Here is a 57,671-nt window from a genome sequence, read left to right on the forward strand (position 1 = left end):
ACACTGCTTACATTGATACTTTTGTTTAGCCTGCTTATTCATACCAAACTTGTATAGTTTATCAGAATTACAGCGTGGGCATTTTATATTAGTTTTGCTCATTGTTCTTCTCTCCTTTTCGAAGGGGGTATTATTTAGTCTTGCAAACCTATTGTATTTCCTTGGGTTGAGAAGAGCAATGTTCATATAACTTAACAGATCGTTTATAAGCTTCAGGAGGAATTATGAAAATAGTAGTAGTAGATGATGATAAAATTATTAGATTAGGATTAACTAAGATAATAAGAAGATTATTTGAACAGCATGAAGTAATTTCAGATTTTCAAAATGGATTAGTTGCTCTAGAATATCTAAGAGAAAATAAAGTGGATTTAGTAATTACAGATATAAAGATGCCTATAATGACGGGAAGTGAATTAATAGAGAAGTCAGCAAAAGAATTGGACAACCCTCCTATGTTTGTGGTTTTAAGTGGATATGATGAATTTACATATGTAAGAGATACAATGAAATCAGGAGCATTTAATTATTTACTTAAACCTATAAAGCAAGAAGAGCTTAAAAAGGCGATTCAAGAAGTAGAAGTTAAAATTAAAGAAAATAAGAAACAAGATAAGTTATTAAGTAAATCAATAGAGGTATTAAAAAGGGACTTTTTTAAACATATATTATTTTCAAATGTTGAAACAAATTATAAAACAGACCGATCACTTTTAGAGAATATACAGTTAAATGAAAATTATAAGTATAAGATGACAATTGTTCAGAGAGATGGAAATAATGATAAAACAATAATAAGTAATTTTATAAGAGATATATTAGAGTTAAATAAAGATGTAGAATATTTATCTTTTTATTTTGAAGATAACGTATATATAGTGTTCTATCTAGAATGTAGCGAAGTAAATTTAATTAATAAATTAACAGAAGATATTATAAGTAAAGCTGACAGCTTAGTTGAAAACGATAAGAATGTATTTATTATTGAATATACTGATAAAGTTTGGCAGTTACGTGAACAGTCAAGGCTTTTTAGAAAGTTAAAAAATAATATTAGTAGTGAAAGTAAGGCCAAAAAGTATATTTTAAGTTTATCAGAAGAAATGAATAATAATATATATGATGAGAATGAAAAAACAAATGTTACAGCTATAAAATTGGCGAAGCAGTATATTATTAAAAACTTCAATAAAAATATAACACTTAAAGAAGTGGCGGATGAAGTGTTTTTAAGTCAGAATTATTTATCAGAGCTATTTAAAAAGGAGATGGGGGAAGGGTTCTATGATTTCCTTTCTAGATATAGGATACAGGTTGCAAAAGATTTATTATTAACAACAAATCTGAGGGTTTATGAAATAGCAGAAAATGTGGGATATAACGATTCTATAACTTTTGGAAGAGCATTTAAGAAGATAACAGGAGCAACACCAAATAGTTTTAGAAATAATAGGGTGAGTGAATAAGAGTAATATTTATTAAGTATTATGAAAGAGGTTAGAATTTATGAATAAACATAAAATGAAGAGAATCTTACTAGGTGTATATCTTATGATTATTAGTAGTATTTTTATTAGTTGTACAGCTATATATAAAAATAATATTAATGATATAACTGCTAAAGGTGATGAGGAATTAGAAGGAACAATACGGTTTGTTAGTAATAGAACTGATAAAAAAGCAGAATTAGAAGCTTTAATTAGTGATTTTGAAGAAATGCATCCAGGGGTAAAAGTTGAACTGGAGCTTATCGGAGATGCAGAAGAGATACTTCAAAGAAAGGCTACAGTAGGTGAATTATCAGATATAACGTTAGTTCCTGCAGCTATAAAGATAAGTGAATATAGTAAGTATTTTATGCCTTTAGATGGATTGGGGTTTGATGAAGATAGTATATATAATTATTCTAGTGGGATTGGTAGTGATGGGAAATTATACAATATAGATAGCTCTATATCATGGAATGGAGTTTTATATAATAAAAAAGTTTTTGAAGAAGCAGGTATTGAAGGTATACCAAGGACAAATGAAGAATTTTTTGAAGTTTGTAAAAAAATAAAAGCAATAAATAAGGTTCCTATGGCTATAAATTATAAAAATAGTTGGACAATGAGTACGTGGATAGATACATTACCATATGCATTTAATAATAAGTTTGAAGATGAAGTTATATTAAATTCAGTAAATATACTAGAAGAAGGGAATGGATTATATAAATCTTTAAACTTCATAAGGACAATAGTTCAAGAGGGATATTGTGAAGAGGATTTATTAAATTATGAATGGGAACAATGCAAACAAGATATAAAAAATGGAGAAGTAGCTATGATATTTTGGAGCTCTAACTATAAATATCAGTTAGAGGATATAGGAATGAATGTCGAAGATATAGGAATGTTTCCATTACCTGAAATTAATGAAATAATAGTTTATGGTGATTATAGGTTTGGAATTTCAAAGAATACAAAGTACCCTGAAGCAGCAAAAACATTTTTTAAATTTATTTTTGAAGATGATAGATATGCAGATGCAGTGAATATATTACCAATATCAAAGAATAGTGATAAAAGTAAAAATTTTCTTAAGGAAATTCAAAGTTTTGATATACCTGTTATAATTCACGATAATATTATTGATTATGGAGAAGATTATATAAATATTAATCATGAAAAATATGATAGCTTAAGAAAGCTAACTGGATTAAATTATACCTTTGTACAAGAGTATATTGTAAGTGATAATGTAGAAGAATTAAGTAATGATTTAAATAATAGATGGAATGAGCTAAAGTCTAAAGAAATGTTAAATTAGATAAATATATACTGTGCTTAAGAAAATATATACAAAAATAAAGAGTTGTCTAGCACAATATTGTATTTTTGAATATTAGATAATAAATTTTAAGTAAAGGTTTAAAAATATAAATAGAATGGAGTTATAGTATGAGTAATTATATTGCATTTGATATAGGAGGATCATCTGTAAAATGGTCTATAATAAATTTAAATGGAGAATTTTTAGAGAATGGAAAGATATCTATTCCTAAAACTATAGAGGAATTTTTTAAAGCTATTGCAGATAAGGTTAATGAGTTAAAGGACAAGTATCAGTTAGAGGGAGTAGCTATAAGTGCACCAGGAGCTGTAGATTCAGTAAGCGGAATAATAGGAGGAATGAGTGCATTACCATATATTCATGGGCCAAATTTTAAAGTCATTTTAAATGAAATGACTAGCTTACCAATTGAAATCGAAAATGATGCAAATTGTGCAGCTTTAGGTGAATGCTGGAGAGGGGCTGCAATGGATGCAAATGATTCTGCTTTTGTAGTTTGTGGAACTGGTATTGGAGGAGCCTTAATTAAGGATAAAAAAATTCATACAGGAATCCATAAACATGGTGGAGAGTTTGGATATTGCTTTGTAGATATAGACGTTGTAAATAAAAAATATTTATCTTGGAGTAGAGCGGGATCAACATTTGCAGTAGCAAAAGCTATCGCAGATAGAAAAGGGATAAATATAGATGAATTTAATGGAGTTAAAGCATTTGAATTGTATGATAATGGTGATGAGATAGCTATTGAAGAGGTAAATAAATTCTTTAGATATATGGCAATAGGTATATATAATATTCAATATACTTATGACCCAGAAGTTATAATCTTAGGTGGAGCAATATGCGAAAGAAAAGGGTTTTTAGAAGAAGTAACTAGAAGTATTGATATAATAATGGCAAGTAATGACGATGCAAGTATTAGACCAGTAGTTAAGATATGTAAATATGGAAATGATGCTAATAAATTAGGTGCATTATATAATTTTCTTCAAAAACAAAATTTAATTTAAGATTAGAATAGGATAGCTTTATTAACTGACTTTTGTGTATTTTGCAGAGGTCAGTTATTTTATTTTAGTAAGTCTAAACTTTTAATAAGAATTATATACAAATAATATGGCATTCAAGTTAATTTATCCAATAGAAAACGTTGTATTGGTATACTGATGATAGATTATTATTTTATTCAAAAAAGAAATTTTGTATAGAAGGAGAGATAAAATGAGTAATAAGTATACTTTCCCAGAAGGGTTTTGGTGGGGGTCAGCTACATCAGGGCCACAAAGCGAAGGGGATTTTAATAAGCCACATAAAAATGTATTTGATTATTGGTATGAAATAGAACCAGAAGCTTTCTTTGATAAAGTAGGGCCATCAGTAACATCTAATTTTTATAATAGCTATAAAGATGATTTAGCTATGTTAAGAGAGATTGGATTAAATAGTTTTAGAACGTCAATTCAATGGACAAGACTTATAAAAGATTTAGAAACTGGTGAACCTGATGAAGATGGTATAAGATTTTATAATGATGTTATAGATGAAACTATAAAAAATGGAATGATTCCAGTTATGAATTTACATCATTTTGATTTACCTGTTGAATTATATGATAAATATGGTGGATGGGAATCAAAGCATGTTGTTGAGTTGTTTGTAAAATTTGCTGAAACAGCATTTAAGTTATTTGGTGATAGGGTAAAATATTGGACAACTTTCAATGAGCCTATGGTAGTTGTTGAAGGAGAATATTTATATGAATTCCATTACCCTAAAATAGTAGATGGCAGAAAAGCTATGCAAGTTTTATATAATATTAATTTAGCATCTGCTAAAGCTATAAAGAAGTATAGAGAGTTAGGATGTAATAAAGATGGAGGAAAAATAGGTATAGTACTTAATTTAACACCTGCATATCCAAGAAGTAATAGTGATGAAGATTTAAAGGCAGCTAAGATAGCTGATACAATATTTAATTATTCATTCTTAGACCCTGCTGTAAAGGGGGAATTTCCTAGCCTATTAATAGAGCTTTTAGATAAAGATAATGTTTTATGGGAAAGCACTGAAGAAGAGTTAGAAATAATTAAACAAAATACTATAGATTTCTTAGGGGTAAATTATTATCAGCCAAGAAGAGTTATGGCTAAGGAGGTTGAAGTAGATAAATCAGAACCTTGGATGCCAAATAAATATTTTGATTACTATGATATGCCTAACAAGAGAATGAATCCATATAGAGGATGGGAGATATATCCACAAGCTATGTATGATATAGCTATAAATATAAGAGATAACTATAATAATATACCTTGGTATATATCTGAAAATGGTATGGGCGTTGAAGGTGAAGAAAAATATAAAGATGAAAATGGAGAAATTCAAGATGATTATAGAATTGAATTCTTTGAGGAACATCTACAATATTTACACAAAGGAATCCAAGAAGGTTCAAATTGTTTTGGATTCCATTCATGGACACCTATAGACTGCTGGTCATGGTCTAATGCATATAAAAATAGATACGGATATATTGGATTAGATTTAGATACACAAACTAAGAAAATAAAGAAATCTGGTAAATGGATTAAAGAAGTAGCACAAAATAACGGATTCTAATTTATTATAAAGATATAGAGAGTAACTATATAGTTCTCTCTATATTTTTTTATGTTTATATAATATATAGGGACTGACTAATTAAATTACCTAAATATAAAGAAGATAAGCTATTAAGAGATTATAGTATTAAATTTAAGAAATCTGAAAGTTTAGTTACTAAGTATTATAAAAAATAATAAGCAATAAAAATATTAATTTTAAATATATATTCGTAATAATAGATAAATAAGAGGAATTGAATATTATAGTAATCTTAATAATATAATATAGTACAAATACTAAATAAGGTAGGGTGTAATGGCTAGAACATATGCATATTCGGCTGATTTTGATAGAGAGGTTGAAAACCTCTTTAGAGAAGCAGAGTTTTTAGGTGAAGGTCATAATGGAATTGTTTATGAAGTTCCAGGAGATAAAGCATTGAAGATATTTTTAGATAAAAAGGTATGTAAGGAAGAAGCTGATATTTTAGAAAAAGTAAGGAGATCAAAATATTTTCCCAAAATATATAGCCGAGGAGATTATTATATCTTAAGAGAAAAAGTTGATGGTATGAGATTAGACCATTATATTGAGCAATATGGATTGACTGAAAAATTATCATATAACCTATATAAATTGATTAAAGAGTTTGAGAAATTAAGATTTACCAAATTAGATATAAGATGTAGAGATGTTTATGTAGGTGATGATGAAAGGGTAATGGTTATAGATCCTAAGCAATGTTATAGAAGGAAAGTATCTTATCCAAGACATTTGATGAAGGGGCTAAATGGAATAAATGTACTTGATCAGTTTCTAAACTATGTGGAGAGATTTGATAAAAAAACCAGTCTTGAGTGGGGAAAGAAGATGGAACAATATTACTATAAGCAAGATAATGAGGAAATAGTTTAACTGATTAATAGAAAATGTAGAATTTATAATTACTTAGTGAGTTTGAATTACAACTTCTAAAAATAAAGCTAGCATTTGTGTTAGCTTTATTTTTTATACCTTAAAAAATTTTATAAAATAAGATAACTGTTTTTTAACATTATCAGGGTATTTTTAATGAATATTATCCTAGGCTGTGGATAAAATAAACAAGAGAGATTTATTGGAAGTTACATCTTCGACCATAAAGGAGAAGATGTTTCATAAGTGAAGTTCCAAATTTTAATTTGGTAAGCTGAACTTACACATTCGACATTAAGGAGAAGGTGTTTCATAACTGAAAATCAAAATTTTATATTTTACAATTGAAAGTTACATCTTCGACAATAAAGGAGAAGATGTTTCACTTATAAATTAAGGAGGAGACATGTAATGAAAAATTTCGTGGAAATAGTTGATGTAGTAGCAAGACAAATACTTGATTCAAGATGTTTTCCAACTGTAGAAGTTGAGGTATATCTAGAAGATGGAACTGTAGGAAGAGCTGCTGTACCATCAGGAGCATCAACAGGAATATATGAAGCTGTTGAATTAAGAGATGGTGATAAATCTAAATTCATGGGTAAAAGTGTACTTAAAGCTGTTGAAAATGTTAATGATACAATAGCTGAAGAATTAATAGGATGTAACGTATTTGACCAAACTTATATAGACAAAATGTTAATAGAGTTAGATGGAACTAACAATAAAGGTAAGTTAGGGGCTAATGCAATACTAGGAGTATCTCTTGCTGTTGCTCAAGCTGCTGCAAACTATTTAGGATTACCTTTATATCAATACGTTGGTGGAGTAAATGCGAAGGTTTTACCAGTTCCAATGATGAATATTATAAATGGTGGATCTCATGCAGATAACTCTGTTGATTTACAAGAATTTATGGTTATGCCTGTAGGGTTTGATTCTTTTGATACAGCAGTTCAAGCATGTGCAGAAGTTTATCATGCATTAAAGAAAACTTTAAACGATAAAGGATATGCTACTGGTGTTGGAGATGAAGGTGGATTTGCACCTAACTTAAAGTCAAATGCAGAAGCTATCGAAGTTATTTTGGAAGCTATTAAGAAAGCTGGTTATGAACCAGGAAAAGAAATGTTTATAGCTATAGATGCAGCATCTTCTGAATACTATAAAGATGGTAAATATGTTTTAGAACATGAAGGAAAGACTTTAACAGCTGCTGAAATGGTAGATTTCTTAGAAGATTGGGTTAACAAGTATCCAATCATATCTATTGAAGACGGTATGGCAGAAGAAGATTGGGAAGGTTGGAAGCTATTAACAGAAAGACTTGGAAAGAAAGTTCAATTAGTTGGTGATGACTTATTTGTTACTAACACTGAAAGATTAGAAGAAGGAATTAAAAAGGGAGTTGCAAACTCTATTCTTATAAAATTAAACCAAATTGGTACTTTAACAGAAACTTTAAATGCTATAGAAATGGCTAATAGAGCAGGATACACAGCAGTTATTTCTCATAGAAGTGGTGAAACAGAAGATACAACTATCGCAGATTTAGTTGTTGCTGTTAATGCTGGTCAAATTAAGACTGGAGCACCTGCAAGATCTGAAAGAGTTGCTAAGTACAATCAATTAATAAGAATAGCTGAAGAACTTGACGATGTTGCTGAATATCGTGGAAGAAAAGCATTCTTTAATATTAAAGAATAATATATTTAGGAGCTACAAAAGTAGCTCCTTTTTCATTCAATTAATATAAACAGTAATTACTATTTATAGTATAAAAATATGATTTTAATAGATGTAATTGTTTAATATGTATAATAAAAATATAAAAATAACTATTTTAGATTTCAAATTATAATGAAATATTTCTATAAGAATATTAATTAGTAGAAAGCGTAGGTGGATATTATGGGGAGAATAGCAAGTGAAGAAATGTTAAAAGAATCTTTAGTATATAGAGGAGATACGTATAAAGTTAAAAAGGTATTTGAAAAAGCTGATAGAGGAGAAGATATTACAGTAGCTTTTATAGGTGGATCAATAACGCAAGGATGTAATGCTACAATTCATGAAAACTGTTATGCAAACAGAACTTATTTATGGTTTAAAAATAGATTCCCTAAAATTAACGTAACGTATTTGAACGCAGGAATAGGGGCTACAGGTTCTATAATAGGAGTTCATAGAGTAGAAAATCAAGTTTTAAGTAAAAATCCTGATATAGTATTTGTAGATTTTGCTGTTAATGATAAAGATAATAAATACAATAAAATAGCTTATGATAGTTTAATAAGAAGAATATTAACTCATAATAGTAAGCCAGCTGTAGTTGAGGTATTTATGAGTACTGATATTTTAGGAAATGTTCAAGAGCAACAGATAGAGATAGGAAAAAGATATAATGTTCCAATGGTTAGCTTTAGAGATGCTATTAGAACTGAGATAAGTAATGGAAATTTGAAGTGGAATGAAGTGGCTTCTGATGAGGTACATCCAAATGATAAAGGACATAAGATAATTTCTGAGTTATTGATTAATTTATTAGAAAGCATAGATAGAGACGATGATATAAAGGGAAATGAAGACAAAATAATTGGACAACCTGTTTTTGGCGAAGATTATATTAAAGGACAGATTTTAAATTCTGATAGTGTTGAAGTTATATGTACTAAAGGAATGGTAGTAGATACTGAAGGATTCCAAGGTTTTAAAAATGGTTGGACTATTGATTCAGATTTCTCTAGTGAAGGTAACTTAAAGTTAGAGGTAGAAGGAAAAAATGTATTTGTACTATATAAGAAATTAATAAAAGACACTGCAGGAAGTTTTGATGTTAAGGTTAATGGAAATTATATTAAGAATATAAATAGCTATTTTGAAGGTGGATGGGGTGATTATTCAGAAACTGAAGTTTTAATAGAAGGAGATAAGAAAGAAAGATATACAATTGAGTTTTTAGTAGATAGTAATAATATATATAAAGAAATATATATTATGGGGTTATTAGTATCATAGAAGGAGAGAATTTATGCGTTTAGAAAACCTTGATAAAGATAAATATGCGTTAATAGAAGCAGATAATCCTAATTATCAATATATGGGGAGAGTAGATTTTGAAAATCCTAAAGCTCCGACTATCATTTATGCTGGAAGTACAATTAGAACAAAATTTACAGGAACGTCATTAAAGATAGCTATTAACAATAATGGTGGAGGGTACGAAAGTGCCATTGGATTTATTATTGATGGAAATATTACAGGGAAAGTAGTTATAGAAGAACATGGCAAAGATATTATTTTAAATGTTGCAGAAGGACTTAAAGAAGGAATTCATGATTTAGTCCTATATAAGAGAGCTTCCGCTTGTCATTATTTTGATTTTTACGGAGTAATTTTAGATAAGTGGTGTTGTATAAAAGCCCCAGAAGAAAAAAGTAATAGAAGAATTGAATGCTTTGGAGATTCTGTTTCGGCAGGAGAAGTTTCAGAAGCTCTAGATTATGTGGGAAAAGTAGATCCAGAAGGACATGAAGGAACATTATCTAATTCATGGTATTCATATTCTATGATGACAGCGAGAAATTTAGGAGCAGAAATTAATAATATTGCTCAAGGTGGAATTGCAGTAATGAATGGAACTGGATACTTTAATCCTGATAGGGGATATTTAGGATTAGAATCAACTTATGACAAATTAAGATATAATCCAGAATTAGGCTATTGCAATGAGTGGGATTTCTCAAATTATATTCCTCATGTAGTAATAATGGCACTTGGGCAGAATGATGCACATCCATATGACTATATAGATGAAGATAAAGAAAAAAGAGAACTATGGAAAGCAAAATATAAAAATATTATTTTAGATTTAAGAAGCAAATATCCAGAGGCTTTATTTGTTATTATAACTACTATTTTATGTCATAACAAAGGTTGGGATGATGCCTTAGATGAAATGACAAATGATATAAATGATGAAAAGATAGTTAGATTTAAATTTAAAAGAAATGGTTTAGGAACACCAGGGCATATAAGAATACAAGAGGCAGAGGAAATGGCTAATGAATTAACTAGTTTTATAAAAAGCTTTGGATATGATATTTGGAGTTAATAAAATATGTAGTTTTTATGATATATATATAATAATTATGGTGATATATAAAAGTAGTTAAATTAATAAATTAAATATAGTAAAGTTTAGACATAGGTTATTATTTTATTATTGAATATTGTGCAAAACGTATACAGATTGAGGGGGAAAAGAAAATGGTAAAAATAATAGGTAGTGAATTAAAAAACATTCCTTGGCAAGATAAACCAGAAGGGTATGAAGGCGTTGTTTGGAGACATAGTGCAAATCCAATTATAGGATGGAACCCTACAAAGAAAACAGCAAGAATTTTTAATAGTGCAGTAGTACCATATGAAGATGGATTTATAGGAATATTTAGAGCAGACCATAAACATGGTAAACCACAATTGCATTTAGGAAGAAGTAAAGATGGATTAAAATGGGATATTGAAGATGAAGAAATTCATTGGAAAGATGAAGCTGGGAATGATTATCAACCAAATTATTCTTATGATCCGAGATTAGTAAAAATAGAAGACACTTATTATATAGTTTGGTGTGCTGAATTTGGAGGAGCAGCCTTAGGGTTAGGAATGACAAAGGATTTTAAAGAATTTACAAGACTTGAAAATCCATTTATTCCATTCAATAGAAATGGAGTATTATTTCCAAGAAAGATTAATGATAAATATATGTTATTAAGTAGGCCAAGTGATAGTGGACATACTCCATTTGGAGATATATTCTTAAGTGAAAGTCCAGATTTAGTTCACTGGGGTAAACATAGAAGAGTAATGTCTAAAGGTGGTTCAGGTTGGTGGCAAGGAACTAAGATTGGTGGAGGAGCAATTCCAATAGAAACTACTGAAGGATGGTTACTATTCTACCATGGTGTTTCAGGAACTTGTAATGGATTTGTGTATAGTATGGGTGCTGCAATCTTAGATAAAGATAATCCAAGCAAGGTTTTATATAGAACTAGAGATTACTTGTTAACTCCTGAAAAGGACTATGAAACTACAGGATTTGTACCTAATGTAGCATTCCCTTGTGCAACTTTACATGATGCAGAAACAGGAAGAATAGCGATTTACTATGGAGCAGCAGACACATACGTAGCTGTAGCTTATGCTCAAGTTGATGAATTAGTTAAATATATTAAAGAAAATTCAGAGCTAGTATATGGTGATGATATAGAATTTAGATAGTATAAAGAGATGATCTTTTAATAGGTCATCTCTTTTATGCTAAGTAAAATTATAAACATAAAAAGAATGGAAATATTAACATAAAATCGTAGGAGTAAGAGCAAATAAAAAATATTAAATTTGCTGCTCGATTATGGATGTATTTGTAAAATGACTTGTGTTTTAATTATTATTATGTTATCATTGATTCATATGAATACAAATAAAAGTGATAATTGGGAGGTGTAACCGTGAAAAGTTTTTTATTTGTTTTAGAAGCGGTTTTAGGATTAATAGTTGTAGTATCAATATTAATGCAAAAAAGTAAAGCTGATGCTTTAAGTGGACTTATACAAGGTAGTAAAAGCGAAACTTTCTTTGCTAAAAATAAAGCAAAGACTAAGGAAGCGATGTTAGCAAAGATAACTATAATCTCAATGCTTTTATTTGCTATAAATACAGTAGCTTTAAATTTACTTTAATATATGATAGACCGCCTACAACTAGGTGGTCTATTTTATTTTGCAATAAATTATAAAGGTTAGAATTTACAACGAGTGCTTTGAATAAAAATATATTACTGTGGTACTATAATAAATGACTGGGGAATGAAAATTATGGGAATAATTATAGTGATGAAATATGGAGGAAAATTTATATATGGGAATTAAAGAAACGTTATTAAATTTTATGAGAGAAGAAGCGTATAGACCTATGGATATTCAGGAACTAGTTTCAGTATTTGATATAAATCCTGATGAATATAAGGATTTTAAAAATGCTCTAAAAGTAATGGAGTTAGAGGGTCTTATTGTTAGAACTAAAAAAGATAGATTTGCAGTACCAGAAAGAATTGGATTAGTGCAAGGAAGAATAGAAACTCATAAAAAGGGATTTGGATTTTTAATAGCAGAAACTGAAGGAGAGCCAGATGTATTTATACCGAGTTCTTCAATGAATGGTGCTATGAATGGTGACAGAGTTATTGTACAAATAACTAGAGAAGATAGAAATGGTAGAAAGAAAGAGGGAGAAGTAGTAGAAGTTATTGAAAGAGCTAATACTACTATAATTGGAGTTTACGAAGATAGCAGAAACTTTGGGTTTGTAGTTCCAGAAGATACAAGAATAAATCAAGATATTTTTGTATCTAAAAAAGATAAAAATGGAGCTAACCATGGAGATGTAGTTATAGTTAAAGTAACTAAGTGGCCAGATGGAAGAAGAAGTCCAGAAGGGATAGTTAAAGAGGTACTAGGTAAAAAAGGTGATAGAGGATTAGATATATTAACTATAATTAAGAAGTTTGGATTACCAGAAGAATTTCCACCAAAGGTACTAAGTTATGCTGAGGGAATTTCAGAAGAGATAGATGAAAAAGAAATTAGAAGAAGAAAAGATATAAGAAATTTAAGAATGGTTACTATAGATGGAGAAGATGCTAAAGATTTAGATGATGCCGTATCTATAGAAAGAATGGATAATGGAAGATATAAATTAGGAGTGCATATAGCTGACGTAACTCATTACGTAAAAGAAAAGAATCCTCTAGATAAGGAAGCTTTAAAAAGAGGAACTTCAGTATATTTAATAGACAGAGTTATTCCAATGTTACCGAAGAAGCTTTCTAATGGAATATGTTCATTAAATCCTAAGGTAGATAGACTTGCATTAAGTTGTTTTATGATAATTGATGATAAAGGTAAGGTTTTAAATCATGAGATAGCAGAAACTGTTATAAGAACTTCTGAAAGAATGACTTATACAGACGTTACTAAAATATTAAAGGATAAAGATGAAGAACTTATAAAGAAATATGACTATCTTGTAGATGATTTTAAGACAATGGAAGAGCTTTGCTTAATCTTAAGAGAAAAGAGAATGAGAAGAGGAGCAATAGACTTTAACTTTGAAGAGTCTAAGATAATATTAAATGAAAATGGTAAGCCGATAGATATTAGACCTTATGAAAGAGAAATAGCAAATAGAATAATAGAAGAGTTTATGCTTGTATGTAACGAAACTATTGCAGAGGCTATGTTCTGGAATAATATACCGTTTGTTTATAGAGTTCATGAAGATCCAGATGAAGAAAAACTAGATAGATTCAGAGAGTTTATTTATAATCTTGGATATACTATGAAGCCAACTCAAGATATACATCCAAGAATGTTACAAGAGGTGTTGGAAAAAGTAAAAGGTAAAAAAGAAGAGGTAGTAGTTAGTACCCTTTTATTAAGAAGTATGATGAAAGCAAAATATACTCCAGAATGTACTTCACACTTTGGATTAGCTGCTAGATATTATTGTCACTTTACTTCACCAATACGTAGATATCCAGATTTACAAATTCATAGAATTATTAAAGAATTTTTAAATGGTAAGATAGATGAAAAGAGAACTGAAAAGCTTACTACTATAGTAGAAATTGCAGCTAAGATGTCTTCAGATACAGAAAGAATAGCTGAAGAAGCAGAGAGAGAAGTTGATGACTTAAAGAAAGCTGAATATATGATGGATAGAATTGGAGAAGAATTTGAAGGTATTATATCTTCTGTTACATCATTTGGAATATTTGTAGAGCTTCCTAATACAGTAGAAGGACTTGTTCATATAACAGATTTAGATGATGATTACTATGTTTATGATGAACAACACTTAATGCTTTTAGGTCAAAGAACTAAAAAAATATATAGACTTGGAGATTCAGTAAAGGTTGTTTGTAGCAGAGTAGATATAGACAACAGAGAAATATTCTTTGATATACTTGAAAGTGAAAATGATAGACAAGAAATAATTCCAAGTGATGAAACAGCTTCGATAATAGCAGAAGTTAAAAAGGAATTTGGGGTTCAAGAAACTATAGAAGATGAAGAGTAATTAAGATTTAAATGGAGAGAGTTAATAGTTAATGAATAAAGCCAGCTGTTGTTGACTTTAAGCAACAACTATTAACTTTTCTCCCGTAACTATTAACTTTTTAATAATATGCATGTTATAATTAATAAAAACGTATTGTAATGAAGTGGGTGAGATTAATGGCAAGAATTAAAAATAGTAATTCTTTAGCTGAAAATAGAAAAGCTCGTCATGATTATTTTGTTGAGGAAACAATGGAGGCGGGAATTGAATTAGTAGGTACAGAAGTTAAATCTATTAGAAATGGAAAATGTAACTTAAAGGATTGTTATGCAGATGTTAAAAATGGCGAGATATTTATTTTAAATATGCATATAAGTCCTTATGAACAAGGGAATATATTTAATGTAGATCCTTTAAGAGAAAGAAAGTTATTACTTCATAAAGAGCAAATAGGAAGATTAGCAGGTTTAGTATCTAGAGAAGGATATACATTAGTGCCTCTATCTTTATATTTAAAAAATGGTAGAGTAAAAGTTGCGCTTGGAATTTGTAGAGGTAAAAAGAACTACGATAAGAGGGACTCTATGCTTGAAAAAGCTCATAAGAGAGATATTGAAAGAGAAATGAAAAATAGAAATAGATATTAATTTATAAAACAGATCAATTAAAATTGGTCTGTTTTTTTGTGCGCGCAGATAATGTATCATTTTGCCGAAAAATAATGTGTAATTACAATAACAAAAACAATACACTATGACTTGAAAACTTGTGTAAACATTTAATTAGTGTGTTTATATGGATACAGTTTCTAAAAATGTATTAAAAATGTTGTTGATTTGTAAGGGATTTTAAGTTTGGCATGGTAATTGCTTTATATATTTGCAAGAAAAAATAATTAATATAGGGGGTAGGATATGGCTAAAAATAAGAAGATGACATTAAGAGAGAAATTTATGGAATATACCAAAATAAAAAAGGTAAGTAAGGTTAAAAGAGCTGTTGCTTTTTTGGCAGATTGGTATATATCGACATTGCTTGCAGGTATTCCACTTCTATATATGTATAGTGTTCAAAGTGGTAGTACAGAGGTACCAGCATCATTAACTCAGTTTAGTGGAAGCTTAGGGGTAATTGCTGGATTAATAGGAGTAGTGATTATAACACTTTACTATGTTGTAGTTCCATTAAAATTTAATAAAGGACAAACATTAGCTAAAAACGTCTTAGGTGTTAAAATAGTTCAAAATGATGGAAGTGAGGTTACAGCTAAAAGTCTTATAAAGAGAGAAATCTTAGGCGTAATGCTTATTGAAGCTGGACTAGTTAGTAGTAGTAAATACTTAAGAGAAATATTTTTAATAGCCGGAATGGATAATGTTTATAGAATATTAGCTATAGTTGCTATAGTAATACCATTTATATCAATTGTGATAATGATGTTTAATAAAGAAAGCAAAATGATTCACGATATTATTGGTGGAACAAAAGTAGTTAATGCTTAATTACAAATTATGTTAGAACTTATTTTATATAAATTCTTAAAAAATTAGAGGAGGAGAAATGAGATGAAAAAGTTTTATTTATTCTGTAGTGCAGGAATGTCTACAAGTTTATTAGCAAGCAAAATGCAAAAGGTTGCAGATGCAAACAAAATTCCAGTTGAGGTTAAGGCTTTCCCAATAGGGACTATGGCAGAGATAATTGAAAAGCATAACCCAGATTGTATTTTACTTGGACCACAAGTTAAGTATCTATATGAAGATACTAAGAAGAAGTTTGCTGATTTAAACAAACCAATATTTGTTATTGATTCTCAAGATTACGGTGTAATGAACGGAGAAAAAGTTCTTAAGACTGCAATAATGGGTTATAAAAAACATATCAAAGAAAACGCATAATAAAAAACAAGAGGATAAAAGGGGGACAATATTATGTTTTCAGCATTTGAAAGAATTCTTATGCCAGTAGCCGATAAATTAGGTAAAAATAAAATACTAGTTGCTATCCGTGATGGTTTCTTAGTTACAACACCACTTATCATAGTTGGTTCAATATTCTTATTAATCGCTAACTTCCCAATTCCAGGGTGGAGCGAAATGGTTGCAAAGCTTTTAGGTGAAGGTTGGGAAAGTTGGTTTACTAACGTTTCTAGAGCTACTTTCAGTGTAACGGCATTATTAAGCTGTATGGGTACTGGGTATGCTTACGCTAGAGAACTTAAAGGTGATAAGATTCAGGGTGCAGCAGTTGCGCTAGTATCATTCTTTATAGTTATGCCTACAAGAATACCATACGTTGGTGTTGATGGACCTGCTACTGTAAGTGGATTAGGGTTTGAATATGTAGGATCTAACGGCCTATTCTTATCTTTAGTTGTTGCTTTAAGTTCAGTTTGGGTATTTAACTGGGTTTACAAAAAAGGTTGGACAATAAAGATGCCAGATGGTGTTCCACCAGCTGTATGTGATTCATTTGCAGCTCTAATACCATCAGCAATAGTTATGACTTTATTCTTCTTAGTAAGAATAGGATTTGAATTTACTCCATATGAAACTGCTCATAACTTCATTTACCAAGTACTACAAACACCATTAAAAGGTTTTGGTAATACATTAGGTGCACAAATTGTTTACTCATTAGCTTGTTCATCATTCTGGTTCTTTGGAATTAATGGACCGGCTGTTGCAAATACAGTATTCACACCAATATTAAAAGTATTAACAATGGAAAATTTAGAAGCGTTACAAGCTGGTTTACCATTGCCAAATATATTCACTGGACCATTTACAGACTTCTTTACAACATTTGGTGGTGGAGGAAGTACACTTTCACTAGTAATAGTAATGTTATTATTCTGTAAGTCTAAGAGAATAACTCAATTAGGTAAATTATCAATAGTTCCTGGTATCTTCGGTATCAATGAACCAATAATATTCGGTTTACCAATCGTATTAAACCCAATATTAATAATTCCATTTATAGGAGTACCATTACTTAACTTAGTTCTTTCAACAGTGGTTACTAATATGGGATTAATTCCTTATACAACAGGAGTTTCTCTACCATGGACAACTCCGATAATATTCTCAGGATACTTATCAACAGGAAGTATAATGGCCAGCGTATGGCAAGTTGCATTATTATTAATTGGATGTGTAGTTTACTTCCCATTCATTAAGATATTAGATAAACAATATTTAAGAGATGAAGAAAATGCTAAAAATAACGATGATGAAGATATTTCATTCGAAGAGTTAGCATTCGACGATCTATAGGAGGCAATAATAATGAAGGTTTTAATGATATTTGATCAAATCCAAGCAGGGATGGGTGGAAAAGAAAATGCTCATCAAGCTTTAGGAGGAAAAATGATGCCTATAGGTTCTGCAAGTATGTTAGAACCTGCATTAAAAGCTGAAGACGGAAAAGTTATAGCGACTATTTACTGTGGTGATGCATTCTTCGCTGAAAATGAAGAAGAAGTTACTAGAAAAGTTGTGGGAATGACTAAAAAGATAAATCCAGATGTAGTTATATGCGGGCCAGCATTTAACTATAAAGGATATGCATCTATGAGTGCTAGATTAGCTAAGGCTATTGAAGCAAATTCAGATATTCCTGCAGTAGCAGCTATGTCACAAGAAAATGATGAGACAATTGCAGAATTTAAAGATTTAGTTAATATAGTAAAGATGCCTAAAAAGGGTGGAACTGGATTAAATGATTCTTTAAGACATATTTGTCAATTAGCTCATAAAAAAGTTAATAAAGAGAACATAGAGGATTTAGTAAAGACTATATGTTATTAATAAGAGTGGTAGCCTAAGAAAATCTTAGGCTACCATATTATATATAAAAAATTGCAAATATAAAATTTTAGGTGGAGAGCAGTATGGAGAATATATTAAATATTAAGATTGATGAAAATAAAGATAAAATGATTAGTCATATTATAGATGTAGTAAAAATACCAAGTGTTGAAAGTGAAGCTGTCGATGGTGCACCATTTGGTGAAGAAGTAAATAATGCTCTTCTTAAAGCACTTGAAATATCGGAAGAACTTGGATTTAAAACCAAAAATATAGATGGATATATGGGATATGCAGAGTTCGGAGAAGGTGAAGATTACGTTGGTGTTTTTGGACATTTAGATGTAGTTCCTGAAGGAGAAGGGTGGATTAACCCACCATATAGTGGACATATAGAAGATGGGAAGATATTTAGTAGAGGTGTTTTAGATAATAAAGGGCCTATAATGTCAGCTTTATATGGATTATATGCAATAAAAGAAAGTGGCTTAAAGTTAACTAAGCCAGTAAGAATAGTATTTGGTACTGATGAAGAAAGTGGATTTGAAGATTTAAATTATTATTTAAGTAAGGAAAAACCACCAGTAATGGGATTTACTCCAGATTGTAAATATCCTGTTGTATATGGTGAAAGAGGAAGAGCGAAAATAAGAGTTAAAGTTGATATAGATAATGAAAATAGAGTTCAAAGAACAAGAGAGTTCTTTGATTTTGTAAATAAATACATTTTAAGTAGTAAAGATAATGGGGAAAGACTTGGTATCAATTATGATGATAAAGAGTTTGGAACTATGGTTATGAGAGGATACTCATTAGATAACGATGAAAATAGCTTAGGATTTAATTTAGCATTAAGTTATCCAGCAGTAGCAACAATAGATGAAATAATGAAGCAAATAAGATCAAAAGCTACAGATAATGTAGAGATTGAACTTTTACACAACTACAATCCAGTAAAGTTTGAAAAAGACTGTTTCTTAGTTAAATCACTTCAAGATGCATACGAAGATATAACTGGATTAGATGGAACTCCTGTAACTACAACTGGAGGAACTTATGCGAAAGCTATGCCTAATATAGTTCCATTTGGACCATCATTCCCAGGACAAAAGGGAATAGCTCATAATCCAAATGAGTATATGGATATAAGCGATATTATTTTAAATGCAAAAATTTATGCACAAGCACTTTATAGATTAGCAAAATAATTAACATAATAGGGGGATAAATAATGATTACAAATAAAACTTTAGAGTTAATGAGAGAGTTAACTCAAGTTATAGCTGTATCTGGAAATGAGATAAAAATATCTAAAATACTTCAAAATTATTATGGAAAGTATACAGATGAAATTGTATACGATAACTTAGGTTCAGTATACGGGGTTAAAAAATCTAAGAAGCCAAATGCACCGAAAGTTATGATTTCATCGCATATGGATGAAGTAGGATTTATAATAAAGGATTTTACTAAGAATGGATTAATAAAAGTATTATCTTTAGGTCCAGCTTGTAAGCAAGGGTTACTAGGGCAAAGAGTTAGAGTTATGACTAATGACGGAGAAGAGTATAAAGGTACAATAGTAGCTAAATCAAATAGTGATAAGGATAAAGTATTAGATGCTGATAAGATATTAATAGATATAGGTGCATCATCAATAGAAGATTTTTCATCATTAGGAATTAGACTTGGTGATTCTATAGTTATTGATGGAAGTTTTGAAGTTCTTGCAACAGGAAAAAGAATTATGTCTAAAGCATGGAATAGCCGTTATGGATGTGCTTTAGGTGTAGAAATATTAGAAGCATTAAAAGATGTAGAACTTGATGTTGATTTATATGTTGGTTGTACAGTACAACATGAAGTAGGACTTAGAGGATCACAAACTGCTACAAATTTAATTTCTCCTGATTTAGCTATAGTTCTAGATTGCTTAACTGCAGATGATATAAGTGGAGATTCTGATGCTGTTGGTAAGCTTGGAGAAGGTGTACTTATTAACTTCTATGATAAATCAATGATGCCAAACAGAGCTTTATTAAATCACCTAATGACTATATGTAAAAATAATGGTATACCAAATCAATTCTACTACTCAATGTGTGATGGAGATGGTGGTTGGATACATAAATTACTAAGAGGATGTCCTACACTAAATGCATGTATTTGTGCTAGAAATGTTGAAAATAATAGTTCAATAATTGATGTAAATGACTATTTAGCTGCAAGAGAATCTGTTACTAAAGTTGTTAAGTCATTAAATACAGAGATGATAGAGATGTTTAGAACTGAAAATAGATAATTTTTAGTTTTATGAATCTTCATGGAGGAAATTTAAGATGAGTTTATCAAAGGAAAGTTCAATATATGATGTAGACTTAGATATGTTAAGGGAACTAAGTGAAGCAGATGGTATTTCAGGATGTGAAAAAGAAGTAAGTAGAGTTATGAAGAAATACTTGGAAAAGTATTCTGATGAAATCTCTTACGATAACCTTGGGTCAATAATAGGACTTAAAAAAGGTAAAGAAGATGGGCCTAAGATAATGATAGCTGGTCATTTAGATGAAGTTGGATTTATTGTTAGAGATATAGATAAAGATGGTTATGTTAAACTTTTACCTGTAGGGGGATGGTGGGGGCATGTTCTTCCATCACAAAGACTTATAATAACTACATCTGAAGGTAAGAAAATAGTAGGAGTTGTGGGTTCTAGAGCTCCTCATGGTATGCCTGCAAAAGAGAAGGAAAAAGTTATTTTACCTAAAGACTTACATCTAGACTTAGGTGTAGATAATAGAGAAGAAGTAGAAGCTTTAGGAATACAAATAGGTGATATGATAACACCTGATACTAAGTTTGAGGTTATGAATAATCCGAATTATTTACTTGGTAAAGCTTGGGATGATAGAATAGGTGCAGCTGTTGCTATTGATGTTTTAAGAGAGTTAGATGGAGTAGAACATGATGCTAATGTATATTCTGTAGGAACTGTTCAAGAAGAAGTTGGGATAAGAGGGGCTAGGACAGCTACTGCAAATATTAAACCAGATATAGCATTTGCTTTAGATGTTACTACTGCAAAAGATACACCGATGGATAAAGGTGGAGCTAAATTAGGTGGAGGAATAATTCTTAGTGTATTAGATTCATTATCTTTAGCTAATAGAGGATTATTAAACAAGCTAGAAGCTATAGCAAGCGAAGTGGGATTAGAGTTAAATTACGATTTTATGGTAGCTGGTGGAACAGATACTGCTAATATACATAAGAGCTTTGATGGAATAATAGCTATGACATTATCAATACCTACAAGGTATATGCATTCACACAGATTAGTTATACATCGTAGAGATTATGTAGAAACTGTTAAAATAATAGCTGAATTCTGTAAGAGGGTAGACAGAGAACTACTTGAAGAGATAAGATTAAATAATAGAAGATAAGTGAGATTCAAAATTTAAATTTTATAAATCGAACTTACTCATTCAACGAGAGGAGAAGGAGTTTCCTTCTTTATAGAGCAGATGTTGATATGCTATATCCACTTCGACACTGATTCAATAATATAAGAATTTCTATTATTTCTTACATAAGAATTGTTAAAGTTTTAAAACTCGCTAATCTCAAACAGTTAAAACTTTTAAATACAATTCTTATTCCAAAAATAATGTAATTCTAAATATTAGTTCATATGTGTCTGCGTAAATATATCCTATCAACAAAAGTTTATAAAAATTAATGTAAACTATAATTAGGAATTTAAATATATGAGGAGGTATAATTTATACCTCCTCATAAACAATATATTTTAAAAAGTTTTTGGAGGGGAAAATGAGAGAAGTTAGCGTTGAGAAGATAATTGATACAGTAAAAGAATTATGTATTGAGTCAAACTACTATTTAGGTGACGATATAAGAAATGGATTAAAAGATAGTATCGAAAAGGAAGAGTATCCTTTAGCTAATGATGTGTTAAAAAAGATATATTTAAATGCTGATATAGCAAGAGATAATAATATGCCTATATGTCAAGATACAGGGATGGCTTGTGTTTTTGTAGAGTTAGGACAAGATGTTCATATTACAGGTGGTAGCTTAGAGGATGCAATTAATGAAGGCGTTAGAAGAGGATATGAGGAAGGGTTTTTAAGGAAGTCAGTTGTAAAAGATCCTTTAAATAGGGTAAATACAAAGGATAATACTCCTGCAATAATATACTATGATATAGTTAAAGGTGATAAAGTAAAAATAACAGTTGCACCAAAGGGATTTGGTTCAGAAAATATGAGTAGAATTGCTATGCTTAAACCTTCAGATGGAATAGAGGGTGTTAAGAAATTTATATTAGAAACAGTTGAAAATGCAGGACCTAACCCATGTCCACCAATGGTTGTTGGAGTAGGTATAGGTGGAACTTTTGATAAAGCAGCATATTTAGCAAAGAAAGCATTACTTAGACCAATTGATCAAAGTAGTGAAATAGAATTTTATAAAGAATTAGAAGAAGAATTAATAGAAGAAATAAATAAGTTAGGAATTGGACCACAAGGGTTTGGAGGAAGAACTACAGCATTAGGAATTAATATTGAAGTATATCCAACTCATATAGCAGGTTTACCTGTAGCAGTTAATATAAATTGTCATGCAACTAGGCATAAGGAAAGAGAGGTTTAAATATGGAAATAAGATTAGAAACTCCGTTAACTTATGATAAGATTAAAGATCTTAAAGCTGGAGACTCTGTATTATTATCTGGAGTAATATATTCAGCAAGAGATGCAGCACATAAAAGATTAATTGAATTATTAGAAGCGGGAAAAGAACTTCCTATTGAGATAAAGGACCAAACTATATATTATGTTGGACCATCGCCAGAAAAGCCAGGACAAGTCATAGGCTCAGCAGGACCTACAACTAGTTATAGAATGGATGACTATACCCCTCAATTACTTAACTTAGGCTTAAAAGGTATGATAGGTAAAGGTAAGAGAAATGACGAAGTAGTAAAATCAATAGTAGAAAATAAAGCTGTATACTTTGGAGCAATAGGTGGAGCTGCAGCTTTAATGGCACAAAGGGTAGAAGAGTGTGAAATTGTAGCTTACGAAGATTTAGGAGCAGAGGCTATAAGAAAAATAAGAATAAAGGACTTACCGCTTATAGTTATTATAGATTCAGAAGGGAATAATCTTTATAAGATAGGAAGAGAGGAGTACTTGAAGTTAAAAAGATAGTATAGAATAAACTGGGCAGAATAAAGAAAGTATGCATTTTATTTATATAAGTGATTATTTTACTGACTTTAATTAAAGTTATTAAATATAAACAAATATATTAACGCATTAAAAAAACGCAGTTTGAAAATATAAAGGTAAAATTACAAAAACATTTATAGGTTAAGCAGATTAAAGAGAATAATCTATATAAGATAGATCTATACACGTAACGAATATTTTATGGTTAAGGATAGATGGTATGTAAATAGTGTATTTTATCTAAAAGTCACAAGATTTAAGTGTGTTATCTTAACCAAATAGCTCTTAAAAATCTACACAGTATTTTTTAGTGTGTAGGTTTTTGTTTTTATGTTGAGTTAAAAGAGTTATTTATTAAAAAAATACTAAGAAAAACCGTAGGAAAATTAAAATGGCACGGCTTTTGCTAAAGTAAATAGTATAGATATTTATTTTAAAGATTACTTTAGGAGGAAATAACAATGGATTTTAGAGTAGAAAGAGATTCTATTGGAACTAAGGAAATAGTTAAGGACGCTTATTATGGAGTACAAAGTTTAAGAGGGTATGAAAATTTCAGAATTACAGGTTTAAATGTTGATGAAAGGTTTGTAAAGGATTTAGCTATTGTTAAAAAGGCGTGTGCTATTGCAAATATGAAAGCTGGTGAATTAAAAGAAGAATTAGCTAATGCTATTGTAACAGCATGTGATGAAGTTATTGCTGGACAATTTATAGACCAATTTATTATAGATCCTATTCAAGGGGGAGCAGGCACCTCTTTAAACATGAATATGAATGAGCTAATTGCAAATAGAGCAAATGAGATATTAGGTCATGCAAAAGGTGAATATTATCCAATACATCCAAATGATCATGTAAATATGGGACAATCTACAAATGATGTTATACCAACAGCAGGAAGTATAACAGCCTATAAATATTTAGTTAAATGTGTTGATAATCTTAAGGCATTAGAAATTGCTTTTAGTGAAAAAGCAAGAGAGTTTGCAGATATAGTTAAAATGGGAAGAACAGAAATGCAAGATGCAGTTCCAATAAGTTTAGGAGCTGAATTTAAAGCTTTCTCAAGAGCTATAGGAAGAGATGTTAAGAGAATAGATGCTGTTAAAGAAGAGCTATTAGGAGTTAACTTAGGTGGTACAGCAGTAGGAACTGGTATTACAGCAAGTAGAAAGTATATGGATACAGTTGTTGATGAATTAAGCAATGTATCTGGATTAAATGTTTATCAAGTGGAAGATTTAATTGATGGAACTCAAAATTTAGATAAATATTCAGAAGTATCATCTCAATTAAAGACTTGTGCAGTTAATATAAGCAAAATTGCTGGAGATTTAATACTTATGTCTTCAGGGCCAAGAACAGGATTGGGAGAGATAAAGTTGCCATCAAAACAGAATGGTTCTTCAATAATGCCAGGAAAGGTAAACCCTGTTTTACCAGAAGTAATGAAGCAAATAGCGTTTCAAATAATGGGAAATGATTTAACTATATCTATGTCTGTTCAATCAGGACAACTAGAGTTAAATGCATTCTATCCAGTATTAATATATAACCTATATCAATCAATTAATATTTTATCTAATGGGGTAGATACATTTATAAATAATTGTGTTTTAGGAATTGAACCAAATGTTAAGAGATGTAAAGAGTTGGTTGAAGGAAGTATAGGGATTGTAACAGCTTTAGCTCCAGTATTAGGATATGAAAAGGCTGCATCAATAGCTAAAAAAGCACTTTATACAGGAAAACAAGTTAAAGAAGTTGCTGAACAAGAATCAGAGCTTAGCTCTTCAGAAATTGTAAGCTTACTAAATGTTGAAAAAATGCTAACTTACTAAAACTTAAACATAAACATGATAAAAGGCTGTTGTGTAAGCACAGCCTTTTATTTTATTTAAGAGCTAACAGTTAATAGTTTAGAGTTAATTCTTAAGTGTTTGATATGAATCTGCTATAGCTAACCTTTATCTAACGTAGTTACTGATTTATATAAATACAAAATAGTACTAAAAATAGCACTTCAACTGAAGAAATATTTATATTATATGTTTTTTCCATAACAGATGTAATATCAAATGCTAAATTGTATTCTTTATTGAAACAAGACTTTAATCTATTTAGTACAGGTAATGGATTAAAGTTTAGCAAATTTATTCTGTCATAAATTAAATCAATATGAATCTTGAAAAATTCTTCGATTCTACTAGTTTCAAAAGCTCTTTTTATAGAATCATTGCTTGCTGAAACTTCATCTACAAATTGCTTAAATGCAGAGTCATTTAATGAAAATCTATAATTACTTTTATTATCATTAATAATATTTAAATATATTTCAAAAAGATTATTTATAGTTTCTCTAGGAGTATCCTTATTTATCACGATATTATCTATGTTTTTTATTAAGTTTGTAAAACAACCTAATATAACATGACGTTGTTTTACATAAGAGTGACTTGTGATTTCTGTACTTGCATCATATGTAATATATCCATGTTCAAAGTTTAGAGAATTTAATAATTCTTTTTCTTCTATTAATGGAGAGTTAGACATACTCTTAATAAGCTCTGGTAAATCAGGACTATTAATTTTAAGTTGTTTCTTATTATTTATAAAATAATCAGAGAAGGCATTTGCAACAACTAAGGTAATATCGTTTTTTAGCTGACCTATATTATATTGGCAATGATATGATAATAGACATAACATTGCGTTGTATGAAACTAATATTGGTTTATCTAATTTCAAACTTTCTTCTTTTAAAAAGTACTCAATTAAAGTTAATCTTTCTTCAAGAAGTCTTTCATTAAGTCCGGGAAGACTTATTTTTATAGGTATTCTTCTTATGAAAGTATCTAATAAAGATGAGTTTATATCTTTATTAGTTGCACAAATAATTCTTGTAGTTGACTTTAGCTGTTTAGAAACTTCACCAAACCTTTTGAAATATCCTGTATCCATATATACAAATAGCATTTCTTGACCTTCGCTTGGAAGGTTGTGTATTTCGTCTAAGAATAAGAAGCCACCATCAGCTTGTTCAATTAGACCAGGTCTATCTTCATTAGCTCCAGTAAATGTACCTTTTTTAACTCCAAAAAGATGTGCACTTAACAATTGTGGATTGTTAGAGTAATCTGAACAATTAAAATGTACAAAAGGCATCGTTTCAGATGGCGAAAGTGATTGTGCATATTCGTACATAAGCTTTGCTAGCATTGATTTACCAACGCCTGTATCACCTATTATAAGTGAATTCATACCATTTGGTGGATAAATAATAGAAGTTTTAGCAAGTTTAATTGCTGGTGCTAATGATGGATATAAATAAGCAAGATTATCTATAGAAGATCTCGCAGAAAAATTTATGACATTAGGCGAATTTAAAAAATATTTTACTGGCCTTGATGAATTTTTGTAAAGTTTACCTAGTGAAACTAGTTTGTTTAAATCTTTACTAACGTTAGAACGTTCTAGGTTTAATGTTTTACTTATTTCTATAGTAGTAACACCTTGTCCTTTATCAAGACGTTCTATAGAGTTTAGGATTAGATCAATTCTCTTCATAAAGCTCACCCCTCAGATGTAATTGTATACAACGAATCTTATCTATAGTGTTAATTTGTGTGTTAATTTAAAAAAGTGTGTCGATTTTCCTAATAAACAATTGAATATGTATTATTTTACAACACTCTTACAATAGAAATCAATGGGTAATTATGTTGGCATAAAAATTGCTAAAATATATTATATAAGATGGACGTTTGGGAGGATGATATTATGAAATATGGAATGATTGCAACATGGAGAATGGCAGTAGAAGGAATCACGGAAGCTGCAAAAGATTTAAATAATGGAGCTACAGCAGGAGATGCTATAGAAAAAGCTATAAAAATGGTAGAAGATTATCCATTATACAAATCAGTTGGATATGGTGGACTACCAAATGAAAACTGTGAAGTTGAATTAGATGCAGCATATATGGATGGTAATACTTTATCTATTGGAGCTGTTGGAGGAATTAGAGATTTTAAGAATCCAATAAGCATAGCTAGAAAGTTAAGTGAGGAAAGATTTAATTGTTTCTTAGTTGGAACAGGGGCCGAAGAATATGCTCATAAAAATGGATTTGAAAGAGTTAACATGCTAACAGATAGAGCTAAGCAATTCTATGAAAAGAGAAGAAAAGAAACAATAGAAAAAGGATTAAGCCCATATGATGGACATGATACAGTAGGAATGATATCATTAGATTCAGAAGGTTCTATGGTGGCAGCTACTTCCACAAGTGGATTATTCATGAAGAGAAGAGGAAGAGTTGGGGATTCACCAGTTTCAGGATCAGGATTCTACTGTGATAGCGAAGTTGGAGGAGCTTCTGCAACAGGTCTTGGAGAAGACTTAATGAAAGGTTGTATATCTTATGAAATAGTAAGATTAATGAAAGAAGGAATGACTCCACAACAAGCTGCAGATACAGCTGTTTCAAAGTTACATGATGAATTAACAAGAAGAAGAGGAAAATCAGGAGATTTATCAGTAGTTTGTATGAATAACAAAGGTGAATTTGGCGCAGCTACAAATATAGCTGGTTTCTCATTCTCAGTAGTAAGAGATGGAGAAGAGCCACAAGTTTATGTATGTAATAAACAAGAAAATGGAGTTACTACATATGAACCAGCTAGTCAAGAATGGTTAGATGCTTATATTAAGAGAATAAACTCACCAGTGACTTTTGATTAGTTAAGAGTTAAGAATTTATGTAGAAACTTCTTAGGGAGTTTCTATAATACTATTATTTAGTGGGAGGATAGGAGTATGGCTATTTATGAAGCTTGTGTTGGTAACTATATTGAGGCAATAGAAGCTGAAAAGCGTGGCGCTAATAGAATAGAGTTATGTGATAACTTAATGCAGGATGGTACTACACCAAGCTATGGTACTATAAAGCTTGCAGTTGAAAAAACTAATATACCAGTGATGGTTATAATAAGGCCTAGAGGTGGAAATTTTGAATACTCTTCTGATGAAGTTGAAATTATGAAGGAAGATATTAAAGTATGTAAAAAACTAGGAGCTCATGGAGTAGTAATAGGTGCTTTAAAGGAAAAAGAGATAGATTTAGAAACTATAGAAGCTTTGCTAGAAGAATGCGAAGGTTTAAGTGTTACATTCCATATGGCATTTGATGAAATAGATGATAAATATAAAGCTATTGATAAATTGGCTGAGTTAGGAATAAATAGAATTCTTACAAAGGGTGGAAAAGCAAATGCTATAGAAGGTAAAGATGAATTAAAGGCATTTTCAGAGTATGCAAATGGAAGAATTTCAATAATGCCAGGTAAAAGTGTTACTAAAGAAAATAGAGATTATCTTTTAGAATATACAAATACAGTAGAGATTCATGGTAGTAAAGTAGTTTAATTAAAGAAATAGAGGTGCTTTAATATGAGTATATATGAAGAATCATTAAAATTTCACGAAGAATTAAGAGGAAAATTTGAAGTAGTTTCAAGAGCTAAGGTAGATAATGAAAAAGATTTAAGCTTAGCTTATACTCCAGGTGTTGCAGAACCTTGTAGAGAAATTGCAAAGGATCCAAACAATGCTTATATCTATACAAGAAAATGTAATACAGTTGCTGTAATTTCAGATGGTACAGCTGTTTTAGGTCTTGGCGATATTGGACCATTAGCTTCTTTACCAGTAATGGAAGGAAAAAGTATACTATTTAAAAACTTTGCAGATGTAGATGCATTTCCAATAGTTTTAAACACTAAAGATACTGATGAAATAGTAGAAACAGTATCTAGAATTGCTGGGTCTTTAGGTGGAATAAACTTAGAAGACATATCTGCTCCAAGATGTTTTGAAATAGAAAGAAGACTTAAAGAAAAGTTAGATATTCCAGTATTTCATGATGATCAACACGGAACTGCTATAGTAGTTTTAGCAGGAGTAATGAATGCTTTAAAGATAATTAAGAAAGAACCTTCAGATTTAAAGGTAGTAATGAGTGGAGCTGGAGCAGCAGGAGTTGCTATAGCAAAGCTTTTATTAAGCTTTGGAGTAAAGAATATAGTTATGTTCAATAAAGAAGGCATTATAGAGAGAAATAAAGAGTACACTGATCCATCTTTAGTTGAGATTTCTAAAATAACTAATCCTAACAATGAAAGTGGTACTTTAGCTGATTCAATTAAAGGAGCAGACGTATTTGTAGGGGTATCTGCACCAAATCTTCTTTCAACTGAAATGGTAAGCACAATGAATAAAGATGCTATAATATTTGCCATGGCAAATCCAGTACCAGAAATATTCCCAGAGGATGCTAAAAAAGGTGGAGCTAGAATAATAGGAACTGGAAGATCAGACTTTCCTAACCAAGTTAATAATGTGCTTGCATTCCCAGGTATATTTAGAGGAGCGCTTGATGTAAGAGCAAGTGATATAAATGAAGAAATGAAGTTAGCGGCTGCACATGCTATAGCTAATGAAGTTTCAGAAGAAGAATTAAGTGAGGATTATATACTTCCAAAAGCACTTAATAAGAATGTAGCAAAAGCTGTTGCAGAAGCAGTAAAGCAAGCAGCAATTGATAGTGGTGTTGCTAGAATAAAATAATAAAGATAAGTAAATTAATAGTGAACTAGATAATTTAACGATGAAATAATAACTAGTAAAGAGATTGTATCTAATTATTTATATAATAAGAATACAATCTCTTTAAATATATATTTTTATTTATTATTCCTTATAAATATTTTTTTCTTTCCAGCCTAAATCAAAAGGTATGTTATTAGAATTAATAGTGGTAGAGTTTACTAATGGATAGTTTTTAGAATCATATCCACAAACCACCCCTTTATGATCAACAAAGTTGAACTTTTTATAAGATACTATGTCACCAATATTAAGGTTATCTGTAATAACAAAATTTTTATTAAAAGATTTAGAAAATTCTAAATGACTTCCATTTAGATTATAAGCATAATTATTAGAGGTATTATTTAAAAAGTCTAAGTAGTAGTCTTTTTCAATTTCAAAGCTATTATCTATTTTATTAAGAGAGAGTATATGAATTAAGTTTACATTAAATGTATTTACAGTGTTATCATCGTAGTAAACATAATTAAATTCACAATTTTCATCAGCTTTGAAAGTAATCATATCACCAGTATCTCTTAAATCCTTTATTGTAACACTAGAGGTTATAGAAGTGAATATTATACCACGTTCAATAGCCCAATCTCTTAAGTAAGATATACGTTTGAGTTCATTATTAAATGAATAGGTACTATTAGTATGAGTTAAGTTATAAAACATAGATAAATCATGTACCTCACCAGTTAAAAATGCATTATTTCTTTTTGAAAATAAATCTGAAATATATTCTGTAGCCTTTAATTCAAGAGAAATAGTATTTTTGTTAAAACTACCTACATCAAATGTTTCATCTTCTAAACCATAATTATTTGAACTTAAATTGCTTGTTTTAGAAATATTAAGAGCAAAAAGAAAGAAAAGAGTAATAATAAAAATACTATAAGCTATAAAATATAAAAAATTTTTAAGATGTGTTGAGAAATACTTATCATTATTAAAAAATTTCATTTTTATACCTTCTTTAAGTGAGATTCTAAATCTTTGATTTAGTTAATCGAAGTTAAGTGAAAGTCCAAATTTTAATTTGGTAACTTGAACTTACTCTGTAAGAGTACTCCTACGAATGCATATGAGTAGTGAGTTTCCTTAACTGAAAATCCAAATCTATGATTTGGTAATTTGAAGTTACTCCTACAAATGTATATGAGTAGTGAGTTTCCTTAACTGAAAATCCAAATCTATGATTTGGTAATTTGAAGTTACTCCTACGAATGTATATGAGTAGCGAGTTTCCTTAACTGAAAATCCAAATCTATGATTTGGTAATTTGAAGTTACTCCTACGAATGTATATGAGTAGCGAGTTTCCTTAACTGAAAATCCAAATCTATGATTTGGTAATTTGAAGTTACTCCTACGAATGTATATGAGTAGCGAGTTTCCTTAACTGAAAATCCAAATCTATGATTTGGTAATTTGAAGTTACTCCTACGAATGTATATGAGTAGCGAGTTTCCTTATAAAAATCAAATAATATTTATTATATTTCCCTTAAGTATTGAGTATATACTCAATGTAAAGGTAAAATTAATATTAACAGGAAAAATAAATCAGTACATTTTAAGTATATTTTGGGATAGGGTTGATTTATGAATAAAGTAGACAAAAACATATTATTAATTATTATGTTTATAGTCTAAGATACTATATTTACACTATGTAGATGTATTAATAAAGTAAAATTAGTTAAAGTATGATAATTATAAATTAATATAAAGAGGTGTATGGCGAGATGATTAGATTTGGAATTGTAGGAACAAATAATATAACAACTTGGTTTTTAGATGGAGCAAGTTTAGTAAAAGATTTTAAACTAACAGCAGTTTACTCAAGAACAGAAGAAAAAGCAAAAGAGTTCGCCAATAGATATGGCGTACAAAATACATTTACTAGTCTTGAAGAGATGGCGAAAAGTGATTTAATAGATGCTGTATATATTGCATCACCTAATAGGCTACATGCAGAGCAAGCTATATTATTTATGAATAATGGAAAGCATGTATTAGGAGAAAAAGCATTTGCTTCAAATACAAAAGAAGTTAATAAAATGATAGAAGCTGCTAAGAAGAATAATGTAGTGCTAATGGAAGCAATGAAAACTACGCTTATGCCAAATTTTAAGGTTGCCATGGAGAATATTCACAAGATAGGTAAAGTAAGAAGATACTTCGCAAGCTTTTGTCAATACTCATCAAGATACGATAAGTATAAAGAAGGAATAGTATTAAATGCATTTAATCCAGAATTATCAAATGGAGCGTTAATGGATATTGGGGTATATACTATAGCGCCTATGGTAGCTCTTTTTGGAAGACCAAATGAAATAAAGGCAAGTAGTTATATGCTTGAATCAGGAGCAGATGGAGAGGGAACAATAATATTTAAGTATGATGATAAGGAGGCTTCAGTAATATATTCTAAAATATCTAATTCACATCTTCCTACAGAAATCCAGGGGGAAGAGGGGACTATGATAATAGATAGAATAAATACAATGGGCTCTGTTAAGATTATATATAGAGATGGGAATGTTGAAGATTTAACTCAATATCAAGAAGAACATAATATGTGCTATGAAATTGAAGAATTTATTAATATAATACAAAGTGGAGAAAAAGAATCAAAGATTAATTCTTTAGAATTCTCTAAAAATGTAATGGAAATAATGGATGAGGCAAGAAGACAGATTGGTCTTGTATATCCAGCAGACAGAAATTAGTTTACTATGAAAAACTGAAGAGTTGACTAATTCAAGGTGAAAGGTTTAGATTTCGCTAAAAGGGAAAAGTCTGCTTCGTAAAAGAAGAAATGTTACTGTGTAAGGAAAAAGGAGAAAAGAAAATGGCTTTAAATATAATTGATATTGCTAAGTTGGCTGGGGTTTCAAAATCAACAGTATCTAGATATCTTAATAGTGGATATGTTAGTGAAGAATCTAGAAGCAAGATACAGAAAGTACTTGATGAAACTGGGTTTCAACCACAGAGACATGCTAAGAGCATGAGAACTAAGAAGACAAATTTAATAGGAGTTATAGTTCCTAAAATTAGTTCTGAAACAATAGCAAGAGTTGTTGAAGGAATGACAGATATATTTTCTCCTAAAGGATATGATGTTCTTATTGCTAACACAAATTTATCTATAGAAAAAGAAATTGAATATCTAAACATATTTAAAAATAATAATGTCGATGGAATTATATTTATAGCAACGAAGGTGACAGATGCTCATATTAAGGTAATGAATGATGTTCAAGTTCCGATTGTAGTAGTAGGTCAAGAAATTAATGGTTATCCATCAGTTTACCATGATGATTATAATGCTGCAAAAGATAGTGTAAAGTATATTATAGATAAAGGTCATAAAAATATAGGCTTTGTTGGAGTATATAAAGAAGATATATCAGTTGGACATTATAGAACAAAAGGATATATTGATGGAATTATAGATTCAGGAATAAAGGTAAACGAAAATTATATAAAGGTTGGAGAGTTTTCATCTGAAAGTGGATATAATCTTGCTAAAGAAATAATGGAAAATGATAAAGATGTTACTGCAATTTTAGCAGTTACTGATAATATTGCAGTTGGGGTAATAGAGTATTTAAGAGAAAATAATTATAGAGTACCTGAAGATGTTGTGGTAATGGGAATGGGAGACTCTAGAATATCAAAAGTAATAACGCCTAAATTAACAACAATTCACTTTCATTATAAAACTTCAGGAAGAAAAAGTGCTGAAATAATATGCGAAATTCTAGGAAATGGAATAAACTCCTCAAAAAACTTGTATAAAAATATTAAACTTAACTATGGACTTATAGAAAGAGACAGTATATAATAACCTTATGAAAAGGTTATTATTTTCTTATGCATGGGAACGTTCCCTTTAAATGAGGAATATAAATATTATCAAAAAAACATATTAAGTATATTTAAGATAGTATTTTCTTATGCAAAATGTGGGAACGTTCCCTGGTGTAGTGGAATATGAAGAAGCTAAGCAGGGAAAATATTAAAAAGACTTTTTAAAGTAGAGTATGGGATTTTAAATAAATGAAATTACACTGTAAGTATACACATACGGATATATATGAATAGTGTGTTTCATAGCTTTTAAATTACAAGGAGGAAGTAAAGATGGGATCAAATAAGTATTTTGATTGTGCCAATAAAATATTACAGTTTATTGGTGGTAATGAAAACGTTGCTAGTGCAGCACACTGCGCAACAAGATTAAGATTAGTTGTAAAAGATGAGAGCTTAATTAACAAAGAGGAAATCGAGAATTTAGACTTAGTAAAAGGTGCTTTTATGAATGGAGGACAATTCCAAGTAATAATAGGGCAAGGCATAGTAAATAAAGTTTATGCTGAGTTTGCAAATATTACAGGAATTAAAGAGATGAGCACAGCTGACGTAAAGGCAGAAGGTGCTAAGAAGCTAAATCCATTACAAAGATTAGCAAAAGTATTATCAGATATATTTGTTCCAATTATACCAGCTATAGTTGCGGCAGGACTTTTAATGGGATTATTAGGGCTTGCAGGTAAGTTTGGATTAGAACAATATTCTAATACTTGGTGGTGGATGATGCTTGATTGGTTTAGTTCAGCAGCATTTAACTTCTTACCTATATTAGTTGCAATTAGTGCAGCAAAGGTATTTGGATGTAATCCATACTTAGCAGCAACAGTTGGTGGAATAATGATTCACCCTGCACTTCAAAATGCATGGACTCAAGGTACTGGTTATGAAACTATTAAAGTTTTAGGCTTAATTGATATGCCTTTACTTGGATATCAAGGAACAGTATTACCTATATTAATAGTTATTTTTGTAATGTCTTATATAGAAAAAGGAACTAGAAAAATTGTTCCAGAATTACTTGATATATTATTAACTCCATTAATAACTGTTTTAGTTACAGGATTCTTAGCATTAGCAGTTATAGGGCCAGCAGCTAACTTTATCGGTGCGGGAATTAGTACGTTCTTAACATTTGCAATAGATAAGTTAGGAATAATTGCAGGGCTTTTATTCGGAGGAGCTTATTCATCAATAGTTATTACTGGAATTCACCATAGTTTCCACGCTGTAGAGCTTAGTGTTTTAGCTGAAACAGGAGTTAATACATTACTACCAATTTGGTCAATGGCAAACGTTGCTCAAGGGGGAGCGTGTTTCGCAGCATTCTTATTAACAAAGAATAAAAAGATGAAGGCTATTGCATTACCATCAGCTATAAGTACATTATTTGGTATAACTGAAGCTGCTATCTTTGGGGTTAACTTAAGATACAAGACTCCGTTTATAGGGGCAGCAATAGGTGGTGCAATTGGTGGAGCTTATGTTGTAGCAATGAAAGTTGGAATGACTGCAGTTGGTGTTACAGGTATACCAGGTATGGCAATAACAGCTTCAGGATCAACGCTTCACTATATAATAGGATTAGTTATTGCAGTAGGTGTTGCATTTGTAGCTACTATGTTTATGGGAATTAAAGAAGAAGCTTAGTAAATCAATAATTATTAATTAGAAATTAATAATTAAATGTTATGAAGAGAAGAAATTGTCTTAGGACAATTTCTTCTTTTTGTATTAATATATTAGGCTATACGTTTAGCAAATTAAAATGAATAATATATAGCTAGTAATTATTGTTTTGATAAGAAATATAATAAATTTTAACCTGAATATTAATTATAATTAAATAATATAGAACAAATATAGACATATAAGAATACCATATTAACTAAAGGAAGTGTTAATTATATGTCTTTGGAAGTAGTTGGATGTTATAGGGAGTTAAGCTCAATAAAAGAGGAATGTAAAACATATTTATCTTATCATGCTGTCTTAATAATGAGTGATGGAAGTACTTGTGATGGAATTATTGAAGGTGTGGATGATGATAGTGATGAAATCATAGTGTTAGTTGGAGAAGATGTAGTAATTGATGATGGAGATAATATGAGTCGTCAACAACCTATGGGATATAAAGGCCCTAATAGATATAGAAGATTTAGAAGAAGAAAATTTCCAATCAATAGAATAAACAGATTGGATTTATTGAGGTATCCGTTTATTTATCCAGTATATCCATATCCGTACCCATATCCATTTTTCCCTTATTAATGTATTATTATAAGAAATATTATAATTTTGACTTACTAAGCTACTCTTTTGGAGTAGCTTTTTTACTTTACGTTTAGATACATGTAATAAGATATGTAATATAATAAATTATGAGGCTATTGATAACAATGTAAAAAAAGTAAAATGAATACAAGAAGTTACTATTAAATAATAAAAAATAGTATAAAATAAATATATTGATTTACCGTAGAAAAATATGGTATTATTTACATGTGAAAATTAAATAGGCAAATCTAGGGAAATCTAGAGACGCAAAGCTATAGGGACTAAGGTTATTTTAACTATGTCAGCCAGTTGCCAAAGGGTACATTATACTTTTTGTTTTATAAGGTTAGTAAATTTATATATTTTGAACTAATATTTATTTTTTAGTGAGTATTTTTACTTATAAAGAATCAATATAAAGGCTACTATATAAATATTATTACTTATGATTATTAAGCTACTCTTTTGGAGTAGCTTTTTTTAATGTACTCCTCTGGGAATAAAAATTATTTCAAGGGGGAAATGCAAATGTTAAAAAGAAAGTTATCTACGATTATCTTGGCAGCAACGATAACAAATATGATTTCTACTCCTATTAATGTTTTAGCAGACACGCTAAATAATGCAAGGATAGAAGTTGCACAAGATGAAAAAACATTAGGGGGACAAGCTACCATAACAAAGTTCAGCTTACAAAGTAGCCAATACTTAGAAAGCTATAATGAAGTATTTAAAATGGATAACTCTAACATCAAATCTATAAGTAATAATGGGGGGAAATATTCAGGAAGTACTATTGATAAAGCAATAGATGGAAACCTTCAAACACATTGGGAAACAGGAAAGCCTAATAGTTCAACTTTTACAAATGAAGTAGTGATAACATTTGAGGAAGTTGAAACTTTAAATAGGATTGTTTATGCAGCAAGAAGAGATGCTGGAGGAAAAGGTTTTGCTCAAGAGGTAGAAATTTATTCATCACGTACAGAAAATGAAGATGATTTCGAGTTAGTTGCAAGTGGTGAATATTCGGGCTCTAGTAGTGATATTGTACAAATAAAGTTTGAGGCAACAGAATTTAAAAGAGTAAAATTTGTATTTAAGAAAGCTGCAAATAGTTGGGCAAGTGCATCAGAATTTATGTTTTATAAAGAAGATAACATAATAGATAAAATGAATAATATATTCACTAATGAATCGAAGAATGAGTTAAGTGAAGAGTTTAATACACTAGAAAAACTAGAGGCTTTTGATGTAGAGGCAAGTACACATCCATTATATAATGAAATAGCAGAGGATATTAATAATGCTAGAATAATATTAGAAGGAAAGAAGTTGGAATTTACAGAGGCTAAGGTAGCTAATTTTAAATCATTTAATGATGAAAGATTAGATAATTATGATGAATTATTTAAAGTGCCTTTAGAAAAAATTACAAGTATAACAACTAATGGTGGGCATTATGCTTCTAATGTCATAGCAAGAGCTATGGATGGAGATGTAAATACAAATTGGCATTCTGGAAAACAAAATTCATCTAGCCATACAAATGAAGTGATAATAACTTTAGATGAGTTAACAACAATAGACAGAATAATGTATACAAGCCTAGTTTCTAGAGGTTTTGCACAGGAATTTGAGATATATGGATCTAGAACATCAGAAGGAGATACTTTTGAAAAAATATCAGAAGGATCTACTAGTATTACAACTAAAGATACCTTACAGATAAAGTTTAAAGAAACAGAAGTAAGAAGAATAAAATTTGTATATAAAAAGGGATATGAAAATTGGGCTTTAGCTTCTGAATTTGGTTTATATATGCCAGATGAGTTGGACCAAAAAATAGACATATTGTTTGTAGATGAAAATATGAATGAAGTTAATCCTGAATTTGGAACAATTGCTGCTATTGATAGTTTAATAGAAGAAGCTGAATGTCATCCATTTGAAGCGGAATATATTGAAAAGTTAAATCTGGCTAAAGAGTTAGTTGAATTTGGACAAATTCAAAGTGGCACGGCTAATGTATCTAAATTTCAACCTTTTTATACAGATTATATAAATGAATATGATGATGTATTTAGAGTTCAAAATTTAAGCATAAGTAACAATGGGGGGCAATATTCTAGTTCTGCAATAAAGTATGCAATAGATGAAGATGCAAATACTCACTGGGAAACTGGAAATCCAAATAGTAATACTTTTAAAAATGAAGTTATATTAACATTAGAAGAAGCGGAGATGATAAGTAGATTAACTTATAAATCCAGAGTTAGTGGTAAAGGATTTGCGGAGCAGTTTAGTATATATATATCACCAGTTGCTTCAGGGGATAACTTTCAAAAAGTAACAGAAGGTAGTTATACAGTAACTACTGATATGTTAGAAATACAATTTGAGGCTACTAAGGCTAAAAGAGTAAAGTTTGTATTTGATAAAGCTCATGAAGGTTGGGCATCAATTTCAGATATAAGATTATATAAAGAAGATTTAGTATCTAAAAAAATGAAAACACTATTTACAAATGGGTTAATGGATACTGTTTCAGATGAGTTTAATACTATAGAAAAGTTAGTAGAGTTTGAAAATGAGGTTAGTGAGCATCCACTAGCACCTGTGTATTTAAAAGATATACAAATGGCTAAAGAAAGTGTAAGTGGTGAGTTGCAAACTATTAAAACTGTTGTTGCAGAGCAGTATGGAGATAGAAATGCACATGCAAATAATAATCTAAAGTTTGGGTTTGGTAATAATAATCAACCTACTGGGATATTTGCTATGGCAGGAGAAACAATAACAGTATATGTTGATGCAGAACCAGGGCAACCATTACCACAATTGATGTTTTCACAACAGGAAGGAAGTTTTGCTAGCTGGGGAAGAACTGTAAGTTTACATGTAGGTAAAAATGTGATAACTGTACCAGCTGTTAGTCAAAATGATGGATGGTATAGACATGATGTAACTCCAGGAGGAGCTGTATATATAGTTAATCCATATACAGAAGAACAACAAAGTAAAGCACCTGTTATAAGATTTGCATCAGGTTGTGAACAATTTCCTATGATGGATAAAAACACTGATGAGCAAGAATTCTTAGAGCTTTTAAAAGATTATAAAGCAAGACTTGATGCAGACAAAGCAGAAAATCCAAATGTTATGGATAGAAAAATGATAGATGTTGCAGAAATAGTTTCAGACCATCTTGTATTTACAGGAACTGCAACAGGGGCATATGAAGCTTATATAAATCAAGAATTTGGTCCAATGAATACTGTAAATATGTATGATGATCATATGGATATGATATTTGAATATTTGGGAATGGACGGAAGTAGTATAAATAATGATATTAAGTATACTAGGGAGAATATAAGATTAGCGCAACCATTTGGATATATGTATGCAGCTGGAGGTCATATAGGTGTTCAAGGTGACGTAATGGTATCTATGTTAACTAGTGTAGGTGGATGGGGTGTTGACCATGAAATGGGCCATAAACTTGATATAGGGGTAAGAACTATAGGTGAAGTTACAAATAATATGATACCTCAAAATTCATCTTACTATTATAATAAACCAAATAAAAGAATACCTTTTGAAAGTCATGTTTTCAAGAATGTTATAGCAACGGATAATAACAGCTATTACGCAGGTGGATATTTTGAAAACTTAGCAGTATTCTGGCAATTAGAAATGATATATCCAGGATATTGGGGAAAAGTAAATGCTCAATATAGAGAAAATAACGTAATTTTAGATTCTGAAAATGCAGCAAATGATAAATTAAATCAGCTAGCAAAATACTCTAGTATAGCTTTAGAATTAGATTTAAGTGAGCATTTCGAAAGACATGGATTCTGGGTTTCTGATGAGACAAAAGAATTATTAAGTAAATATCCAAAGCCAGATATAAAAACTTGGTATGCTAATTATGATTATATAGAGTATGAAGGTGAAGGATTTAATGGTAATCCAGAATTAAATGTTAATGTTCTTGATGAAAATGGAAATGTAAAATTATCATTTAATGTTAATGAAAATTCAAAAAATGATGTGTTAGGTTACGAAATATTTAAAGATGGTGAGTTAATAGGATTTACTTCAACTAATAGTTTCGTGGATACAGAATCAAATGTAGGGGAATCAGTAAATTATACTGTTATACCTTACGATAAGAAATTAAATACTGGGAAGGAAGTAGTAGTAAACTCTTTAACTCCAAGTTTAAGTGTACAACAAGAATCAATAAGTATAAAACTTAGAGAAGAATTTGAGCCAATAAATTTAGTTAAAGCATTAAATTACAATGGAGAAGATATAACTTCAAATATAGTTATAAATGGGGAAGTAAATGTAAATAAAAAAGGAATTTATCAATTAGAATATACTATTGATGATAATGGCGTAGTTGTCACAAAGACAGTAAATGTTGAAGTTGTAAGTGATTATGATTATCTATCAGATACAGCTTGGACAAGCATTACAACTCAGTATGGAACTCCAAGAAGAAATTCTAACATAAAGGGAAGAGTAAATGGAGAAATAAAAACTTTTGATAAAGGGTTTGGAATACATGCAAATGGTAAGATAACTTATGATTTATCAAATGTAGATTATGATAACTTTGAAGCATTAGTTGGAATTGATATGAGCATAGCCTCTCAAAGTAACTCAAGTGTAGTATTTAAGGTTATTGGTGATGGTGAAGTTCTAGTTAGTACAGATGTAATAAAACATGCAGATAATATGGTTGCTATAAATGTTCCGATTAAGGGTATTCAAGAGTTAGTTATAGAAGTTAATGATGGAGGAAATGGTAATACTTCTGACCATGCAGTAATAGGGAATCCAAAGCTAACTACTAATAACGCTAAACCTTCTTTAAGTGTTATAGATAAGACTTATAAATTAGGAGAAACAGTAGATTTTAATGAAGGTATAACTGCCATTGATATTGAAGATGGAGATTTAACTGCAAGCATAGAAATAATTTCAAACAACTTTGAAGAAAATAAAGCTGGAAGATTTGAAGTTACTTATAGAGTTACTGATAGTGATAATAACATGGTTGAAAAAACTTCATATGTAACAGTGTATGAGGAGTTTGAAGTTGTAAAATCTAAGTATGGACAATTCAATAATTTAGAAGCATATAATGAAAAGTTTAAAATATCAGTAGTTTCAGTATCTAATAATGGTGGGAACTATGGAAGTAGTGGAATTAGTTATGCTATAGATAATAACGTTAATACCCATTGGGAAACTGGTAAGCCAAATAGTTCTACATTTAAAAATGAAGTTATATTTGATTTAGGTGAACTTGCTGAAATTGATAAAATTGCTTATAAAGCAAGAAGTGGTGGAAAAGGCTTCGCTACAAAATTTGAAATTTATGTTTCAACAGAAGCAGAAGGAAATGACTTTGTTTTAGCTGGTATAGGTTCATATACTGGTAGCAGAAATGATGTTATTGAAATAGATATAGCTAAAACAGAAGTTAGAAGAGTTAAATTTAAGTTTGTTGAAGCTTATGATTCATGGGCAAGTATTGGAGAGATGTCATTCTATAAAACTGATGAATTAGCAGATAAAATAGCTAATGAATTATTTGTGGATGAAAGTAAAACTGCTGTAATGGAAAACTATAACACATTAGAAAAGTTAGAAGCTTTAAGAAATGAAGTTTCAAACCATCCAGCATCAAGTTTATTCCAAGAAGATTTAAATAAGGCTGAAGAACTTATAAGGGCTAGCTTCCCAGTATTAAATATACCAAAATCAGTATCAACTAAATTAGGACAAGTTATAGAATTAGATGAAGAATATTCTGCAACTGATATTGAAGATGGTGATTTAACTTCAAGTATTGAAGTTAGTGGAAATGTTAACTTTAATAAAGCAGGTAAATATCCTATAACTTATAAAGTAACTGATAGTGATGGAAATACTGTAGAAGCTACAAGAACAATTGCAGTTGTAGATATGAATGATTATTCTTATCTAACAGATTATGAGTGGAAGTCAACTTCAAATAGCTATACTGCTCCTAAAAAGGATATTTCAATAAGTGGAAGAGCATTGAGATTAACAGATGAGAATGGTAAAGAAGTAGCTTATGAAAGAGGTATAGGTGCTCACTCAACATCTACAATAATTTATGACTTAACTGATAAGAATTACGATTATTTCACTTCATATGTTGGAGTAGACAGACAAATGTATAATACGGTTGGTTCAGTAAGCTTTGAAGTTTATGTAGATGGAGAAAAGAAGTTTGATTCAGGATTAATGAATTCTAAAGATATACAAAAGTTTGTTGAAGTAGATATAAATGGAGCTAAAGAGTTAAAGCTTGTTGTAACTGATGGCGGAAATGGAAATGGTTCAGACCATGCTACATGGGGAGATGCAAAGTTGCATTATGCAAACAATGAAGCTGTTGAAGTTAATAGAGCAGAGTTAGATGCTTTATTAGAAATAATAAATGAATTAGATATAAATGCTTATTCAGGAGAAAGTTTTACAAATCTTCAAGTTTTATTAGAAGAGGTAAAAATAAGTTTAGCAGATGGATATAATCAAGTGGAAATAGACTATTTATATTCAAAATTGAATGAAGTATATGAAGCTTTAGTAAAGCTATCAGACTTACAAGCTGCAATTAATGAGGTGGCTTTAATAGATAAGGAACTTTATACAGAAGAAACTGTAGCTGTTCTTGAAAAAGTTCTAGAAAGAGCAAATACTATGTTAGTTGATAAATCTATAAAACAAGAAGCAGTAGACTCTATGGTAAAAGAAATATATTCTGCAATAGATAATTTAGAAATGAATGTTGATTTAAATGAAGTAATTAATGTACCAGATAGAATTTTAAGAGATGCTATTAAAGAAACTTTAGAATTAACATCAAATACAATAACTATAGGTGATATGTACAGATTAACTTCATTAAATGGTGAAGGGTTAATGATTAGCAGTTTAGAAGGCTTACAATATGCTAAAAATTTAGAAACATTAAATTTAAATTATAATGAAATACAAGATTTATCACAATTAAGTAGTTTGAGAAAACTAACAGATATTAGTGTTATAGAACAATATATAGCTGTAGGTATGGCATATGTTACTGATGGAAAGGTGACAATAGATGAGGAAGTTATAGATATAACTGGTGAAAAAATGATGCCTAAGAAAGTTTTGATTGCAAATGTAGAAGGATCAAAGACAATTGATGCAATATCAGTGATAGAGGACAATAAAATTTCTATAGATAAAGGTCTTTTATATAGTGGAGTAAATAGTGTATCTTTAATATACCAAAGCTTAGATGGAAAATATGAAGCAACTACTATATATATGCTAACGAACTAAAGATGATTTTATTTAGTTAATAATATTTTTATACTATAAAGAGAGCTTATTAAAAGAGATAAGCTCTCTTTTAATAATAGTAGATTATTTTTAGATGCATATAAATTAATAGTAAATATATTTTTATATATAATTAATGGTAATAAGAGGTAAGAAAAGAGGTATAAATTAAGAAAGATATTTGATGATAGGGGTTAATAGTTTATATTAAAAATGTATAGTGAGAAGAGTTGGATGATTAATTAAAAAATATAGACTAAGTGTATAGAAAAGTATATAATTATTTTATAGAAGTAAATGTAAATATGTTTATTGATATATTTTTTTACGAATATAGGGGAACGTTCCCATGTTTGTATAGGAGGAGAGAAAATGAAAAAAGTAATTTCAATAGGTGAAGCATTAATAGATTTTATACCACATGAAAAAGGTGTTGCATTAAAGGATGTGTCTAACTTTTTAAGAGTAGCAGGGGGAGCTCCTCTTAATGTTGCAGCAGCAGTATCAAAACTAGGTGGAAGCTCTGTTATGTTAACTAAGCTTGGAGTAGATGGTTTTGGAGATCACATATTAGAAGAAATTAAGCCTTTAGGAGTAGATACTTCAAGGATTTTAAGAACTAAAGAAGCAAATACAGCATTAGCATTTGTATCATTAAAAGAAGATGGAGAAAGAGATTTTTCATTTTATAGGAACCCTAGTGCAGATATGTTATTAAATAAAGATGAAATAGATGAAGAGACATTTAAAGATGGAGGAATACTTCATTTTTGTTCAGTAAGTTTAATTAATGCTCCAATAAAGGAAGCTCATAGAAAGGCGATTGAATTTGCAAAGAAGAACAAATGTATAATAAGTTTTGATCCTAATGTTAGATTACCATTATGGGAAACGCCAGAGTTATGCAGAGAAGCAATATTAGAATTCCTTCCATATGCAAATATAGTAAAGATAAGTGATGAGGAATTAGAATTTATAACTGGAATTAAGGATGAAAAGAAAGCATTAGAATTCCTATTACAAGGTGATGTTAAAGTAATAATTTATACAAAGGGTACTAATGGAGCAGAGTTTATTACTGGGAATACTACTGTATTTTCACCTTCATTTAAAGTAGTTGCTCAAGATACTACAGGTGCAGGAGATTCATTTATAGGTTCATTCTTATACCAAGTTGCAGATGAAGAATATTCATTAGAAGAACTAGTAAACCTAGATGAAGAAAAAATTAAAGCTATATTAACATTCTCGAATGCTACAGCTGCATTAACCGTATGTAAAAGAGGTGCTATAGGTGCATTACCAACTAAGGAAGAAGTTTTAGCGATGATACAAGGGAGATAATAATGCTTAAAGAAAAGTTTTTAAATGAAATTAAAGAGTGTAAAGAAAAATATTTAGATATAGTTAAAAATGATAAATGGAGAAATAAGTATCATATAATGGCTCCAATTGGATGGATAAATGACCCAAATGGATTATGTGAATTTAATGGGGAGTATCATTGCTTCTATCAATATTCACCACTTACACCAATGGGGGGACAAAAGTTTTGGGGGCATTATGCTTCTAAAGATTTAGTTAACTGGGAAGAAAAAGAAGTAGCTATTTTCCCAGACATATATGAAGATAAGGACGGAGTATATTCAGGTTCTGCGTTTGTTAAAGATGGTACTGTATACTTCTTCTACACAGGAAATTCAAAGGAACCAGGAGAACATGATTATATTTATACAGGAAGAGGGCATAATGTTATTCTTGTAACTAGTAAAGATTGTGTTAATTTTTCAGAAAAGACTATAGTACTTAGAAATGAAGATTATCCTAGTAATATGTCATGCCATGTTAGAGACCCTAAAGTTTGGGAAGAAGACGGAATTTATTACATGGTTTTAGGAGCGAGAACAAGAGATGATAAGGGATGTATATTATTATATAAATCAAAAGATCTTTATAATTGGGAGCTTCATTCAATTCCAGCAGGGGAAGAAGAAAAAATGGGATATATGTGGGAATGTCCAGATATATTTAAATTAAATAATAAAGAAGTATTTATGTTCTCTCCACAAGGTGTAGAAGCAGAGGGATATAAATATAACAATGTTTATCAAACAGGATATACTATAGGACATTTTACTGATAATAAAAAAGTTTTAGAGCATGGAAAATTTGATGAAATAGATAGAGGGTTTGATTTCTATGCACCTCAAAGTTTTGAAGATAGCAAAGGTAGAAGATTATTTATAGGATGGATGGGAGTTCCAGATGCAGTAGAGCATAAGAACCCTACAATAGATAACTTCTGGCAACACCAACTAAGCATTCCAAGAGAATTAGTTTTGAAAGATGAAAAAATATATCAGATTCCAGTTAAGGAGCTAGAGACTTTAAGAAAAGACAAGCTAGAAATAAAAAATGTTGTATTAAAAGATAGAATAGATAAAGATATATTCGAATCGAATACATTTGAACTAAATATAGAGTTTAATGATTCAAATGATTTTATTGTAGAATTAAGAGAAGATTGTAGACTTTCATTTAAAGATAAGGTATTTAAATTAGAGCTTGGAAAATCAGGATACGGAAGAGATATGAGAGCCGTTGAAATAGAGTCAGTAAAATCACTAAGGGTATTTTCAGATGAATCTTCTTTAGAAATATTCCTAAATGGTGGAGAAGAAGTATTTTCAACTAGAATATACAATGATGGAATGGATAAGACCATTAAAATTGAAGGTAATGGAACAGCCGATATAATAAGATATAATATATAAAAATATATTTATAAGAGTTGTAACAATTTTTATGAATAGTAATAAGATGATGTTATAAGAGGTGGTAGGACTTACCAAAGGATAGGCTCTATCACTTCTGTAGTTTATATGAAAAGTAATTTTATATTTAATTAAAGGTTGTCTAATTATATGGTGTAGTATATAATATAAACACAATTTTTTGAAACGGGTAAAAAATATAAATACATAGGAGGTTTTGAAAAAGATAGAGTGTTTTGGTAAGAGGAAATAATGAGAAATTTAATGAGAGAAAAATTTATATGGTAAATGCCTATATTATATTTTTTAGTTACGATAGCTGCAAAAAAAATTAGTGATATAGGTGCAGTTGTATGCTCTTTAATTTTAGATATGTAGAGATGTTATTATAATTTTATGATAATGTTTTTATATGTAAATTAAAAAGCGTTTTTTATTATGTAGCAATAAATTTTAGCGAAAGTGTAAGAAGTTATGCAAGCTAAGATTGGGGGGACGTAAAATAATGAAAAAGTGATAGCAGGAACACTAATAACTGCAATGGTTTCAAATAACTTAGCTTATGCTGATACCATAAAGAATGAATTCCTAGAGGTAAGTGATAATACAGAAGTAATAGAGTCTGTAGAAGAGTTATTAGAAAATAATGAAAATGAAACTCAACTAGGAACTGATAAAACAGAAACTAATTTTGAGTATGAACTGGCAGAAAAAAAGAAGATGCAGACTTAGAACAGCTTGAAGAAAAGAAAGTAGAAGTTACTTCTGATATTGAATCAGCAGAGAAAAAAGAAGATGCAGATTTAGAGCAACTTGAGGAAAATAAAATAGAAGTTATTTCTGATGTTGAACCAGCAGAAAAAAAAGAAAGTGTAGATACTGCACAATCTGTAGAGAAAACAACAGTTAAAACTGATATTGATGTATTTGATTACAATCAATTAAAAAATGCTGTAACGCAGTCAAATGTTAATATTAATATTAAAAATGATATAAGTTTTGATAATCCTATAAATATTACAGGACAAAATATAACAATCAATGGTGATGGAAGAAAATTTGATTTAAAACAAACAGATGACACAAATAGATTTGTTATAAAAGGAAATGCAGATAATATAGAAATTAACAATTTAACATTTGATAATTATTATACAACAGGGATATATATTAGTGGTAAAAATATAAATATTAAAGATATAACTCTAACAGGAAAATCTGTAGAGCCATCTAAAGTTGGAAATGCAAAAGCAGGAATAGATATATCTGATGCAAATACTACTGTAACATTAGAGAATATCACAAGTCAAAATCATTTGCAAAGTGGAATAAGAGTAAAAAAAGGAGCTCATATTACAATAAAAGGGACACATATCCATGAAAATGATGCAGTAGACTTACAAAGTGTACTTGATAATGGAGTTAATACAAATGTAATAGATTTTGATAATGAACAATATATTGAATATAGTAAAAATACTAATCAAGTAAATTATAGAAGCAAAACTTTAAATGCTAGTAGCTTTGAATCATTAAAAAAGGCAGTAACGCAATCAAATGTTAATATTAATATTACAAGTGATATAAAATTTGATAATGCTATAGATATTACAGGAAAAAATATAATAATCAATGGTGATGGTAAGACGTTTGATTTAAATCAAACTGATACTACTAATAGATTTGTTATAAAAGGAAATGCAGATAATATAGAGATTAATAATTTAACATTTGATAATTACACTACAATTGGAATATATGTTAGTGGTAAAAATGTAGCGCTAAAGGATATAACATTAACTGGAGAATATAAGAATTCAACTGCAAATGGAAAAAGTAAAGTTGGTATGGATGTAGTTGGTTCTACTGTAACAATAGAGAATATAACAAGTAAAAATCATAGTGAATGTGGAATTAGACTAAGAGAGGAAGCTAAGGTTGAAATTTCAGGAAATAATAGCCATGAAAATGATAATGCTGATATTAAAATGGTAGTATTAGATGGTGCTTCTGAGAGTGTAATAACAGATAATACTAGTAAATATATTAAAACTTCTGAAACTATCGATAAAGATAAAAAAAATATATTCTATAGTTTACGTAAAACAATAGACGTAACAGATTTTACAGGATTAGAACAAGCAGTAACGGTAAATAATGCTATTATAAATATAAATCAAACTATTGAATTAACAGAAGAGTTAAATATAACAGGGAAAAATATAATAATAAATGGTAATAACAATAAAATTGATTTTAAAAATACTAATAAGAAGATAGTAGTTAAATCAACTGCAGTAGGAACTACATTAAGTAATATAAATATCGAAAATTATACTTCGTCAGCTATATTATTATATAATGCTAAAGATATAATTTTAGATAATATAAAATTACTAGGGACAGATAAGAAAAGTTCTGTAGGTATAGATGTAAGTAATTCTACAGCAACAATAAAAAATATAACAAGTAAGAATCATGTTGAGTGCGGAATAAAATTAAGAGATGCATCAACTGTTACATTTGAAGGAAACAATACTCATGAGAATGATAAATCTGATATTAAAATTATAGTAGCCAATGGTGCTTCTGAGAGTGTAATAACAGATAATACTAATAAATATATTAAAACATCTGAAACTACTGAAACAGATAAAAAAATTATATTATATAGTTTATTTAAAACAATAGACGTAACAGATTTTACAGGGTTAAAACAAGCAGTAACAGAAAATAATGCAATTATAAATATAAACAATACTATTGAATTAACAGAAGAGTTAAATATAACAGGGAAAAATTTAACGATAAATGGTAATGATAATAAAATTGATTTAAAAAATAGTAATAATAAGATAGTAGTTAAATCAACGGCATCAGGAAGTACATTAAGTAATATAAATTTTGAAAATTATACTTCGTCAGCTATATTACTATATAATACTAAAGACATAACTTTAGATAATATAAAGTTACTAGGAACAGATAAGAAAAGTTCTGTAGGTATAGATGTAAGTAATTCTACAGCAACAATAAAAAATATAACGAGTACAAATCATATTGAGTGTGGAATAAGATTAAGAGATGTATCAACTGTTACATTTGAAGGAAACAATACTCATGAAAATGATACTGCAGCTATAAGAAGTATGGTTAAATATGGACAAGATGAAAATAAAATACATGACGTAAATGATCAGTATCTTAAAACAGATGAAAAAGTTGATTCTGCTAATACAAAAAATGAGTATTATAACACTCAGAAAATTGTGAGTGTAGATACCTTTGAAAAGTTAAAAGATGCTATAACAATACCAAATTCGCTTATAAAGATAACTCAAGATATTACGTTAAAAGAGAATTTAGAAATAAAGGCTAATTACGTAACTATAGATGGTAATAATTTTAAATTTGATTTAGGTAATGTCGATAGCTTTAGTGTAAAAGCAAAAAATGTAACATTAAAGAATCTTGAATTTGCTAATTATAAGACAACTGGATTAACTCTATATGGAGCAAAGGATGTTAGCTTATATAAGTTGAAATTATCTGGTAAAGATATTTCTTTACCTAATAATGAAAGAAGTACAGTAGGAATAGATATATTCGATTCTACAGTTAAAATTGATGATATATCTAGTAATAATAATTTATATAGAGGTATCCAAGTAAGAGGTGGTTCAACTGTAGATATTTTATCAAAAAATATTCATACTAATGATACTGTGCATATGCAATCAATTAAAAAAGCTGGAGAACAAGAGAACATAATAAATGATCCACATGGGTTGTATGTAAAAGGAACAGAAAAAAATAATAAAGAAAATAGTACAATAGATTATTTCTCTAGAGTAGATGTTGATATATCAACAGCAAAAGATTTTATAAATAATATTAGTAATAACGGTAATGTGCTGCATATTAAGAATGATATTAAAATTGAAGCAGGTGATTTACCAGCAGGAAGTGATATTAGTGAATTAGTAGTTAATTCTAACATATTAATTGAGGGAGATGGACGTACCATTGATTTAAATAAGTTAGTAGGTATTACATTAAAAGGAAATGATATAATACTAAAAGATTTAACTATAAAGAATTCTAAAGATATAGGAGTTAATATTTACAATTCTCGTGATATACTTCTTGATAATGTAACTGTAGAGAATTCTTATAGATATGGTATATTTGTTAACGGAAGTACTGTTAAGTTAGAAGATTGTTCTACTAAAAACAATAATGGTGGAATAATGATTACTAGATCAAGAACTCTTAGAGCAGATAGTCATATAGATTCACGTGTAGAAGTTATTGGTTCTATACACCAAGAAGAGTCAAACATAAATGTTGGAGTTACTAATTTACAAATGATTGATGGATATTTCCAAAATAATGAATTTGTTGTGGCAGATAATATTTATGATAAGTATGTAAATGATGTTGAAAGTAAAGTTCTAAGTGAATATTATCTTAATTTATTTGGAATAACAGGAGAAGATCGTAATAAGAAGTATGATGAACAAACAACAGATTATATGATAATTAAAACTGTTATAGATGTTCAAAATCATTCAGAAGTTTTAGATGAAAATGGACAACCTATTACATTAGCTGGTGATGGGGTTACAGATGATACTCAAAACTTAAAGAAGTTGATAGAATATGCAGCTTCACATGGTAGAGAGTTATATTTCCCAGAGGGAGTATATAAAATAACAGCTGATATTGATTTAGCAACAATCAATCTTCCTGCATTATCAAACTTTAAATTGAGTGGTGCAACAAATGGTCTTTCTATATTTGACGGAAGTTCAAGTGTTGATAAGATGTTAAAGTTAATGAATGCAGAATACCATTCAAATATGAACTATGTAAACATAAATAACATAGTATTCAATAACATTGGGTTAGAGTTTAATGGATCATATAAAAAAGGTATAAGCTTCAATAATAATGTATTTATGAATGGTCAATATACAAGAGAAACAAATGCTGCAGGTGAAATAAGAAAGGTTACAATGGAACCTTATATAACTGCAAAGAATAATAAGTATATAATAGAGGAAAATGCATTCTTAAGAGGAGTTAATTATCCAGGAAGAGGTATTGCAACATACAGAACTAATAATACGACTATTAAAGATAATTTCTTTGGAAATTTAGAAGGTTTAAGTGATGCTGCTACAATGTTACCAGATACAGTTATAAACAAATTAAATCTTATCCAAGTTGAATCTCAATCAGGGCTAAGTGAAGGAATTAAGATAAGCGGTTCTCAAGGTAATTTCCTTACGGCTATTAATAATGAAAGATATGACGAGAATGTTAATATATCGAACAATTACTTCAACATGGATAAAACTAGAAATATAACTGGTGATTTTGGAACAGATGTATTAATATCAGGTATAAATGTTGCAGTAGATGGGCAAAGAAGAGACCACATAATATACTCTAAGGGATATACTAACTTAAATATATATGGAAATTACTTCGAAGGTATGGAAAATGGAGCAGCTGGAGGAGTAAAAATAAGAAATGGTGAGGGTGCATATGTAGGTTCAAATCATTTTAAAGATGTACCATTACTAACATATATATATGGTGATTTAACAAAACAAGAATGTATACTTTACAACACAACTATATATAATAACTTATTCCATCAAACAACAAACTTTGGTGGACAAGGTACTGGAATATTATATTATCAAAGCTTTAGAGATGGTCAAGACTTACAGTTTAAAGACGATTCTTGGGTAGGTGCCTACGGAGATGTTCAAAACTTTGTAATTTACAATAATGAGTTTATGAGTGATGAAAGAGATCAAATTACTATAAGTAACAGAGCTGTAACGGCGTATGGAGATAATCAATTCTTAGCTTATGGAAATAAATATGCAGAAGATAAGAATATATCAGTTAACTATAATAAAGGGAACTTTAGTTTAAATGAATCAACTGAATCAGAGGTATTAAATAAAGTAAACAGTGGATTTGCAATTTATAATACTGTAGATATACCATTAACACCAGCAAAAGTAGACCATACATATTTAAATTCGCAAATAAATGAAGCAAATGAATTCTATAATAATATATTAACAAATGGTCAAATTGGTATCTTTGGAGGACAACATCCAGAGAGTGAGGTTAATGAACTGAAGAATTTAATTTTAGAAACTCAACAGTTGATTGATGGAAATGCATTAACTCAATGGGAAACTAATAAAAGATTAACACTTATACAAGAAACTTTAGAAAAATTAAAGACAAATATAAATGATAGAGGTTTAGCACCAACTGTAACAGTATTAAATGATGTAACTATAAATATTGGAGAAGAATTTGATCCGTATGCTGGAATTATATTTGAAGATGACAGAGATACTAGCGAGAATTTAAAAATTCTTGTTGACTTAGATTCATTTGATAACACTATTTCAGGTGAATATATAATTACATATTCTGTTACAGATAGTGATGGGAATACAACTAAGGAAACTAGAAAGGTTATAGTTAGAAGTAATGAGAAGCCAGTAATAAGTGGAATAGGAACTATTACAATAAATCTTGGAGAGAATTTTGATCCAATGTCTGGAGTTATAATTACAGATGATAATGATTCTATAGAAGAAATGAAAGTTACTGTTGATTTAGGAAACTTTGATAATAATGTTCCTGGTACTTACATAATTAAGTATACTATAGAAGATAGTGATGGAAATATAACTGTAGCAGAAAGAGAAGTTATTGTATTAGAAGATATTGATAATTCTGTTAACGATGAAGTTAATGATGAAATCAAAGATGAAGTTGATGATGAAGTCAAAGATGAAGTTAATGATGAAGTTAATGACGAAGTTAAAAATGAACAAAATAATAATGAAGAGATAAATAGTGAATTGAATAATACTCAAAATCCTAATACAGGTGATCAAAGTAATATACTAAATTGGGCATTAGCTGGACTTATATCTCTGATTGGACTTCTATTTGTAAATAGAAAGAGAAAAAAAGTTAAATAATTATATATAGTTTAATAAAGGGAAAATTGTAATCTATAAAATAGATTACAATTTTCTTTAGCTTATATAAATAATAGATTAATACATATTCGAAATTTTAATATGATTCTTTACAAAATAAGGGGATTAATTGATGAAAATATTTAAAAGTATAATTAATATAATCTTAATTTTAATTATATTTGTATGTGGATATAAAGTGTTTTACAAAGTAACTGAATATAAGAAGGCTGATGAAGTATATGAAAAAATTAGAATAGAAAAAGAAGAAACTAACAATCCATATATTGAAAATACAGATTATAGAGGATGGATTAAGATAGAAAATACAAATATAAACTATCCAATTCTTCAAGGAGAAGATAATTTATATTATTTAGATAAAGATATAAACAAAGAATATATAATATCTGGGTCCATATTTATGAACTATTTAAATAATGGATTCGACGACCAAAATACAGTTTTGTTTGGACATAATATGAAAAATGAAACTATGTTTGCTCACTTGAAAAAGTATAAGGAAAAAGATTTCTTTTATAATAATAATGATATAGATATAGAGTTAAATAATGGTGAGAATTTGCAATATAAAGTTTTCTCTGTATATATTACAGATGTTACAGATAATTATATTCAAACTAATTTTGGAAATAAAAATGAATATAAAGATTTTTTAGAAAGAATACAGAGTAAATCAATGTATGAAGCAGACATAGAGGTAGATGAAGATGATAAAATAATAACTTTGTCAACTTGTTCTTTTGAATTCAATGATGCAAGAATGGTAGTGCATGCTAAGCTTATTAAGTAAGTGTAATAGAAGAATTATATTATGAAACAGTAGATAGATTTTTTTATAAATTTATCTGCTGTTTTTTATATAGTTAGTATGAGAATTTAATATTAGAGAGTTTACTATTATAAAATGTTTATCTAGAATATTAACAACAAATATTGGAAAAAATTAATAAAGCTGTTGATTGTTTTAAATTAGATGTGGATAAGTTTTGAAAAATAAAATAGAGCCTAGTATCCGGCGAAAGACAACCTAGGCTCTATAAGTAATTAGCACTTTACGTACCAACTGCTCATTTATAATAACACCATTGCTTAATAAAAGCAATGTTAAATAATGTATAATAACTATTATAGTAATAAATATATCATATAGAAGTATTTATAATATTTACTATTTAATAAAAAAATTAAAAAACAAGAATATTATAGATTTTCTTCTATGATTTTAATAACTCAGATAAGTTGACAGTAGAGGTATGTTGATTTATAATAAAATCACGATGTTGATCATCGATTGAAAACTGAATAGGGGATACGCGTTTAGACCTATTTACCTAACATGGGGGCGTTTTGGCTTCGACGGGGGTAAGATGGGTTTGATAAGCGGGCCGAGGCAAGCATGTCACCTCGTTAATAAAGTATGCATTAAATATAAACGCAGAAGACAATTTTGCATTAGCAGCTTAATATAAGCTACTCATCAGTCCTGAATGCCCACGTTTGGGGTAGCTGGTGTCATAAAAGTGGGGAACGAAGTCTAGCAAAGCTTTGAGCTAGAGGGGTATTTATGAAGCTAGGGAATTAGGAGTTTGTTTGTGAGCGAACTAAGGACCGAAATTTTAGTCACAAACTACGCTCGTAGAAAGTCAGGCTGGTCTGCTTTCGGACAGGGGTTCGATTTTGGAAAAAAGTCGCCTTAAGCAGTGATGTTTAAGTGATAACTTGGCTTTATCGGTGAAACCGTAGCAAGTAGGGTTGACGGCAATACCGAGAGGTATGTGAAGAAATTCAACAGCCTTGTATCGACTTATAGGTTCCTAAAGAGAAATCTATGGAATACTAGGATAGAAGATGTAAACTATAATAAGCTTCTATAATACGCCAAGAGGCAAGTTAATGCTTGTCTAAGATATAGTCAGGGCAATTTGGAAACAGTTGATAAACTGACCCCTCGCCTCCACCAAATAAGAACTAAGGTAAGGATACAATGGTAAAACCTTGAAATATCAAGGCTTGGCCATTGTATTTTTCGTTTTAGGAATAAATTTTTAGATGTTTTTAATAGATATTTTAGCCATCTTTAGGCTTTTTGAGTATTTATGCACACCTCTTAGTGAGATTCTTACTAGGGGGTGTGCATTTTTGCACGTAAAGATATAATGCCATTTCAAAAGTTATCTTTATAGTAGTATAAAAGAACTATTGATTGTTGTTAGTATAAAGTAGTGGACACATTGAGTTAAACTAAGTAAAATAATATTTAGTTAAGAAAGGATATGTAAATTATTGGAAAAGCAGAAGATACTATCAATAATTAATGGATGGGTAAAAGAGTCAAAGGTTATAATAGTATTGCAATCTATATGGAAGAAAAAGTGGTTATGAGGAATCTGTGAAAAGATGCCTTAACGCAATGAATATGTTATTAATACAAGAGATACAAACAAAGGAGATGAGAGCGTTGTTAAATATATTGGTGTTAGAAGATGAAGCAAGTGTAAATAGAGGAATTACATTTTCACTAGAGAAAGCAGGATATAAGGTGTTTTCCTGTGAAACAATTTTAGAGGCAAAACGTTTAGTGCAGCAACAATTGGTAGAGATATTGATTTGCGATATAAATCTCCCAGATGGTAATGGATTAGAATTTATTAGTTGGATGAGATCAAAACAGAATGCCTATATTATTTGTCTCACAGCATTGGATCAGGAACTTGATCAAGTTATGGGGTATGAGGCTGGAGCTGATGATTATGTAACCAAACCATTTAGTTTATCTGTTCTTTTACTTAAGATAGATGCATATTGTAAGCGAAATATTAAGAGCGCCCAAAAGAAAGAAATAATATCGGGAGATATTTGTATTTATCAGGATGAAATGAAAATAAAGGTGAAGGAAGAAATTATTTCTTTGACAAAAAATGAATGGAAGATGCTAACATTATTCTTAGCACATCCTAAGCAAATTTTATCCAAAAATCAAATATTAGAGAATGTATTTGATATAGATGGAGAATATGTGGATGAAAATACTGTAGCAGTAAATATAAGAAGACTACGTGAAAAAATAAAAGACAATAGTACAAAGCCGGAGTATTTGAAAAATGTTCGAGGGCTTGGCTACGTATGGGACAAGGAAGTTCGATGATATTATGGTGAATAAAAACAAAAAAAACAAGGACTTTATAATTGGATTATTTGTTGTAATTATGTTTGGATATTTAGCTACAAATGCAATTATGGTATATCAGAATTATAAAAACTATAAGAGCAAGATAGAAATAGTAGCTACAATGATTTCAGGTACAGATGAAAGTAATATGGATACAGCAATTAAGGTTTTAAAAGAAAAGAATTTAGAATCACCAGAGCAAGGTTATGAAATTTTAAATAAGTATGGTTATTTGGAATACAACAATAATATACTATTTAATACTTTTAGAAGACAAAGTATATTTTCTGCAGCTATTACATTTATAATATTTTTTGCACTAATGCTGGTATTGTATTTGTGGCAAAATACAGTAAGGAAAAATGAAGTAAGTGTGCTTTCAAAGGTAGAACAGAATTTAATTCGTTTTCGTGAAAATAATATGAAGGTGTTAGAGGTTGGGGAAGGCACAGATGAGCAACAGAAAATAGTGTATGAGCTAGAATCATTAGGGAGTCAACTGCAATTACTTAGAGAAGAAGCAAGGCAGGAAAAGGAAGGAACAAAAGAACTGGTGGCAGATATATCACATCAATTAAAAACACCAATTGCAGCATTAGATACCAGTTTTAGTATACTTCTTCAAGAAAATTTAAGTGTGGAGGAACGTACTGAATTTACTAAACGATGCCGTAATGCTTTGGACGGATTGGAAATCTTATTACAGTCTTTACTTCAAATATCAAGATTGGAAGCAGGGCTTATCCAAATTGAAAAGAGTCAGCAATCCTTAAGTGACATAATTTTAATAGCAGTAAATCGTGTTTATCCAAAAGCATCTGAAAAAAATATTGAACTGTCTTTTGATTGTGAGTCCTCTTTAGAGAAAATGAAGATTATGTTAGATAAAAAATGGCTTTCAGAAGCATTGATCAATGTACTAGATAATGCCATA

Annotated in this window: 41 protein-coding genes, 1 other RNA gene and 1 riboswitch (1 of these 43 running past the window's edge); of the genes, 38 read left to right on the plus strand and 4 right to left on the minus strand. The window is 29.5% G+C overall.

Features of this window, described 5'->3' with window-relative positions; translation table 11 throughout:
* Nucleotides 1-102 (minus strand): IS1 family transposase (locus H8S10_RS07530; protein ID WP_347707662.1); only part of this gene is annotated, 102 nt, incomplete at its 3' end.
* Between the two features lie 122 nt (nucleotides 103-224).
* On the opposite strand from H8S10_RS07530, the gene H8S10_RS07535 reads away from it, so the two are divergent.
* The 22 genes from H8S10_RS07535 (at nucleotide 225) to H8S10_RS07640 (ending at nucleotide 25,392) form a co-directional block, all read left to right on the plus strand.
* Nucleotides 225-1,466, plus strand: a complete 1,242-nt coding sequence (locus H8S10_RS07535; protein ID WP_186838464.1) for a response regulator — start codon at nucleotides 225-227, stop codon at nucleotides 1,464-1,466.
* A 40-nt stretch (nucleotides 1,467-1,506) separates the two neighbouring features.
* Nucleotides 1,507-2,811, plus strand: coding sequence for an extracellular solute-binding protein (locus tag H8S10_RS07540; RefSeq protein ID WP_186838465.1), 1,305 nt, complete (start codon nucleotides 1,507-1,509; stop codon nucleotides 2,809-2,811).
* Between the two features lie 131 nt (nucleotides 2,812-2,942).
* Nucleotides 2,943-3,848 carry an ROK family protein gene (locus H8S10_RS07545; RefSeq protein ID WP_186838466.1) on the plus strand — a complete coding sequence of 302 codons (906 nt, stop codon included), beginning with the start codon at nucleotides 2,943-2,945 and terminating at the stop codon, nucleotides 3,846-3,848.
* Between the two features lie 211 nt (nucleotides 3,849-4,059).
* Nucleotides 4,060-5,457, plus strand: a complete 1,398-nt coding sequence (locus H8S10_RS07550) for a glycoside hydrolase family 1 protein (protein ID WP_186838467.1) — start codon at nucleotides 4,060-4,062, stop codon at nucleotides 5,455-5,457.
* Nucleotides 5,458-5,757: 300 nt separating this feature from the next.
* On the plus strand, nucleotides 5,758-6,357 hold the full coding sequence (locus H8S10_RS07555; RefSeq protein ID WP_186838468.1) for a protein kinase: 600 nt from the start codon (nucleotides 5,758-5,760) through the stop codon (nucleotides 6,355-6,357).
* 411 nt (nucleotides 6,358-6,768) lie between these two features.
* Nucleotides 6,769-8,064, plus strand: a complete 1,296-nt coding sequence (gene eno, locus H8S10_RS07560) for a phosphopyruvate hydratase (RefSeq protein ID WP_186838469.1) — start codon at nucleotides 6,769-6,771, stop codon at nucleotides 8,062-8,064.
* Nucleotides 8,065-8,268: 204 nt separating this feature from the next.
* On the plus strand, nucleotides 8,269-9,375 hold the full coding sequence (locus tag H8S10_RS07565) for an SGNH/GDSL hydrolase family protein (protein WP_186838470.1): 1,107 nt from the start codon (nucleotides 8,269-8,271) through the stop codon (nucleotides 9,373-9,375).
* 13 nt (nucleotides 9,376-9,388) lie between these two features.
* Entirely contained in the window at nucleotides 9,389-10,471 is a 1,083-nt protein-coding gene (locus H8S10_RS07570; protein WP_186838471.1) for an electron transporter RnfD, read from the plus strand.
* Between the two features lie 155 nt (nucleotides 10,472-10,626).
* A complete protein-coding gene (locus H8S10_RS07575; RefSeq protein ID WP_186838472.1) occupies nucleotides 10,627-11,640 on the plus strand; it encodes a glycoside hydrolase family 130 protein in 1,014 nt (337 codons plus the stop codon).
* Between the two features lie 230 nt (nucleotides 11,641-11,870).
* Nucleotides 11,871-12,101, plus strand: coding sequence for a preprotein translocase subunit SecG (secG, locus tag H8S10_RS07580; RefSeq protein WP_055264393.1), 231 nt, complete (start codon nucleotides 11,871-11,873; stop codon nucleotides 12,099-12,101).
* 178 nt (nucleotides 12,102-12,279) lie between these two features.
* Nucleotides 12,280-14,499: a ribonuclease R gene (gene rnr / locus H8S10_RS07585; RefSeq protein WP_186838473.1), complete on the plus strand. Its 2,220-nt coding sequence runs from the start codon at nucleotides 12,280-12,282 to the stop codon at nucleotides 14,497-14,499.
* Nucleotides 14,500-14,657: 158 nt separating this feature from the next.
* Nucleotides 14,658-15,128 carry an SsrA-binding protein SmpB gene (gene smpB, locus H8S10_RS07590; RefSeq protein WP_055264389.1) on the plus strand — a complete coding sequence of 157 codons (471 nt, stop codon included), beginning with the start codon at nucleotides 14,658-14,660 and terminating at the stop codon, nucleotides 15,126-15,128.
* Between the two features lie 267 nt (nucleotides 15,129-15,395).
* Complete coding sequence (locus H8S10_RS07595) at nucleotides 15,396-15,983, plus strand: RDD family protein (RefSeq protein ID WP_186838474.1); 588 nt, start codon at nucleotides 15,396-15,398, stop codon at nucleotides 15,981-15,983.
* A 63-nt stretch (nucleotides 15,984-16,046) separates the two neighbouring features.
* Entirely contained in the window at nucleotides 16,047-16,379 is a 333-nt protein-coding gene (locus tag H8S10_RS07600) for a PTS sugar transporter subunit IIB (protein WP_186838475.1), read from the plus strand.
* A 33-nt stretch (nucleotides 16,380-16,412) separates the two neighbouring features.
* Nucleotides 16,413-17,756 (plus strand): PTS sugar transporter subunit IIC, encoded by a 1,344-nt coding sequence (locus tag H8S10_RS07605; protein WP_186838476.1) that lies wholly within the window; start codon nucleotides 16,413-16,415, stop codon nucleotides 17,754-17,756.
* Nucleotides 17,757-17,768: 12 nt separating this feature from the next.
* A complete protein-coding gene (locus H8S10_RS07610; protein WP_186838477.1) occupies nucleotides 17,769-18,290 on the plus strand; it encodes a GrdB-related putative oxidoreductase in 522 nt (173 codons plus the stop codon).
* A gap of 83 nt (nucleotides 18,291-18,373) precedes the next feature.
* Nucleotides 18,374-19,498 (plus strand): Sapep family Mn(2+)-dependent dipeptidase, encoded by a 1,125-nt coding sequence (locus tag H8S10_RS07615; RefSeq protein WP_186838478.1) that lies wholly within the window; start codon nucleotides 18,374-18,376, stop codon nucleotides 19,496-19,498.
* Nucleotides 19,499-19,521: 23 nt separating this feature from the next.
* A complete protein-coding gene (locus tag H8S10_RS07620; RefSeq protein WP_055264376.1) occupies nucleotides 19,522-20,592 on the plus strand; it encodes a M42 family peptidase in 1,071 nt (356 codons plus the stop codon).
* A 37-nt stretch (nucleotides 20,593-20,629) separates the two neighbouring features.
* Nucleotides 20,630-21,736 (plus strand): M42 family metallopeptidase, encoded by a 1,107-nt coding sequence (locus H8S10_RS07625; RefSeq protein WP_055264374.1) that lies wholly within the window; start codon nucleotides 20,630-20,632, stop codon nucleotides 21,734-21,736.
* Between the two features lie 388 nt (nucleotides 21,737-22,124).
* Entirely contained in the window at nucleotides 22,125-22,967 is an 843-nt protein-coding gene (locus tag H8S10_RS07630; RefSeq protein ID WP_055264372.1) for a fumarate hydratase, read from the plus strand.
* Nucleotides 22,968-22,969: 2 nt separating this feature from the next.
* Nucleotides 22,970-23,527 carry a Fe-S-containing hydro-lyase gene (locus H8S10_RS07635; RefSeq protein WP_055264370.1) on the plus strand — a complete coding sequence of 186 codons (558 nt, stop codon included), beginning with the start codon at nucleotides 22,970-22,972 and terminating at the stop codon, nucleotides 23,525-23,527.
* Between the two features lie 482 nt (nucleotides 23,528-24,009).
* The gene (locus tag H8S10_RS07640) at nucleotides 24,010-25,392 is read left to right on the plus strand and encodes an aspartate ammonia-lyase (RefSeq protein ID WP_186838479.1); all 1,383 of its coding nucleotides are present in this window, start codon (nucleotides 24,010-24,012) and stop codon (nucleotides 25,390-25,392) included.
* Nucleotides 25,393-25,531: 139 nt separating this feature from the next.
* Here H8S10_RS07640 and H8S10_RS07645 read toward each other — a convergent pair whose 3' ends face one another.
* Nucleotides 25,532-27,118 (minus strand): sigma 54-interacting transcriptional regulator, encoded by a 1,587-nt coding sequence (locus tag H8S10_RS07645; RefSeq protein ID WP_055264366.1) that lies wholly within the window; start codon nucleotides 27,116-27,118, stop codon nucleotides 25,532-25,534.
* 213 nt (nucleotides 27,119-27,331) lie between these two features.
* On the opposite strand from H8S10_RS07645, the gene H8S10_RS07650 reads away from it, so the two are divergent.
* The 3 genes from H8S10_RS07650 to H8S10_RS07660 all read left to right on the plus strand — a co-directional run bounded on the left by H8S10_RS07650 (nucleotide 27,332) and on the right by H8S10_RS07660 (nucleotide 30,178).
* Nucleotides 27,332-28,294 (plus strand): N(4)-(beta-N-acetylglucosaminyl)-L-asparaginase, encoded by a 963-nt coding sequence (locus tag H8S10_RS07650; RefSeq protein WP_186838480.1) that lies wholly within the window; start codon nucleotides 27,332-27,334, stop codon nucleotides 28,292-28,294.
* Nucleotides 28,295-28,369: 75 nt separating this feature from the next.
* Nucleotides 28,370-28,978, plus strand: a complete 609-nt coding sequence (locus H8S10_RS07655) for a copper homeostasis protein CutC (RefSeq protein ID WP_055264362.1) — start codon at nucleotides 28,370-28,372, stop codon at nucleotides 28,976-28,978.
* 24 nt (nucleotides 28,979-29,002) lie between these two features.
* Nucleotides 29,003-30,178 carry a malic enzyme-like NAD(P)-binding protein gene (locus tag H8S10_RS07660; RefSeq protein ID WP_186838481.1) on the plus strand — a complete coding sequence of 392 codons (1,176 nt, stop codon included), beginning with the start codon at nucleotides 29,003-29,005 and terminating at the stop codon, nucleotides 30,176-30,178.
* 123 nt (nucleotides 30,179-30,301) lie between these two features.
* On the opposite strand, the gene H8S10_RS07665 is transcribed toward H8S10_RS07660, so the two are convergent.
* A complete protein-coding gene (locus H8S10_RS07665) occupies nucleotides 30,302-31,168 on the minus strand; it encodes an amidase domain-containing protein (protein ID WP_186838482.1) in 867 nt (288 codons plus the stop codon).
* 783 nt (nucleotides 31,169-31,951) lie between these two features.
* On the opposite strand from H8S10_RS07665, the gene H8S10_RS07670 reads away from it, so the two are divergent.
* The 8 genes from H8S10_RS07670 (at nucleotide 31,952) to H8S10_RS07705 (ending at nucleotide 47,248) form a co-directional block, all read left to right on the plus strand.
* A complete protein-coding gene (locus H8S10_RS07670; protein ID WP_186838483.1) occupies nucleotides 31,952-32,938 on the plus strand; it encodes a Gfo/Idh/MocA family oxidoreductase in 987 nt (328 codons plus the stop codon).
* A 122-nt stretch (nucleotides 32,939-33,060) separates the two neighbouring features.
* A complete protein-coding gene (locus H8S10_RS07675) occupies nucleotides 33,061-34,059 on the plus strand; it encodes a LacI family DNA-binding transcriptional regulator (protein WP_186838484.1) in 999 nt (332 codons plus the stop codon).
* 299 nt (nucleotides 34,060-34,358) lie between these two features.
* Nucleotides 34,359-35,735, plus strand: coding sequence for a sucrose-specific PTS transporter subunit IIBC (locus H8S10_RS07680; RefSeq protein WP_186838485.1), 1,377 nt, complete (start codon nucleotides 34,359-34,361; stop codon nucleotides 35,733-35,735).
* 258 nt (nucleotides 35,736-35,993) lie between these two features.
* Nucleotides 35,994-36,356, plus strand: a complete 363-nt coding sequence (locus H8S10_RS07685; protein ID WP_055264350.1) for a hypothetical protein — start codon at nucleotides 35,994-35,996, stop codon at nucleotides 36,354-36,356.
* A gap of 237 nt (nucleotides 36,357-36,593) precedes the next feature.
* Nucleotides 36,594-36,679: riboswitch (cyclic di-GMP riboswitch) on the plus strand.
* A gap of 211 nt (nucleotides 36,680-36,890) precedes the next feature.
* Complete coding sequence (locus H8S10_RS07690) at nucleotides 36,891-43,742, plus strand: NPCBM/NEW2 domain-containing protein (protein ID WP_186838486.1); 6,852 nt, start codon at nucleotides 36,891-36,893, stop codon at nucleotides 43,740-43,742.
* A gap of 372 nt (nucleotides 43,743-44,114) precedes the next feature.
* Nucleotides 44,115-45,086: a carbohydrate kinase gene (locus tag H8S10_RS07695; RefSeq protein ID WP_055264346.1), complete on the plus strand. Its 972-nt coding sequence runs from the start codon at nucleotides 44,115-44,117 to the stop codon at nucleotides 45,084-45,086.
* A gap of 2 nt (nucleotides 45,087-45,088) precedes the next feature.
* Nucleotides 45,089-46,516 (plus strand): glycoside hydrolase family 32 protein, encoded by a 1,428-nt coding sequence (locus tag H8S10_RS07700; protein WP_172675740.1) that lies wholly within the window; start codon nucleotides 45,089-45,091, stop codon nucleotides 46,514-46,516.
* A gap of 513 nt (nucleotides 46,517-47,029) precedes the next feature.
* Nucleotides 47,030-47,248, plus strand: a complete 219-nt coding sequence (locus H8S10_RS07705; protein WP_186838487.1) for a hypothetical protein — start codon at nucleotides 47,030-47,032, stop codon at nucleotides 47,246-47,248.
* A gap of 418 nt (nucleotides 47,249-47,666) precedes the next feature.
* Here the strand turns inward: H8S10_RS07705 and H8S10_RS07710 are convergent, their stop codons facing one another.
* Complete coding sequence (locus H8S10_RS07710) at nucleotides 47,667-47,819, minus strand: hypothetical protein (protein WP_186838488.1); 153 nt, start codon at nucleotides 47,817-47,819, stop codon at nucleotides 47,667-47,669.
* A 13-nt stretch (nucleotides 47,820-47,832) separates the two neighbouring features.
* On the opposite strand from H8S10_RS07710, the gene H8S10_RS07715 reads away from it, so the two are divergent.
* From H8S10_RS07715 to H8S10_RS07735, 5 genes are all read left to right on the plus strand, one after another.
* A complete protein-coding gene (locus H8S10_RS07715) occupies nucleotides 47,833-53,544 on the plus strand; it encodes an immunoglobulin-like domain-containing protein (protein WP_186838489.1) in 5,712 nt (1,903 codons plus the stop codon).
* A gap of 133 nt (nucleotides 53,545-53,677) precedes the next feature.
* Nucleotides 53,678-54,358 carry a class B sortase gene (srtB, locus tag H8S10_RS07720; RefSeq protein ID WP_186838490.1) on the plus strand — a complete coding sequence of 227 codons (681 nt, stop codon included), beginning with the start codon at nucleotides 53,678-53,680 and terminating at the stop codon, nucleotides 54,356-54,358.
* Nucleotides 54,359-54,914: 556 nt separating this feature from the next.
* Nucleotides 54,915-55,247: a transfer-messenger RNA gene (gene ssrA / locus H8S10_RS07725) on the plus strand.
* Nucleotides 55,248-56,026: 779 nt separating this feature from the next.
* On the plus strand, nucleotides 56,027-56,713 hold the full coding sequence (locus tag H8S10_RS07730) for a response regulator transcription factor (protein ID WP_154820930.1): 687 nt from the start codon (nucleotides 56,027-56,029) through the stop codon (nucleotides 56,711-56,713).
* Nucleotides 56,714-56,717: 4 nt separating this feature from the next.
* Nucleotides 56,718-57,671, plus strand: partial view of a HAMP domain-containing sensor histidine kinase gene (locus H8S10_RS07735; RefSeq protein ID WP_070102624.1) — the 5' portion only. The gene runs 315 nt beyond the window's last position; 954 of the gene's 1,269 nt are visible here — the first part of the coding sequence; its start codon is at nucleotides 56,718-56,720; its stop codon lies off the right edge, out of view.

It is taken from the genome of Clostridium sp. NSJ-49, from assembly GCF_014287725.1.
In the GTDB taxonomy this organism is placed as follows: domain Bacteria; phylum Bacillota; class Clostridia; order Clostridiales; family Clostridiaceae; genus Clostridium; species Clostridium disporicum_B.

Bases quoted from the DNA above. Each gene is read 5' to 3' on its own strand.
- H8S10_RS07605 (WP_186838476.1), top strand. From the start codon at position 16,413: ATGTTTTCAGCATTTGAAAGAATTCTTATGCCAGTAGCCGATAAATTA.
- H8S10_RS07620 (WP_055264376.1), top strand. From the start codon at position 19,522: ATGATTACAAATAAAACTTTAGAGTTAATGAGAGAGTTAACTCAAGTT.
- H8S10_RS07650 (WP_186838480.1), top strand. From the start codon at position 27,332: ATGAAATATGGAATGATTGCAACATGGAGAATGGCAGTAGAAGGAATC.
- srtB (WP_186838490.1), top strand. From the start codon at position 53,678: ATGAAAATATTTAAAAGTATAATTAATATAATCTTAATTTTAATTATA.
- eno (WP_186838469.1), top strand. From the start codon at position 6,769: ATGAAAAATTTCGTGGAAATAGTTGATGTAGTAGCAAGACAAATACTT.
- H8S10_RS07635 (WP_055264370.1), top strand. From the start codon at position 22,970: ATGGAAATAAGATTAGAAACTCCGTTAACTTATGATAAGATTAAAGAT.
- H8S10_RS07690 (WP_186838486.1), top strand. From the start codon at position 36,891: ATGTTAAAAAGAAAGTTATCTACGATTATCTTGGCAGCAACGATAACA.
- H8S10_RS07555 (WP_186838468.1), top strand. From the start codon at position 5,758: ATGGCTAGAACATATGCATATTCGGCTGATTTTGATAGAGAGGTTGAA.
- H8S10_RS07660 (WP_186838481.1), top strand. From the start codon at position 29,003: ATGAGTATATATGAAGAATCATTAAAATTTCACGAAGAATTAAGAGGA.
- H8S10_RS07640 (WP_186838479.1), top strand. From the start codon at position 24,010: ATGGATTTTAGAGTAGAAAGAGATTCTATTGGAACTAAGGAAATAGTT.
- smpB (WP_055264389.1), top strand. From the start codon at position 14,658: ATGGCAAGAATTAAAAATAGTAATTCTTTAGCTGAAAATAGAAAAGCT.
- H8S10_RS07595 (WP_186838474.1), top strand. From the start codon at position 15,396: ATGGCTAAAAATAAGAAGATGACATTAAGAGAGAAATTTATGGAATAT.
- H8S10_RS07700 (WP_172675740.1), top strand. From the start codon at position 45,089: ATGCTTAAAGAAAAGTTTTTAAATGAAATTAAAGAGTGTAAAGAAAAA.
- H8S10_RS07615 (WP_186838478.1), top strand. From the start codon at position 18,374: ATGGAGAATATATTAAATATTAAGATTGATGAAAATAAAGATAAAATG.
- H8S10_RS07685 (WP_055264350.1), top strand. From the start codon at position 35,994: ATGTCTTTGGAAGTAGTTGGATGTTATAGGGAGTTAAGCTCAATAAAA.
- H8S10_RS07550 (WP_186838467.1), top strand. From the start codon at position 4,060: ATGAGTAATAAGTATACTTTCCCAGAAGGGTTTTGGTGGGGGTCAGCT.
- H8S10_RS07610 (WP_186838477.1), top strand. From the start codon at position 17,769: ATGAAGGTTTTAATGATATTTGATCAAATCCAAGCAGGGATGGGTGGA.
- rnr (WP_186838473.1), top strand. From the start codon at position 12,280: ATGGGAATTAAAGAAACGTTATTAAATTTTATGAGAGAAGAAGCGTAT.
- H8S10_RS07675 (WP_186838484.1), top strand. From the start codon at position 33,061: ATGGCTTTAAATATAATTGATATTGCTAAGTTGGCTGGGGTTTCAAAA.
- H8S10_RS07670 (WP_186838483.1), top strand. From the start codon at position 31,952: ATGATTAGATTTGGAATTGTAGGAACAAATAATATAACAACTTGGTTT.
- H8S10_RS07625 (WP_055264374.1), top strand. From the start codon at position 20,630: ATGAGTTTATCAAAGGAAAGTTCAATATATGATGTAGACTTAGATATG.
- H8S10_RS07570 (WP_186838471.1), top strand. From the start codon at position 9,389: ATGCGTTTAGAAAACCTTGATAAAGATAAATATGCGTTAATAGAAGCA.
- H8S10_RS07695 (WP_055264346.1), top strand. From the start codon at position 44,115: ATGAAAAAAGTAATTTCAATAGGTGAAGCATTAATAGATTTTATACCA.
- H8S10_RS07535 (WP_186838464.1), top strand. From the start codon at position 225: ATGAAAATAGTAGTAGTAGATGATGATAAAATTATTAGATTAGGATTA.
- H8S10_RS07680 (WP_186838485.1), top strand. From the start codon at position 34,359: ATGGGATCAAATAAGTATTTTGATTGTGCCAATAAAATATTACAGTTT.
- H8S10_RS07665 (WP_186838482.1), bottom strand. From the start codon at position 31,168: ATGAAATTTTTTAATAATGATAAGTATTTCTCAACACATCTTAAAAAT.
- H8S10_RS07655 (WP_055264362.1), top strand. From the start codon at position 28,370: ATGGCTATTTATGAAGCTTGTGTTGGTAACTATATTGAGGCAATAGAA.
- H8S10_RS07600 (WP_186838475.1), top strand. From the start codon at position 16,047: ATGAAAAAGTTTTATTTATTCTGTAGTGCAGGAATGTCTACAAGTTTA.
- H8S10_RS07545 (WP_186838466.1), top strand. From the start codon at position 2,943: ATGAGTAATTATATTGCATTTGATATAGGAGGATCATCTGTAAAATGG.
- H8S10_RS07630 (WP_055264372.1), top strand. From the start codon at position 22,125: ATGAGAGAAGTTAGCGTTGAGAAGATAATTGATACAGTAAAAGAATTA.
- H8S10_RS07645 (WP_055264366.1), bottom strand. From the start codon at position 27,118: ATGAAGAGAATTGATCTAATCCTAAACTCTATAGAACGTCTTGATAAA.
- H8S10_RS07575 (WP_186838472.1), top strand. From the start codon at position 10,627: ATGGTAAAAATAATAGGTAGTGAATTAAAAAACATTCCTTGGCAAGAT.
- H8S10_RS07565 (WP_186838470.1), top strand. From the start codon at position 8,269: ATGGGGAGAATAGCAAGTGAAGAAATGTTAAAAGAATCTTTAGTATAT.
- H8S10_RS07540 (WP_186838465.1), top strand. From the start codon at position 1,507: ATGAATAAACATAAAATGAAGAGAATCTTACTAGGTGTATATCTTATG.